The sequence below is a fragment of the Phycisphaerales bacterium genome, from assembly GCA_029268515.1.
Taxonomy (GTDB): domain Bacteria; phylum Planctomycetota; class Phycisphaerae; order Phycisphaerales; family SM1A02; genus JAQWNP01.
The window spans coordinates 173,015-230,685 of record JAQWNP010000010.1; the positions used below are offsets into that span (position 1 = coordinate 173,015).

A 57,671-nucleotide genomic window follows, 5' to 3' on the forward strand; every position below is an offset into this window, starting at 1 on the left:
ATGTGATCGAAGTGCCCATGTGTGATCCCGATGTACTGACATTTGACATCCTCAGGTTTCATCGTGGCGACTGGATTGTCAGTCAGAAAAGGATCAATCGCGATCGTATGTTTTCCATTGCTAATTAAAAATGCGGAGTGTCCAAGAAAAGTAAGTGATATGGCCATTGGTGCAGAGCTCCTCATTAGGATTTACGTTCTGAACTTAGCATAGTAACGGCTCTCAGATTTGCATCGAGCCACTGGAGGCAATGGCCTCAATTCGCATCTGGGCGATCTTAATGGCCTGGGCATTTCGATCAAACCCTTGTCCCTTGCGCTGGCATTTGAGAGCTGCAACCACGGTTGTTCCACTGCCACAGAATGGATCAATAACCAATCCTCTCGGTGGACTGCATGCAGTGATTAGGAGTTCCAAGAGAGCAATAGGCTTCTGGGTAGGGTACCCAACTCGTTCATGCGACATGTTATTGATTGCGGGAATGCTGATGACGTCTGTTGCCTTCTTGAGTTTGCCTCGTAAGCGGTTACTTGTGGCGGGTACCAAAGGTGGCTCAAAGTAATAGTCCTGGGTTTTTCCATAGAACAGAATGTCATCATGCTTTCTTGAAAAACGGCGTGGTGAAGAACCACCTAGTCCATATGCCCAAATCAAATGATTAACGAACTGATTACTGCCAAATAGTTCGTCAAGCATCAATCGAAAGTGATGACAGGTGCGCCAATCACAGTGGATAAGAACAGAACCAGTTGACTTGAGTACACGATGAATATGTTCCAGGCGTGGTCGCATGAAAGCCGTGTAGTCATTTAAGTCAGCCCAGGAATCAGAGTATGAGCCTTCAGATGCAATGTGTTGGCGGCCGGTCATGAAGGGGGGATCTAGGTAAACGAGATCGCAGCAAGCCGTGGGTAGCTTTGCAAGCCCATCCAGGCAGTCAATGTGTTGAACATGAGCGGCAGCGTGCTTCACTGGCGTGATTGTACGATGATCACAGAGTTGTATGGTTTTTTAGGCTCGACGACGACGGCGCTGGCGCGTGAGGCCAGCAACGACGAAAAGACTCAGAGCACCAGGAGCTGGTATGAGATAGGTGACCATATAACCAAAGGCATATTGTCCCGAGACACTTGCCGAAGCTTCGGCCATCACCTCTAAATCACTGCCTGTCCATGAGAGAAACTGCATGGGCATTGGTGAGGAAAGCTCGTTTTCCTCACTGGATTGCCAGTTCATGAAATTCATCACAGATTGGCCTGATTCGAAGTTATTAACAGCTAGGCCCGCGGCTCCCGAGCCAGTATCCCATTGCCAGTTCGTTGCGGCAACTGCAATTCCCCCTGCACCGAAGTCATCCATTTCCTGAGTCGAGATAAAGCCAGTGCCTTCTAATGAAGACGTGGCCCATGACAAGTTCGCCATAATTGTGCTGTCATCTTCGCTTTCGGGTTGATCGTACAGATTTACAAATGCCAATCCTTCACCAGTTCCGATCAGAATGTAGGTCAGCATATCGGCAGTAGAAATACCGTTTTGATTGACAAAATTGTGAATCGCAAGGAGGTCAGCTTGGTTAAAGACTGAACTGCCATCACTGAAGAGGTTATCAATCGGTGCGGCATGCATATCAAAGTTATTGCCGCTTGAAAAAACACGCGCAATATCGGCTTTGGCCGAGGTCGCCAGAGCAACCGCAGTGAAGACGCCACAAATAATGTTTGTTCTCAGCTTCATAGATTTAGGAACCCCTGTATGTTCCTTTTTGGCAAGTGAAAGTCCTTGGCCAGTAAGCAGATACGTAAATACTGCTGGCAGTGTTCCTTGTTCCAGCAGCAATATTTCAAACCATCTGGATAAGGCCACTGACTGCCTAATTAGGTCACACCCTTGATTTATCGCCATATTTTTAGGCCAACTATTGCCAGGAACCCGTTTTGACGGTGGAATTGGGCCTTTTGGGGGGGTTATTCAGACCCACCGCAGGTCATTTTCCTCCAAGCATCCAGAAATTTTCACCAGGGTTTTTGGGGCAGATGGGAATGATGGGATTGGCCCAGGGGCCTTATTAAGATCCCATATAGGCAGTTTTTGAGGTCTATTCGTCTCTTGATGTGCGGTTTCCAATCACATCATTAGGTGGTGCAAGTGGCGATTGATGACCAACCAAGCAGTATGCGATAGCGCATGTCCAGCTCAAAATAGTGGCGGCGGAAACGGAGCTCAACCAGATCCAAGGTTGGATGACGATTGGGCTCAGGGGTTGACCGGTAATCGATGCATGTGATGTGATTTGGCGAATCAACTCAAGGGGGCTGCTCGTTGTCCATATTGCTGGCGTGACCCCTTGGACAATTGCGATCAGTGCAAAGGCCAATGGCAAAATGATGATGATAAGAATCACAGTCATCGTCAGTAGTCGAATAGCGCGATTGTTGTAAGTCAATGCGAGTGTCAGGAAAGCACCGATCATCATGGTCCAAAGGCAAAGCAGTGCGTTTAGAATGATGACCGATCCTGTAGGCCATTTGATAACCGTACTAAGAGGCCAAAAAATTGCTTGCCATAAAACGAGCAAGACAAACATATCAAGCAGCATCTCTGGCACGACTTTATTGGGTGGTTTCTGGCTGAGACGTAAAAGGGGCCACCCAATAAAAAACCCCACACCAATTGAGAGCATGAGTAACTGCATATGAGACTGATAGCTAAATGATGCAGGTGCCAGCGGTGTTCGGATGCCAATCGTTAACAACCAAGAACAGATAATCCATCCACATGCGGGCAAAACAATGTCCCGAGGAACAATCGTGGAGGAGAGTTTGCGCATCGAATGATTATGGCCCTTGAGAACAGACAGGTAAGAGGATCTGGTTGATAGGTTCTACTCAGAAGTGTAGCGCAACATTACGTTTGGGCTCGTCACGTCGAGCGTCCCACCCTCACCACCATCGATTCGGCCGGTGCGATTGAATTGATGTTCTAGATAGGCAAGCTTTCGCTCAGAAAGTGCTTCGAGGGCACGCTCTTTGCCTGTGGGAGCGCCCCACACGATGCGCGTACCAGTGTTGGTGATCAAGACAATAGGTCGACCACGGTCGAAGCCAGTCATATCAATTCGAGCAATTTGTTTGCGCCAGTGACGCTGGTCAAGGAGACCCACTAATTCGATTGCAGCAATGACATCAGAACCTTCCCAGATGGATCCAACGGTTTCTGGACGCGGGAAAAGTACGCCTGTAATCGCAATGAAATGGAGGCCTTCTCCAGGTTGATAGAAAGATGGCAGGAGGGCACCTGTTGGGTCAACTAAGCGTGTTCCTTGCGCATCTTGGATCAATGCGTATGGCTCAAGGAAAACCGCATCAACCTCGACAACGCTTGTCTGAGTTCGACGTACTTGGCGGATTTCAGAGAAGCAGCCTGTTCCGATCAATATATTCCGAGCTTCTATCAGGCCATTTCGGTTGAGGCCATCGGACTGAACGCAAGTAGTGACAAGATCAGTGAGATACTTCTTGAGCGTTCCTCCATACCAGGTGGGAGCACCCGGGAATTGAACGGTCAAAGGAGCATTTTCTGCAGCAGCAGTTGCTCGCTGCGTGAGTGTCGGAAGGCTCACCCTGACGCCGATGATGACGCCAGCGATCAAAAGAACCCAAATGAGCATCAGGCACCACCGAGTCTGAGTCCAGGCGGGCAAACGATCGATAAGTCGGAAGCGGGATGTTTTAGTTGTTTTTGACATAACCTTCTCTTGACGACCTTTCATCGGCCGCTGCGGGAGGCTGTCATTGAGATTCTGTGCCAAGTGATCTGTAAATGGTCCGGGCGCTGTTTTTGGTCCTTCAGAGCTGGTTGTTGGGCCGGGTTGGCATCATTTTACGGATGTCCCAGTGCAATCATGGGATGGTTGCAGGTGGCTTCGTGAATATGCAGCCTCCACAAGCTCTATGCACAACTCGCTCATGGTGAGGCCTGCGGCAGCAGCGGCCTTTGGCACCAGAGAGTGGTCTGTGAATCCTGGCATGGTGTTTATTTCGAGAAACCATGTGCCCCGGTCATCAACCATGAAATCCACCCGAGCAATGTCGCGGCAGCCAAGGCGTTCAAAGACATCGATTGCACAGAGGCGACACCGCGTCTGCACTTCGGGCGTTAAATCTGGATTGATCACATAATTGGTGTCATTACGATTGTACTTGGCCTCATAATCATACGTTTTTGTGGCCGGAATAATCTCGATGAAGGGAAGCACACGGTCGTTGACAATACCGACCGTTATTTCACGACCTTCAATGTAAGCTTCGCACATGTAGTCGCCTGATTGGCCTTGTACTTTTGATAAAGCACTATCTAAGGCAGGTTTGTCGGGACAGATCATGACATCAATGCTTGAGCCTTCGTTAACTGGTTTAATCACAAGCGGCGGATCGAGTGGGCACGTTTGTTCTGGTCCAACACGTACAGCTGCGGGGGTCCAGAAACCGCCAGCGAGAGCCGCTTCTTTTGAAACCATTTTTTCCATCGCCATTCGCGCGGCAGTTGGTTCAGAACCAACGTATGGGCGGCCAAGTTCTTGTAGTAGTTCTTGTAAACCGCCACCCTCACCCCACGGTCCATGAAGTGCAGGAAAAATAACATCTCCCGGCATTTGACGAAGCGTCTCAATATCCACAAGATCGATGATTTTTGAATGCACCTTGAACGCTGGATTCGTTTCGAGGGCCTTGGTAATAGCTAATCCGGATTGAATACTGACAGCACGCTCTGCATCTGGTCCACCCATGAGCACGAGGACATGTAGCGCATCGCTCATTGTGCTGCACCGCCATCACGATGCCAGACCTTTATTTCTCGCTCAAGAACAATGCCAAATTTCTCCGCTACTGTACTTTGGACAAGTTCTAGTAACTTTTCCACATCAGTTGCGGTTGCCTCAGGTTTGGTGATGATGAAGTTGGCGTGCTGCGTGCTGATAAGTGCGCCGCCAATGCGTGCACCTTTAAGCCCAGCCTCATCAATCAACTGTCCAGCCGTGCCATAATTTCCTGATCTATCGGACGGGGGATTCTTAAACGTGCAGCCAGCTGAGTGATCAGAAAGTGGTTGAGTACTCTTCTTGAAAGCAAAGATTTCTTTAACTCGTTTGCGGACCTCAATCGGATCTGCTGCTTGCAGGCAAAATGTTGCAGCCAAGATGATAGGGTCTTTAATATTGCAGGACCGGTAGCCAAAGTCTATTTCACTTCGATCGTAGGTCCGTAGCTCGCCCTTATTTGTAAGGCAATCAACTCTCTGGAGCTGATCACTGATCGTGCCAAATGCACCGCCAGCATTCATTCGAATCGCACCGCCGACGGATGCTGGAATACCAGCCATTTGAGTCAGCCCATCAAGACCTCTTCGAGCTGCATCCATCAACGTTTTGGCCATGTCTGCTCCAGCCATTGCCAATAACAGTGTCTTATTTCCATCTGGACTAAAAGTCGTCTGCCGAAGTGCTGGTGCGTCGAGCTTGACCACGACACCATCAACACCTTCATCAGAGACAAGTAGATTGGCGCCTGCTCCCAGAATTCGAATGGGTGTTTCTGTTTGCCGACAGCGCCGAAATAGTGCTAATAGATCATCGATTGATTTTGGTGAGACAAGCACATCGGCTCGCCCGCCAATGCCATACCAGGTCATGGCGCCAACGTGCGCATCAGGAGTGGCGTCGACGTCTAGGTCACCAAAGAGGTTAGAAATGCCTGGTTCGATCAAAATTATGGTGCTTTCAGAAAGTCATGTGCGACTTGATCGACAGGTCCAGCGCCCATAATGACAACTAACTCGCCACCACGGGTCGTGGTAACTAGATATTCAACAATCGCGTCAAATGGATACAAGTGTTGTGCCTTAACGCCTCGGTCTCGCAAGCGATCGACTAAATCTCTGGCACTGATCTTATGGCGTTCTATTTCAGAGTCACGCACAAAATAAATCTCAGGCACAATGACCTCATCTGCCAGGGAAAAGCTCTGGGCAAAGTGGTCCAATAGGAATCGGGTTCTACTGTGCTGATGTGGCTGAAATACACAGATAAGTCGACTGGGGTTATGTACGTTACGGACAGCACGAAGTGTCTTCTCAATCTCCGTTGGATGATGCCCATAGTCGTCATAGATAATGACTTCGCCATCGTGCAAAGATCGCTTGCCAAGTAAATTTGTTCTGCGATCAAGGCCTTTAAAGTCACTCATGGCGTGAGCAGCTTCTTCCCAATCCGCCCCCAACTGATGTGCAAGAATCACCGCCGCAGAGGCATTGAGTGCGTTGTGTGCACCAGGCATTTGATTGGTCCATTGGCAAATCCACCTGCCGTTAGAAAGTAGACCGACTCGTTGGACAGAATTGTCATAAACCACTTGATAAGTGGCTTCAGGATTAAAACCAAAAGTCTCAACTTTACAACTGAGCCCTGGTGTCACCGTATTGCGATGTGCATCTTCATGGGCAATGAGTAATAGTCCACCTTGTTGAGCAGTAGGAATGAGCTGAGCAAAGCCTCGGAACGCTTCAACAATTGCTTCGAGTGAACCATAAATATCGAGATGATCTTCTTCGAGGTTATTAATTAAACCAATAGTTGGGCGATGATGGTGGAACGAGCGATTGAATTCACACGCTTCACACACCAAAATGTCGGCCTGATGTTTATTGGTTTGACCAACCCGACTTCCACCGCCAGTCTGTGGACATGTGGCTCCGATGATAAAGCTGGGATCTAAATCACAGGCGAGAAGGATATAGCAGAGCATGGCTGTGGTCGTGCTCTTGCCATGAGTGCCAGCAATGGAAACGCCCAGGCGACCGATTTGCACGCGGCCTAGCATTTCGGCATAGGTTGTTACAGGCGTGCCCAGATTATTGGCGGCCAAGACTGTTGGATGGTCTTCCGGAATGGCAGCAGAAATGACCACTTCATCAATTTTGGCCATCTCTGACATGCATGACGCGGGCAAGCTGGTATCGAAGGAGATTTCGATGCCACGATCTACTAATGCATCAGTTGTGGCTGAAGCGGCCCGATCGGAACCAGAGCATTTGGCCCCTAGCTGTGCCAGAAGCCCTGCAAGCCCACTCATTCCACAGCCTCCGATGCCTACAAAGTGGAGGTGACGGGACTGCAATGACTCGGCCTGCTGACGATCTGATGCTGCAGCATTGCTTGGTTCTACGGCTTCATGCGCGGTGGAGGGCATATAAGGCTTTCTATCGACCACCAGGCATGAGTCCTATGCAGAAAGGATCCAGACACCCTGGGTCAGCGGCAGACTTCCGCCCTGGTGGTGCTTCACTACAATAGCAGCCATATGAGCGAACAGCAGCTAAAACCCGTACTGAGTGTCCAGGTCTTGATTGTAGATGATGAGGTTGAACATGCTGAGGTCATGGCTGAAGCACTTCATCGGCCTGGCCATGTCTGCACGATCGTCAATGGGACTCAAGCCGCCACCGAAGAACTTGTTCATGGCAGTTTTGATGTCATCGTCACTGATCTCGTAATGGAGACAGAGACCTCTGGCTTGGATGTTCTACGCATTGCCCAAGAGCATCAAGAGGATGCTGAGACGATCGTGGTGACAGCACATGGAGATGTGGCAACTGCCAAGGCAGCTCTGCAAGGTGGCGCCTATGACTTCATAGAGAAGCCACTCGATCTGGAGGTCTTCCGAAATCTAGTTGATCGTGCTGCAGAAACAGTTGTGCTGCGTCACCAAAATGCATCGCTTCGAGGCCAAGTTGCCGCAGCGCATGGTTTCGAAGGCATCGTCGGAGAGTCGGCCGCTATTCGAAAGGTTATTGCTACGATCAAACAGGTCGCGCCCAGTAATCTACCCGTTCTTATTACTGGTGAGTCGGGCACGGGTAAAGAGCTTGTTGCTGCAGCGATTCACCGTCTCTCCAATCGCGCTGAAAAGAGATACGTGACTTTTAATGCGGCAGGGCAAAGTGAGACACTTCTTGAAGATCAGTTGTTTGGCCATATTCGAGGTTCCTTTACTGGGGCAGATCGAGATCGCGAGGGTGTCTTCGAGTATGCAGATGGTGGCACACTCTTCTTAGACGAAATCGGTGATATGCCCCTGACCATGCAGGCCAAGCTTCTGCGTGTGCTTGAGACTGGTGAAATCGTGCGTCTTGGCGAGAACGCTGCTCGAAATACTGACGTTCGATTTGTGAGCGCGACCAATCGGGATCTCAAGACGAGATCTTCAGAAGGCATCTTCCGAGAGGATCTCTATTTTCGAATTAAGGGTGCAGAAATACATGTGCCACCACTTCGTGAACGACGCGATGATATTCCGTCGCTCGCAAATCATGCGGCGTTGCGATACTCATCAGAGCTTGAAAGACCTGTGCCAATTTTCTCTGATCCAGCCATGTTACGGTTGGTGTCTTTCAGTTGGCCAGGTAATGTGCGGCAACTGATGAATGTTATTCAGCAAATGGTTGTGACCTGTCAGGGCGAACACATTGAGCTTCGTGATGTGCCTGATGATATCCGTCATCCAGACGATGATGATGAGCATCAATCCGTCGGAAGCCTTGCGGGCGTTGGTCTTGACAAACTAGAGAAAGAAGCGATTCGTCAGACCTTGGCGATGACTGCTGGGAATCGTGAGCGGGCAGCAGATATGCTCGGGATTGGTGAGCGCACGCTGTACCGTAAGCTGAAGGACTATGGTCTAAAGTAAGCTCTTGAGTTTCTCATGAGCGAGCTACGGTGATGTGACCCCGACAAGATCAGTAATCGAACCAGTCATTGGCGCGACATCGAGCTGTACCCAATCATTGCCACAATGAAGTGTAATGACAGACTCACTCATTGGAGGAAATACGGCGCCATTCATGTCGAAGCTAAGCCGACTATTAGGCAATGAGGCTGCGTCAATCGTCACTCCGTTTGCTGCTGCCAGCCGACCTTCACCTATGGTCATGAGGTACGCATCACTAGTACTGTTGAGAGAAATAGGTGTGTCTGGACTTGCTGCTGCTGCAATCCAATACTGCGTGCCTAGCTTATTAAATTGAATAACCATCGGATCAGATGGATTCGTCATTGTCATGATCTGTGTTAGTTCGATATCAGATCGTAGTACGGTTGCAGCTGATCGAGCTTGTAGTAGGTCGTCACCTTGGGTGGCAGGAATAATCATTGCAGCGATGGAAGAAATGATCGTGATCGTGACCATTAATTCAACGAGCGACATGCCTCTTCTTTTTAGTAAGGCGTGCGAGTTACAATTGTTTTTCAGTAATTGATGCATGGTTAGGGTGCCTCTTCCCAGGTCGTTACTTGGGTCCCATAGACGATGAGTTCATAATCAACCTCGTTGGGTCTTGGTGTTGCGGGTGACGCTTCTTCAGGATTTGAAGATGATTCCGCATCTGATTCAAGTGATGGATCTGTCATGGGTAGATCATCAATGCTTGCCAGTGAGCAGAAGTCTGGCCGAATGTGACCAAAGTCATCAAAGAGGGGGCTGGTAGATGTTGTGTAGCCACATTCCTGATCAAGGCTATGATCGTAAAAGACACTTGCGTGGTTTCTAAGCTTGACTCTTCGAGCAGCAATTCGACCGTACAACGCACTAAAGCCATTCATTTCAAAAAGGGCGCCAGGCGCATAAACACTCGCTTTGATAACGGAGAGTCCAGTGACTCGCCAGGGTTCGCCGAGCTGCGCGTCAGGAAGTGCAAAAATTTGGATGCGATCAGGATTGATCCATTGAGCTGAGCCATTGACATTGAAGATGTTGTTAAATCGACGTTGTCCAATATAGGAATTATGAACTGTCGCACCACGACCCACAAAAATCCGTAGAGAAGCATCCGGGGCTAGCTCAATGGCACTTAGCTGCATCCGAAGCTTGCCAAATATGATGAGGTTAACATCGCCTTTAATAAGCAAATTTGCACCGGCTCTCAGGTGGGCATTATCTGCAACCGTATAGGTTCCACTGAGAAGCTTGCCTCGCGAGAAGCGTTTCATTTCTAAGCTTAGCATTCTTGAGGGTGGTTCCTGACGACTCCAAAAGCTTGTGATTGAGGCATTCGTCGCGCCCTCATCTTCGGTCGGTGCAAGTGCACCAGGATTCGGTGATGGGGGCATCGGAATCTTGTCTTTAGTAGAGGCTTTGGCAATCGGTTGGCTTTGCTGTGAGTACAGAAGGCTTCCTGAAGCTCCTTGAGCAAAAAAGAGAGTGGCATCGATTGCGGCAGCGTTATGTCCAACCTGAACGCTCATTGCATTACTTGATCTTGTTCCTAACTTGATACGGCGCCCAAGTGATGCGAGCGGAGAGCTAGACCATCTTGTGAGTGTAGAGTGATCTCCAAGGTCAATCTCTTCAGAAGAGAAAATGACAAACTCGCTCAGATCAACATCCACACTTCCATCACCGGCGTCGGTAACACTGGCGATTGCAGATGCGGACTGGCTAATATTTCCTACTGTAGCCGTAGCCGTAAGTCTGACATGAGTGGTGCTTTCATTCGGAATGTCATCACTCTCAAGATCACGGATATCAATCGTTACATGCCCGGTGCCAAGTGGTAAGTTTGTTGTAATCGCACCATCGTTATGATGTTCACGCCAATTGGCATCCGTTTCAAGAATCGCAGCAGCCAGTTCTATTCCAGCATCAGCAGTCCAGCGTGCTTGCACAGCTGCGGTCACATTCTGCCCGATGATTGCGGAGTTATCTCGGCTGACGAGGTATGAGAACGTCAATGTTGAAGCAATTGCCAAGCTCATAATGACGAGCAGCATCGCAACACCGCGTCGTGTTGTGTCACATCTATCTAATGTCAGTGCATAAGAAGAATTCGAAGTCATGGCAATGCCTCCGGTGGTGAATGGAGGCGAATAGCAGCAGACGTGGCCACTTCGTAGGGGATGTCATTGGTCTGGAATGCCAAACGTACGAGTAACTGTCGAGCTTCGTGTGGCAGGTTGCTACTGATATAAATGTTTAGATTATTGATTGCATCAGAAAGTAGACGCGTATGAACTAGATCCTGTTGACGGTAGTGAGAGAGAACAGTGTCCCAGGATTGGTTAGGGGCGTACTCTTGATCAGCTAAGAACTGGGCGCCTTCGCTCCAATCATCTGGAAGCTGTATAAACTCTACGATGAGAGAATGAGAGCTTTGGTCAAAAGTGATCCAACGAATTTCACTTGCATGAACAGTGTTGCTTTCGCGATCGTCATGGAACCAGATGACAGCAGTCGTATCAGTCACGTCAAGAATGCTTCGCGCTGGTGCAATATATGCAGCTAATCGTGTTTGTACGGCATTGGCTCTTAGCATGACCGATCGCGCATCGTGACGAGTCGTGATTCCTGTGGCAACAGAGCCACACATTGCTGCAATGGCAGCCGTAATAAGTGTTGTTATTGAGATCCCGAGAATGAGCTCAAGTAAAGTGAGGCCTCGGCGAGCAGAATGAGAAAAAGAGGTCGATATCATCATGCTTGCGGCTCCGGAACGAAGCGCGTTAGCTCAATGAGTGATCTTTGCTTCTGGTCTTCAATCCAGACGGTCAACATTTTTCCCTGAATCACTACGCTCAGATCATCGACTGCTAATGACATTGCAGAGACTGTGGCATACCGAGCAAGACCATCAAAGCTAGCGGGCAGCACATTGCCATCGATAGCGATTAGGTTTCCATCTTCTTCGGACAAGCCATTGAATTGATTGAGTTCGTTGTAAGGTGTTGCGACCATTCTGCCCAAGAGCGCTTCAGCAGCCAGTGCTGCAGCAATATTTTTCCGAGCCTCGATGGAGTGTTGTTGTCCAGCTGTGATCGCAGTGGTGACTGCGAAGACAGCGCCCACCAAGATACTGGTGGCCATCAAAGCCTCAATGAGCGTGAAGCCACGATGGCGAGACCTTGGGGTAATTTTTGTGTGAGATTCCACGATACAATCTTCCTACGACTTTTTGCATCCGTTGAGACGCATCCACCTTGATCATCGAATTGACTGGTGCCCGGCCATAGGATGTCTTGAAATGTCTCAACGAGAGTGTGGCCAGAGGCCCCACCAGCCCTCATAACCGGCATAAACCACCATAGATTGGGTGTCCGATAGCAAGTAGGGATGTTGCTTGCGGCGCGGAAAATGGGCTCTCCTTAATGAGCCGGATGTGGCTTCGCTGGTACGAATGGTGGGAAGTGGCCATAATGTGCCCAATGCTTGGCATTTTGAATCGCTACCTGGTCTTTGATCTGGCCAGGCTCACCATCCTTACCACAGCTATCCTTGTGACCGTCATCGCGTTCGGCGCGGCTATTAAGCCACTCTCGCTAGAAGAACTTTTGACGCCCATGCAGACGCTGAAATATATCGCCGTCGCAACGGTGCCGATGATGCAGTTTGCGCTGCCATTTGCTGCAGGGTTTGCGGCAACCGTCACATTTCATCGAATGGCATCCGAAAATGAAATTTTAGCGATGAGCGCTGCTGGCCTGAGTTATATCCGATTGTTCACGCCAGTGTTCAGTATGGGAATTGTACTTGCCATCATCATGGTGATTTTAACGCAGTGGGTTATTCCTCGCTTCTATGGCTACATGGGTAAATTACTTGCAACAGATGTGGCACTCTTGTTGGAGCACTCCATTCGGCAGGGCGTTCCCTTCACAATCAATGATCTCCAAATCTATGCGGATGATATGGAGGTCATTGAAGATCCAGCTGATACTGAAGCAGATACAAGGCTCATACTGAATCGGGTTGCTGCTGCTCGAACAGGTTCTGATAAGCGACCTGAGACAGATGTTACTGCAGCGCAGGCTGTTATTGACATCTACTATCGAAATGGCCGAACCTACATGAAGATGTTGATGACTGATGCCGTTTCTTATTCTGATGTATCTGGCGAACTAAGAGGTGCTCGTGAGATTGAACCAACGCGAGCGATTATTTTGCCGTCATTTCTCGATGATAATCCTCGCACAATGACGCGTGGACAGCTTCTGGTTCTCCGTGAAAACCCCGATGACTTTGATCATGTTGCCGTTGCACGACTCCGTCTTATGGACTCGATCGAGGAAGCGATGGCCTGGAAAGAAATCAACCAGCATCTGTCTATAGATCATTCGCAGCGGCTCATTGGACGAGGCCAAAATCGATATTCCTATGAGGTGGAGGCAGACTCTCTGGTCAATGGTGTTTTGAAAGCGAAAGGTCAGACTGTCAAGGTGACTCAATACGACCAAGGTGAGCCTGTCCGGCGATTTGAGTCTTCAAATGCAAGGCTCAACCGAGATCCAGGAAGCCCGGTAGATTCACTTAGTTTCAACTTGATCATGCGTGACGCGACCGTACACCAGATTCCTAGCGGTGGGGTCATCAATGAGCGCCGTGAGCAAATATTTGGCCCACTTGAGGTGGCAGGTATACAAGAACAAAGAATGATAGATTTTAGTTCTGCAGAGCTTGAAGAGATTGTTCAGAAGATCGATGCTCCATCAGAAAAATTAACCCTGGCTGCAAAGCGCCTGCGATACCGAATTGCCGAACTACAAAATGAGATTGAGAGTCGCTTGCAGACGCGATATGCAATTTCTGTGACGGCACTGTTACTGGTGATGCTGGGTATGGTTCTAGCGATTTATCTAAGAAACAGTTTGCCGCTATTTATTTACTTGTGGGCGTTCCTTCCAGCATTAGTGGATTTGCTAGTCATCTCTAGTGGAGCCCAGTTGATGCGAGATGGGCAGGTCATTTTTGGTAGTTTCCTAATGTGGATAGGAAATGTAGTGTTGTTTGTCGCTATATGTATTATCACATGGATCATAAATAGGCACTAGCGAGCTAAGAGATATACGGAACACAATTGATTTATGCTTATTCTTGATCGTTATATTGCTACTCGCTTGCTGATCAACTTTGTTGTTTTGTTTGCTATCGTTTTTTTGTTTGGGATTTCGATTGACCTTGTTCTGAATCTCGACAACTTCCTTGGCAAAGCGAGTGAAATGAATGGTGATGACAGTGGCTTGATAGCCAACTTTTTCACTGGATCATGGCTGGCGGTTAACTTCTATGGTCCCATGGTTTTCCAGTTCTATGCATACCTATATGGTCTCGCACTTATTGGTGCTATTGGTTTTACACTAACTCAACTGGTGAGAAATCGAGAGCTCATTGCAATTCTTGCTTCTGGTTTGAGTTTACACAGAATCTCATTCCCAATTATGGGTGTTGCTTTCTTGCTCTGCATACTTCAGATTCTCAATCAGGAGCTACTGTTGCCACGTGTCGCGCCGCTTTTGTTACGGGGGCATGCAAGCCTTGGTGCAGAAAGCGTATCAGACTTTATTGTTCCCTTTACACCAGATGAAGCTGGAAACCTGTTACTTGCTTCTGGGTTTTCTCCAGAATCAGAAATGCTAGATTCGCCAACGGTCCTGGTTCGTAACGAAGACGGGCAGACCGTAAGAAGAATCTCAGCAGATTCGGCTTCATGGGATGAAGAGCGGCACGGATGGGTGTTTGAAAAGGGAAGAGTGATTGAGTTTGATTTAGGCGGGGCAGGTGAGTGGCTTCCAGAGTCCGGTGCAGCTGAAATTGAATTTTATGAAACGGATCTATCTCCCCGCGCACTGACGGCCCGTGAGTACGGACATTATCTCGGAATGCTGAGTATGGGGCAGCTCTCAGAGATGCTGGATGCAGGTGGTGGGGCTGACAAGGCCACTATCAATAGATTTTGGTATTCACGTTTTTCAAGTGTTTTCGTCACATTGCTCGTGATTATTATTTGCCTACCATTCTTTCTTCTGCGATTGCCGGGTGATCTTCTACTCAAGAGTGTTTTATGCGCAGGCACAGCTGTTCCGCTGATGTTGGGGATGGCCATTGTTCTGATTGCGCCACTGCCTGGTTTGGGCCCACTGCAAAGCGCCTTTCTGCCAGTTATTGTTTTGATTCCAATTGCACTGTGGCGTATCGGCCACATTCAAACCTAATCAGAGAGTCTTCTTTTGAGACTTCCTACTGCGGCGTGAACCTTGTGGTTCGCGGGATATGTCTAGTGGTGCAGACGTAATCAAGGTGGCAATCAAAAACATCGCTGCAGCGAACAGTGATGTTGCGAGAAATGGGAAAGAAATATTCCCATGATCGAGACCGTCCCGGATCGAAGATGTACACCAGGTCATCGGATTAATCCAAACAATCCACTGAAACCATTGTGATGCACCTTGAATCGGGAAGAACGCTCCGGACAGGAGCCACATTGGCATAAAGAGCAAGTTCATGACGGCATGGAAACTGGATGTTGAGGGGCTACGCCAGGCAAAGATAAAACCCAGTCCCGCCATTGCAAAGCTTGTTAATAGTGATGCAGATGCTGCGATCACAATGCCCAGGATTCCTGTCGTGAGCCCAACGAGTGGAAGTCCAGCAAGTAGAACAAGGGACTGCAGCCAGGCCACCATCGTTGCACCAAGGATCTTGCCGAATGTGATTGACCATCGAGGTGCAGGGGAGACGATGACACCTTGCAGCCAACCAGCACGTCTATCTTCAATCAATGAGATACTTGAGAAGATTGCTGAAAAAACCGCCACCAACATCATCATGCCTGGCAAAAGAAAAGCATCGTAGCGTTCGGTATCGAGCTGGCCAGGTTTGATTGCCTCTGCAAAACCACTCGCGAGGAATGCCCAAAGTAGTGCGGGCGTTCCAATTGCAGCAAACATGCGACTTGGTTGCCTAAGCATGCGAGTAAGATCACGTCTTGCAATGATCAAGCTCACATGGAGAGGTTTCGTTTGGCTTGACTTGGTTTGAGCATCACTATTCATGACATGCGCTCAGGTAATGTGCCACGATCTTTTGTTGGCTTTGATAACGGCTGGTCTGTCAGTTGCTGCCCAGTGAGTTTTTGAAATGCATCGCCCAATGTGGGTGGCGCAAGAGAGAATGAAACGCCCATTCCTGCAAGTGCCGCAGTAATAGGCTGAGCTTCTGATTCTTTTAACGGCATTCGCCAACCAGTGGACGTCTTTGAAAATTGACCAGGTCCATTCCACTGGTCAGCCCTCCATGAGGGGTCATTGATGGTGATCAGACGCTGGCCAACGGATTGACGTAGTTGTGACGGTGATGCGTCGGCAATGATTTGTCCTTCGTTCATAAAAATGATTCGATCTGCAGCATTCGCTTCATCGATTAGATGTGTGCTCATGAGAATGGTTCTTTGCTGTTGGCGTCGTTGGTCTTCTAGCTGCTCTAGGTATGTTGAGCGAGCGTTTGGATCAAGGCCAACGGTGGGTTCGTCCAGGAGCAGTAGACGAGGTTGGTGCATGCTGGCGCGGATCAGATCAATACGGCGTTGCTGTCCAGCTGAGAGGACATGGACAAGCTGATGGCATGCTGATGTGAGACCAGCTTGTTCGAGTTCATTCTTAATTCGCTGTCGGCTTATTGCTGGATCAAGGCCATACAGCACGCCATGATCGCGGAGATTTTCAAATACACTTGCATCGCCGTCGAGACTGGGTCTTTGAAAGACGACTCCAATTGACTGGCGAATTTCTTGCTGTGATGAAGCGCCAAGAATCTTAAACGACCCGACGTGTGGTCGGATAAGACCACAGAGCACGCTAATGAGTGTTGACTTACCACTGCCATTAGGCCCAAGAATGCAAACAAACTGTCCTGCTGCAACATCAAAGGTCAAATCGTCCAGGGCATTCAAAGCAATGTTATGGCCACGTCTCCGATATGAATGTCGCAATCCACTGACCGCAATTGCTGGCTCTTGTTCTCGATTAAGGCGAGGAGGTTTGGTTTGGATTTCGCAATCTGTCATCAAGCGTTACGATCCAATCAGGGACTTTGTTGGCGTTTGTATTGTTGATGGCCTTGCTTAAGCGGTAAGTCAAAGATTGTGACTTCTGCGCCATTCACCAAGCCACGGGCGAGTTCATTCATGAGTAGACGTTCTTGTGTCAGCCGCAGCGCACGTTGAAGATCTGGTTGAGCCTGCTCCAGAGTGATGTTCTCTGCAGGTGTTTCATCGATGAATTGAATAATCGCGTAGCGTTCCTGAAAGAGTACCGGTGATGAGTACTGGCCTAGCTGCATGTTCCAAAGCGTGTCTCTTAGAGGCGTTGGATATTCGGGATCATCTTGACTGAGTGGCCCAAATTTACCACCGGTGGTTGCCGATGTGGCAATTGAAGAATCAGAAATAATGTCAACAAATGGTTCGCCGGCATCAATTCGTTCTTTTGCTCGGTGTGCATCGCTCAAATCAGAATAAACAGCAATGCGACCGGTACGCTTTGCTCCATACATCACATCGTATAGTCGCTTAATTGCGTCCTCTTGTAACTCAACATCAGTCTGTACAAGTGCTCGGAGGGCAGCATTTCTCCATAGTAAATTTGCATAGCGCTGGTCTCCAAGTCCTTGACGAACTCGGATTTCTCTTAAGAGTCGAATCGCCATATCTGGATCATCGTTGATTGACTCGAGCAGCAGCGTCTCTTCGTTTTCAGCTGCAGTGGGATTCAATGTGATATTCGCCTTAGTCAATTCTCCATTGATCTGTTGGTGGAGAATATGCTCTTCAAGGATCATGCCGCCCGAAGCTTCAGCTAGAAGTGGTTGGAGATGTTTCCAGGTGACCCGACGCCCATCAATGATTGCAACCGGTTTTTCGGTTGAAATCGTAGTAGTGTCCGCTGGATCTTCGTCAGTGGGGCTGGCACTCACAATCGTATTCTGCTTCGATCCAGCGGTGCTGGTCGATGCTGCTGGCGGCGACTGGATCGCTTGCTGCTCCGTCTGGCGTGCTGAGGGGGCACATGCAAAAGGTGGTATCACCAATAAACAGAGAAGAGCAGAAATTACGTATGAATTGGGGTAGCTGAGAGGTGCAAGGTTGGACATAATTGTCTAGCTTCACCGTTGGCACGTCATTGTGTCAAGGCTCGATGCTCCCAGGATCCCTGGGGCATCTCATTTTAGGAGTGAACATGGCCAGGCAGAAGGTACTCATCTGTCCATATTGTGGCGAGCTACAGCCCGCGGAAGACGCCTGTCGGGTGTGTGATGGGCGGTTCAAGCGATCTGCCCGCCAGGAGAGGCAAAATGGGATGGGGCCCTGGTTTGTCCGTGATCCGGCCGCACCTTTTCAACCTGGCTTGAGCTATGCCAGCATTGCTCAGGAGATTGAAGCAGGTCATATTGATCGTTACACCATCCTAAGAGGCCCCACGACCAAGCAGTTTTGGACCGTTGCTAAGCGGGTTCCAGGTATTGCTCACCTTGTTGGCTACTGCCATAACTGTGGGGAAACGGTTGATTCCAAAGACCATCACTGTCAGTCATGTGATATTCCCTTTGGTGCCTATTTGGACCGTAACTATCTTGGATTGCCGGAGGTACAACTGATGGCTGATGAGGTTCCGGCAACTGGGCATCAACAGGCGCAGATGTCGAGTTCGATGATCTCATCAGAACGGCCATTATCTCAAGCATCAGGTGGTTCAGTTTCTAGTTTTATAAGTGATGCCGAATTACTTAATGGGCCCCTATCAGATATTGAGGTAGATCAACTTCAACCTCATTTGCAGCATCCGGTAGATGAAACAAATAAGCCAAGTCAGATTGATCCAAATGCAAATCTGATCCGCCAGAGTGGAGCAGGGCACCTCTTCGATAGTTCTGAATCTAATGTTAGATTACGGGGGCTTCAGCAACAGATTCGCTCTCAACAGCGGGTGGTACTTTTGTTGGTAGCACTTTTACTGGTTGTTGTTGTGATTGGAGGTTTGGGTCTGATTTATGGATTGCCGGCTTTGCGTGAGCAGGCAACACCAGTGACGACATTGCCGCCAGGTACAGCCCCAGTCAGTGGCTCTGACATTTCATTAGAAAATCCTGTGGCACCTGTCCAGGGTGAAAATGTGATGCCTTCCACTGCGTCGCCAACAAATCAGATTCCGATCATAGAGATGCCAGATACTGATGTGACCACGGACACCGAGCTTACAGAGGAAACGAGCGGAGCATCTGTCATTGCCGAGCCCACTCCTGACTCGGTACCTGCCACAGTCAGTTCCGAGCCCTCCGAAAATGCGCTACCAGAAGTTTGGCGCACTGCTTATGAAGAGGCTCAGGTTCATTATCGCAATGCTCGGAATTCGTCTCTACCAATTGAAAGTCGAATTGAAAGTGCGCAAGCAGCAGCAAAGTTGCTAGAGCAAGTGCCTTCTGATGCGAAAGCGATACCTACACCAATCCGAAATTTGATGGAAGACATTGCCGAAGAAATTGAGAGGCTCAAAATTGAAGAATTTATAGGCAGCTGATCATGCTGTTTTATGGAAAGAGTGGCCTTAGGCCTTGGAGGAGCTCCGAGCTAGAGCGGCAAGGCGTTGGTAACGGAGATAGGTACCTCTTGCAATTGTTCGAGCCAAAAGAAGCCCGACGCGTCCATCAAGAAAGCCTAAGCGAATGATGTAGGTTCGTAAAAAAGCCATCACACATCGATTGAATGCTTCCACTCGATTTGCAGATCTTCCGTTGGCATGAGCCTCTTGAGCACCCAGCGTTGCATATCGATCTGTTTTTTCATTGATTTCATCACGATCACGATATGAGTGGTGTTGTATGACATGAGTCATGACACCAGTTGTTCCTTCTACGACTATTTTTTCGTGGACAGGCACATCTTTAAAGCGGCCTGCCGAACGTCGAAACAAGCGTAGCTTTCGATCTCGCCGCCAATCTCCAAAGCGAATCGGTTTGCCTAGAAATGTTGATTTGAAGGGAATCGTGAAAGCTTCGTGTTTGGTGGTGGGAAGTGTTGAGAGAATCTCTTGAGCAAGTTCTGGTGTGATTCGCTCATCGGCATCAATTGAGAGTACCCATTGGCTGGTCGATTGATCAAGTGCATAATTCTTCTGAGGCCCGAATCCAAGCCATGGCTGTTCAAAAACCTTCTCTGTATGGGTGCGAGCGATGGTCGTGGTTTGGTCAGTGCTACCAGAATCCACCACCACAACCTCATCTGCCCATGCCACCGAGGCGAGACAATCGGGCAGATCCTGAGCTTCGTTCTGGGTGATGATAATCACTGACAAACTGAAGCCATCGGTCCTTGCTTGAGCATCTAGGTCGGGAGATTTCTTGGGCGGAGGCGCCATACCAATATCCTACGGCGTGAGAGGGGGTGATGGAACAAAGGCAGTATCGGCGATCGCTGTGTCAAAGAGGAAGCAAAGACGAAATGGGCCTCGCAGCCATTGGCTTGGTCGGCTCGATTGGGGGGGTACCAAAAAACCAAAAACCAGCACACTGGACTTGGGCGCCTGTGCCTGTCAGTAGAACGGCATGAGATTTGCGTCTATTCAGAGGTAAACCTAGCCAGAGGACAGGAGGTCCGCCATGAATGGCTTAAAACAAGCCTTGACCATTGTGACACTGTTGGCAGTCTTTGCGCTTTGCGCAAGGATCGCCACTGCAACGAGCATCCAGGATCTTGTGCGAATCAAGGGTCAGGAGCGGAATATCCTACAGGGCCTTGGACTGGTCATTGGTCTTCCTGGCACGGGTGACACAACTAAAGATGCATTCGTCGCGGCTCGGCCCTTCGCTGAGTGGCTTGGAAATCTCGGGGATCCAGTGCTGAGCCTCCAGGAGTTGGCACGAGCTGATGCCTTTGCGCTGGTCAACGTCACCATGGAAGTTCCAGCTATTGGTGCACGGGAAGGCGATGAGTTTGACGTTCACGTTGATAAGGTCTTCAACGCAACCAGTCTAAAGGGTGGCCGATTAGTCGTGTCTTTCCTAAGACCACCGCTACCGAATGCTTCAAATCCACCGGTCTTGGCCTTTGGTCAGGGAATGGTGGTTATTGAGGGCGAGAATGTATGCAGCGGTATTGTTCGTCTAGGCGGACAGATGATCGCAGATATCAATACCAATCCGATTGCTCGAGATGGCACACTCTCTCTTGTGATCAAGCCACACTATGCAACATTTCCTATTGCAGCAGCAGTAACGAACGCCATCAATCAGCGATTCAATCTCATCGAGCAGGGTGATATTGCCATGGCCACCAATGCTCAGACCATTGTTATTCGTATACCAGCAAGCGATTTACCAAACCCAACACAGTTCCTTGCCAATCTGATGCTGATTCCAATCGATCCATCACTTATTCAGACTGAAGCGAGAGTTGTCATCAACGAAAAAATTGGTGCGATCATTGTGACAGCGAATGTTGAGATAGGTCCTGTGGCTATTGCGCATAATGGTCTGTCAATTACAAGTATCACGCCACCACTTGTGGCCACACCTGGAAATCCACAAATTGAGACAACGCCTTGGGCATCTATTTCTACTTCAGTTGAAGGTTCAAGGGCAACCACACGTCTTGATGTACTACTGAACGCGCTTAAACAATTCAATGTTCCAGTTAAAGATCAAATATCGATTGTCTATGAGCTCAAAAAGACAGGTGCTCTTCATGCGGAGATCATCCACAAATGACACTCATAACGACAGCAAATTTTGCATCATCAAAAATGCCAGGATTGGTAATGGCCAATCAAGCGGGTAAAAGTAATAAAAGTGCATTCTCTGAGATTCTAAATCCGAATCATGCAACTTCTGAAAATGGAATGACGCTTAATCAGGCAGCAGAAAAATTAGTTTCTTCTGCATTGCTTATGCCAATTATCGAACAACTTCATAGCGAGCACGGATTTCGATCAGAGATGTTTAAAGCCGGTGATGCAGAGCGGCATTTTCAACCCATAATGGACTACTACCTTGCGGATCAAATTGTAAGTGGAGCGAACTTTGATTTGACAGAGTCTGTTGTACAGCGATTGCAACCACAGGTTGATGGCGGGGGATTACAGGCGTGACAGAAAGCCAAATGAAAACATCACAATTGGAGCGACTCGATTCCGTTTTGCTCTCACAGATCGTTGCCCATGAGAAGTTACTGAAATGTCTCGGTGAATCACAAGAGGCAATCCGGATGGCTGATATGGATGCGTTTGGTATCGCATGTAAACAAAAGCACGAGATTGCAGTCGAAATAACTGGGCTTGAAAGTGCTCGTTTGGAGTTAATAGTTTCGCTCACCGAAGCGATAAAGCCTGGAGCTGAGTCGCCACTTAAGTTGACCGAATTGGCACTCGTTATTGATGAACCGCTGAAAGGCCGACTGCAATTAAGAGCAGATGCCTTGCGGAAGATTATTAGTGAAGTCCGAAAAAAAAGCAGTGTTGTTCGCCAAGCAGTTGATGTACTAGGTCGTCATATGACCGGTTTAGTTCAGACCGTACAGGGCGCCGTGACTGGTACTGGGGTCTATGGCAAGCGCGGGCGATTTGATGACAGTTGCCAGCTTCGATTTAGTGTAGATGTGCGATCGTAATTTTCTGGTCAGATCAGATGAGGAGCTCTGAAAAATGAGTCTCAATGGAGCTTTGCAAATTGGGCAGTCGGCCTTGTTCGCTTCTTCCGCAGCGCTACAAGTTGCGGGCAATAACATGGCAAATGCTGCAACTCCAGGATTTCATCGCCGTACCATCAGTTTGGCGCCGCTTGGTTCTGGTGGTGTTGGTGTCGCTGGTCTGGGGCAAGGCGTACAAATTCTTAATGTTCGTCGTGAAGTGGATATTGCTCTCCAAGGGCGTTATCGCGATTCGTTAAGCCAAGAAATGCGAGCGGCGATGGACTTTCGTTACGCATCTGCAATTGAGACACTTCAAAACGAGCTAAGTGAAAATGATGTCTCCAGTATGCTCAGTCAGTTCTTTAATAGCTTTTCAGAATTGGCTAACAATCCAAGTGATCATGCTATGCGCGCTGTGGTCGTACAGGAAGGGGTCTCGTTAGCCGCTCGGCTTTCGAGTTTACGAAGTGACTATAACACGGTGTTAGAAGAAGTGAACCAATCACTGGGAATCTCTGTGTCAGCAGCAAATAACATACTAGATCAAATTGCTGCAATTAATCAGCAGATTAGTATGCAAGAAGGTGCCGGTAGTGATGCAACTGCTTTACGCGATCAGCGTGATACTATTATTGATGAGCTTTCTCAACTAGTTGATATATCAGTTATTGAAAAAACAAATGGAAGTGTAGACATTCTCGTTGGATCAATTCCAGTGGTCATTGGTGCTGAATCGAGAGGCTTGGACTTGCGCCAATCAATGGAAGGCGACAGCTCGCATATGTCACTAAGGGTTGGTGTTGATGGCACTATGTTAAATGTGACCGGCGGCGCTATTGGCGGCCTTCTGGCGCAGCGAGCTGAGACTATTGAGCCCGCCATTGAGCAGCTTGATCGCCTCGCTCAAGAGCTTATTAGGCAAGTCAATCTTCTTCATTCACAAGGTCAGAGTGAGACCGGGTATACATCAATCACTGCTAGTGCTGGTGTCATCGATTCCACCGTTCCACTAAATCAAGAGGGTAATGGTCTTGCGTTTGAGATTGGTTCTGGAAGCTTCTTTGTCCATGTGACAGATCAAGCAACTGGGACAACAACAGCACATGAAGTTGCAGTTAATGGCGATGCAATGAGTATGCAAGATTTGGTGGATGTCATCAATGGTCCAAATGGCGTTCCCAACGTAACAGCGAGTCTTGGGCCAGGAAACAAACTAATACTTGCCGCTGATGAAGGATGTGAAATCTCGTTTTCAGATGATTCAGCGGGTGCATTGCTCGGCCTCGGTGTTAATACTTTTTTCACTGGATCGAACGCAGCTGATATCAATGTGACAGGTCTACTTCAGGAAGATCCGAGTTACCTTGCCATTGGGGCCGGGCACATTCCCGGATCTGGTCAGACAGCGCTTGCAATTGCAGGACTTCAGGATCAAGAAGTGGATGGGTTTGGCGGCCGCAGTCTACGTGAGTTTTGGCAAGAATCAGTGACATCACTTGCGGTGAAAACAAATGGTGCGGCAGCGAAAGCGGAGTCAACGAGCTTAGTACGCTCCAGCTTATACGCTCAGACTCAGTCTGTTTCGGGGGTCTCAATCGATGAAGAATCTGTGAATCTACTCACTTTCCAACGTCAATTTCAGGCAGCCGCAAAGTTCATTGATGTGATAGACGAAACCATGGAGACCCTGTTGAGAATGGCATGAGTACAAACGGAAATTAATCTATGAATACGATTCACGGAAATTTCACTCGGGTTCCCACGCTTCTGGCGAGTCAAGTGCTTTTGGATTCACTTGGCCGTACAAGCCAAGAGCTGTTGCGTACACAAATTGAGCTCGCGACTGGCAAGGCAGTGGGGCGACCTAGCGATCGACCAATTGCTGCCAGTGGTATTGCTGCAGTTGATGACATGCTGGAGCAGGCTAATCAGTATTTGCGCAACTTGTCTCATGCGGATTCAGTCTTGAATATGGTGGATGCAAGTCTTGCTGAAGCGACAGAGGCGCTGAATCAAGCCCACTCGATTGGGCTCTCAGAGAGCGGTGTCGGAAGTGATGCCGCGACTCGGGCAAATCAGGCAATCGTCATTGATTCACTGCTTGATCAGATGACCATGCTCGCGAATCGCGATTATTTAGGTATCTCACTGTTTGGAGGTACGGCCAGTGGAACGACGCCCATGCAAGCTCTTGCTGGTGGTGGACTCCAGTATGTAGGTGTTGGGGATGGCTTATTAACGGCTTTGCCAATGATTGGTGCAACGCCTATCACCATTTCTGGTGCTGATGCCTTTGGAGCTTTGAGTACTCGAATCGAAGGCTCTACAGATTTGCAGCCACAGCTGACATTGGAGACGAGACTGTCAGATCTAGGAGGGGCGCAGGGCCAAGGCGTGGCTCTGGGAATGATCGAATTGACCATGCAGCCGAGTGGTGAGGTTTACTCTGTTGATCTTGCGGGGTGTCACACGATTGGTGATGTCATTGATCGTTTCAGCGAAATTGCAGACGTGACCATAGCAATTGATCCCATATCGAGTCTTGGATTTAACGTTACACCTCCCGTGGGTCAGAGTCTGGTCATTTCACAGGGGCCAGCGGCTGCTGATCTTGGTTTGATAGGCACATTTGATGATCCCGCAGGCACCGTTGGGCAGGGGCTAGACCCACGAATATCGGCGCAGACAGATTTGGCAAGCTTGGGTGGGCTCTCACTCCCACTTGGAAGTATTGAGATTACCAATCTGGGTCAGACGCATCAGCTGGATCTGAGTTCAGCTCAAAACGTTGGAGATCTCATTGATCTGGTCGCGGCCTTAGATATCGGTGTCCGAATGGAGATTGCTGATTCAGGGGATCGGCTCAATGTTGTTAATCAAGCCTCTGGTTCGCAGATGAGCATTGGAATGTTCGAAGGCGATCAAACAGTAGAGATGCTCGGTATCCGAAGTTTAACAAGCAGCACTTTGCTATCTGACTTCAATAATGGCATGGGTATTGGCATTGTTTCTGGGTCATTAGATGCTACGACAGGTGAGCCAGATCCTGCCGCTAATATGGACTTTCGCATCAACCTTGCTAATGGTGAGTCCTTTGAGGTGGATCTCACTGGTTGCTTGATAGTTGGTGATGTACTCAATGCAGTCAATCAGGCTGCACTGGACGCCGGTGTGCTTGTCCCTGATGAATTTGAGGCCAGCCTTGTCTCAGAGGGCAATGGATTTAGGTTTATTGATCAAACCGCTGTCATAGGTCAGATATCGATTGAGCCGCTCAACGGCTCCACAGCTATCGGTGATCTGGGCTTTAAGGTGGGTGACGGTGAGGGTGGAAGCGCAAGCTTGAGCAGTTCCGATCGCGCAACGGTTGCCGTTGAAAGCACATTTACCCATCTCATGGCACTCCGAGACGCTCTAGAGGCCAATGACGAGCGTGGCATCTCGCTTGCAACACAGAAACTAGAGACTGACCTAGATCGTCTCATCGAGGTACGGGCTGTTGTTGGTGTCCGGTCTCAGCGAGTGAGTGCAACAACCACGCGCCAGGAGGATCTAGTGATTCAGTATGCATCGATGCGGAGTGAGCTTGAAGATCTTGATTACACAGAAGCATCGATTCGTTTTGCGACCCTGCAGCAGCAGCTACAGGCAGGACTTTTGACCACGGGGCAGTTGGCCTCAATGTCACTACTTGACTTTCTTGGTCCCTGAATGGGGCCTTTACTTAGAGCCCTTCAGGGCGTTTTAGTGGAAGTAACGATTGGCTCTGCGGCCGGGTCAATCGTCAATGACAGGACGTCGGGAGATCGAGTGGACTCGATCAGAAACCCACGGAGTGGATGGCCGGCAGATGGAGTTCGCACATGCAAGTGCAAACCACGCGTTTCGGACAGGTAGAGATCAATGAAGATCGAGTTATCACATTCGCTTCAGGTCTCTTGGGATTTTCAAGTTACAAGCGTTATGCGCTGCTGAAACCAGATGATGACGGCGTCTTCTATTGGTTGCAGTCTGTGGATAGCCCAGAACTAGCATTCGTAGTCACTGACCCGTGCCTATGGATCAAAGAGTATGAGGCAACAATTCGCCATGAGCAAATGGAGGATATGGGTCTAGCGAGTCTTGATGAAGCACAGGTTTTCGTCATCGTTAATAAATACGATCAGGCATTAACAGCCAATCTACAAGGTCCTCTGGTGATCAATGCAAAATCTCAAGTCGCCATGCAGCTTGTACTTGCAGACAAGAGATGGACCACACGTCATGAGATCGTAACAGTGAGTGAGCCGTTCCAAGCAGCGACTGCCTGACGGTCACCACTAAAACGTGCGCCAATGCCAAAGAGGCGAGAGGCGTTTTTCTGAAACTGCAGGTGAGGATGCCTGTAGCTAAACACGAGAGCTTCGTTCCAGGAAGGATCCAGGAATGCTCGTACTTTCGAGACATCGAGACGAAACAATCATGATCGGCGACGACATCGAACTGACCGTCGTTGATATCCGGGGAGATAAGGTTCGACTGGGGATCAAGGCGCCTGTTCAAGTCGCCGTACATCGTAAAGAGGTGTACGACGCTATCAAACTTGAGAATGAACAAGCTGCTCAGATCTCCGAATCAACCGCAGCGGCGCTTGGCCAAACCCGACGCGCTGCTGGCGGCGATCGACTATCAGTTAAGCGGTCTATTAGAACATCTGGATAGGTCGTCGTGCGCAATGAGAAAGCGGCTAGGTTCATTGTGAATTTATGAAAGAACGCTTCGCGTTCAATAGAGAAGGCTGTCATCAAGGAGGATCGCCATGGCTCGAATCAACTCTAATATCTCCTCATTAATTGCCCAGCGAAATCTGGCGCAGTCTAATACCGATCTTGCAACAAGCCTCGAACGCTTGTCAACGGGTTTGCAGATTAATGGTGGCGCAGACAATCCTGCAGGGTTGATTATTTCAGAGCGGCTTCGGTCAGAACTTAACGGTATGAATCAGGCCGTTAATAATTCAGAACGAGCAAGTAGTGTCATAGCGACCACAGAAGGTTATCTTTCTGAGATATCTGACCTACTGAACTCTGTCAAAGGTCTTGTCACTGAGGCAGCGAACACTGGTGGCGTTAGTCTCGACGAGATTAAAGCAAATCAGATGCAAATCGATGATGCCATTGACTCAATTACACGTATCAGTAACACGGCGAGTTTTGCTGGTCTACAGCTACTCAACGGATCAATGTCTTACATGACGTCAGGAATTTCTAATTCTGATATTGATGCGGTTCAGGTGTGGAGTGCTCAGTTTGGGAACGCAGATCAGGTACCAGTGAGTGTTGAGGTTGTCACAGCTGCTGAACAGGCTTCGCTTTTTCTTTCGGGCACCACTTCTGAGGGTAATCCACCGGCGGGTATCTTGCTCTCAACAGTGACTCTTGAAATTGCGGGAAATACGGGTGTACAGTCACTGACCTTTGTGTCCGGTACGACCTATGATGACATTGCCAATGCCATTAACACACTTTCTGAATCAACTGGTGTGCAAGCTTCGCTATTCAATGTCGCCGATGCTTCAAGCGGTCTGACTTTCACATCAACTGGCTATGGAGACGACCAGTTCGTTTCAGTAAGACCAATAGGGCAGGGCGGTGAAACTTGGCAGACACATCTTGCCAAGGCAGCTGATCCACTGAATCCAACCGCTGGCGAAGCTCAAGCAACTGAACGTGATGAGGGTGTCAATGTTGGGGCGATCGTCAATGGAGCCCTTGCCGTTGGCACCGGATTGGAGCTCGCACTCAATACCACGGGTTTGACATTAGACATGGTGCTGACCGAAACCTTTGCAACAACGGTCTCTGGCACAAGTAGTGATTTCTCTCTGACTGGTGGCGGTGTTAACTTCCAGCTGGGCCCAACGATCTCAGAATCTCAACGTGTTGGGCTGGGTATTCCGTCGGTGGCCGCCAGTAGATTGGGTGGTACCGTCTTAGAGGGGGTCCGATATTGCCTAGATTCCTTGCGTACAGGTGGTGACAATTCACTTGTCGCAGGCGCCTCAGCAAACGCTTCTTCAATCTTGGAAAGTGCAATAAATGAGGTTGCGCAGCTACGCGGCCGACTTGGAGCATTCGAGCGTAATACCATCGATACAAGTATTAGGTCCTTGCAGATTGGGATCGAGAATATCACGGCATCTGAATCTAGAATCAGGGATACAGACTTCGCGAAGGAAACGGCCGCGCTGACACGAGCACAGATTCTCGCGCAGGCCGGCACATCTGTATTGGCAACAGCCAATGCACAAGCGCAAAACGTGCTTGCATTGCTTTCGTAGGAGAAAGATAAGCGAAGATCTTCGCTTATCTGACGCCCGATAACTGAAAATATGAGATGACCCTCGTCTTTGTGGCGAGGGTCATTTGATATTGCGGATAGATAGAGCCATCACAGGCTTAGGTCGCAGAGGGCGGCTTCTGTCTGAAAAGTCTATTTACTTCCCAGTGGCTCGAGCCCCTGTGAAGATTGTATGAAGGATAGAGGTGCCCAAAAACAGTCGCATGCCCTTGAGAAAATAGGGCAACGCACAATTCTGAGTATCACGGTTCCTTCGGGGGAATTTTCAGGACGTTCTATGGTCGCTGTTTGATATTCACGGCTCAAAGAAATGCCGGTATTTAGAACCGGTTGTAACAACTAACGGATTGACCGGCTATCAGGGCACGATGGCCAACTCATTGATTCAGGGAGGATCAAATGACTCGTATTAATACAAATGTCTCATCAATGCTGGCGCAGCGGGTTCTTGGCTCGCAAAACAATGCGCTCACAACGAGCTTGGAGCGGCTGAGCACAGGACTTCGGCTCAACCGTGGTGCTGATGGCCCTGCCGATCTCATAGTGAGTGAATCACTTCGGGCTGAGCAGGTTGCTATCAACGCAGCGATTAGCAACGCGCAGCGAGCGGAACAACTTGTGAATGTGGCTGAAGGTGGTCTACAAGAGATCAGCACACTTCTTCTAGAGTTGCAAACATTAGTTGGCAAGAGTGCGAATGAAGCTGGTTTCTCCGCTGAAGAGCGTGAAGCAAATCAGCTAGAAATTGATTCCATCTTGCAGACGATTGATCGTGTGGCAAATTCTACCGAGTTCAATGGTATTAAATTGCTCAACGGTAACTTTGACTATACAACTTCTGGTGTCTCGTCTGATCTTGCTGACGTTACGATCAACTCGGCTCGCATGCCTAATACTGGAAGTGCAACATTAGATGTGACCGTCGATGTGCTCACAGCAGCTGAAAATGGCACTGTCTATCTCTCAACGACTGCGAATCTGGATAACTCAGACAACGGTTCTATCACGTTTGAGATTGCAGGCAATCAGGGTGTCCAGCAATTTACCTTTGCTTCAGGTACAGCGCAGGCGGACATTATTACAGCAATCAATTCTTTCAGTGAGTCTCTTGGCGTCAACGCAAGCCAGGCAGCAGGAAATACAGATCGAATTGCTATTACATCAAGTGGTTATGGTGAACAATCATTTGTAGATGTATCAATGCTCGAAGGTGCAGCAGATGATCTCATCTTCGATGTTGAAGTCGCAGGTACTGGAAGTAGCGATGTTCGAGATTCAGGAGCAGACGCTTCTGTACTCATTAACGGTACGCAGGCAGCAGTTAACGGGCTCCACGCACGTGTTGCTAGTGATGGCTTTGATGTTGCAATCAACATTGATGGCGATTCAACACTCAATGGTGCTGCGCAATCCACAAGCTTCTCAATTACTGGTGGCGGAGCAGACTTTAACATTGCTCCAGATGTCAGCCTCTCAAGCAAGGTATCAATGGGTATTCATGCAGCAACTACCGGAAGCTTAGGTGGTTCTGAATGGGGTTACCTGTCATCCTTGAAGTCTGGCGGTTCTTCGAATGTAGCTGACGGGAATCTGTCGGGTGCTCAGTCTATTGTGAGTGATGCGATTGAACAGGTTGCTTCGATGCGAGGTCGTTTGGGTGCATTCCAGCGAAACACATTAGGTTCGACTATTAATAATCTGGGTGTCACGCTAGAGAATACCGCTGCTGCTGAGTCACAGATCCGTGACACAGATTTTGCAGCAGAAACTGCGGCACTGACACGACAGCAGATTTTGGCGCAAGCATCAACGCAGGCGTTGTTGATTGCAAATGCACAGCCGCAATCGGTATTGGCATTGCTGGGCTAATCGCAGTGCTTCATCGTTTGTAAGCGATATCAATGAGTCGCCCCGACCAGAAGGTTGGGGCGACTTTTTTATATGGTTGTAAATAGAAAGGACCCGCAGTTGAACTGCGGGTCCTTTTGAAAAGCGGCGTGTGACTGCTAGAAATTAGTAGCCTTGTCCACCAGTGACATGGTCTTTGCCACGTGCACCGTTGGTTGTATAAATAGGGCCACCCCAGCTGCACCAGTTATCATCAGCAAACATTTGGCGGAAGCCTTCATCTGCTGAGCCATCTATATGGCGTTCCTGTAGTGAGCCACCATCTGGAGTGTTGGTGTTCCACATACCAACGCCATTATTCTGGCTGCCAATTTGCAGATTCTGCTGTCTCATTTCTTCAACATTGAGCCCAATATTACTGCCGTCCCAGTTCACCTTCTCAGGTGTTGACCATGGGGAGTGATTGAATTGATGTGGCTCGCAGTTTGCATAGGTCGGTTGGGGATAGTACTCGGCGAAGGCTGGATTGGCTTCCATATGTGGGTTGCACTGGTTTTGTGAATTCTGGTACCAGCCATACTCACCAAGCAAGACCTTTTGATTGGCAAATTTAACCTGTGAACCACGTGGTGCCTTGTAGCCTGTTGGCATATCAAGTGGGCTTGTCCAGGAGCTGGTGTTGCCGTTGGAAGCACTCATGACCTGAGGGCTAAACATACCAGCAGGGCTGATGTAGTAACTGCACTGTCCTGGTGCACCACCGCCACGGATACTGGGATCGGCAGAGAACGAGCCAGGAGCTTGGCGGGCGGTTTCGGTACCTTCCCATCCAGCATAGTCCTTGGGAGCGTACCAGCTTTCAGAGTAGTACCGACCGTCAACGTAGTCGTGTAGTAACTTGGCATTCGGATGTCGGTAAAGGCCTTCATTGACAAATGCAGCATTCGTCAAGGTTGGGCCAGATCTAAACTGGAAGGGCACGTTTAGAAATGGTGGGGGCATCGTCCAGTAGTTCATACTATTGCTGGACCCACCCTGCATGACTTCACCGAGCTTAAGTCCTGGAAATCCTGACCAGATATCGCCTTGTGAAGCATTACCACCAGTATCGCCTCGGAAAGCATCATAAGCATTAGAGGCTTGAGTGATGTCATCACCAAAGGTAGACAGATTATCTGGTACTGCACTTGGCTGTTGGCCGTCGTTCTCAGTGCCAAAGGTCATCATCCCTTGGTAGATGGTATTGAGATTGGATTTTGACTGAGTGGTCAGTGCTGTATCGCGTACTTTATTGAGGGTCGGCAATAGAATTGCGATGAGAAGTGCAATGATTGCAATCACCACAAGGAGCTCAATAATTGTGAACGCTCGTCTAAAATTCGACTTCATTGACTAGTTCCTTCCTGATCTTGACTCAAGACGTCATATTTGTAAGTACAGGCTGTTCAAAAGTTTGATCTTGCGATCGCTGTGATCATCCTACACACAATTCCCTTGAAGGCGGCAAGAATAAGCACTCTCAAGCGCTGTCTATGACCGCACAACCGTGCCTCAGGGGCACCGTAGCAATCACATCCTAAACACTTTGGAATGCCTGCTTTAGGTTCAAAGAACCCTCCGCTACCATCCAGAACAAGAGACCAAAACAACGGGTTGGAAGACATGAGGCCGATAACCCGCCTAAAAAACCAGCCATAAAACCTCGACGCCCGAGGTAACTATGACATTCGGCCACTTACATAGTCCCGCATGGTTTGAGTTATGGCAAGTCGAATTCCACAGAATTGAACCCTTTTTGACTTCTTTCCTCAGATGATCAGGGTGGTCAGAAGCCCTGATAGAGGCGTTCTGGGTCCGATTTCAGCGGCATCTGTGGGCCTTTTTAGGCTCTCACTTGCTGTGGGTGGGTTTTGGCTGGCTGGCTATCGCCTTGAAGGTAGGCCTGGCCAGTAGGGGTCAATTGCCGTCCTTGCCGGGTACGAGCTAGAAAACCAACTTGAAGCAGGTAGGGTTCAACTAGGTCTTGCAAGGTGCCGGCATCATCTCCCATGGTTGCAGCCATGGCCTCTACTCCTACGGGCCCACCAGCATAGACCTCATTGAGGGTCTTCAAATAGCGACGGTCAAGTTCGTCGAGGCCAAGTTCATCAATGCGTTCAAGGGCTAATGCCTCTTCCACAACCAGCTCGCTAATGGAGCCACCAAATCGGACTTGGGCCAAATCACGAACACGCCGTAAGAGCCGGAGGGTGACGCGAGGGGTACCGCGGCTACGCCTGGCAATCGCCTGGCGCGCATTTTTTGTCATCGAGGGTAGGCCGAGGCGATCGGCCGCTCGATGGAGGATCTCGACTAGTTCTTTCTCATCATAAAAGCGAAGGTGGTTGACTAAGCCAAAGCGGCTTCGCAAGGCCGCCGTGAGCAATCCAGCTCGGGTTGTGGCACCAATGAGGGTAAATGGTTTGAGTTGGTAGGTCACCATTCGGGCGTGCATACCAGCATCAAGTGTGAAATCGATCTTGTAGTCCTCCATCGCAGGGTAGAGGTACTCTTCAACGGCTGCAGGCAGTCGGTGGATTTCATCAATAAAGAGCACGTCGCCAGCCTGCATCTTAGTTAGTGTGCCAACGAGATCACTCGCCTTGGTCAGTGCTGGACCAGAGGCTTGGTGTAGCTGTGTACCCATTTCCACAGCCACCACATGAGCAAGGGTCGTTTTCCCCAGTCCTGGCGGTCCATGTAATAGGAGATGCTCCATCGGATCACTTCGTTGTTGAGCGGCTTGCAATGCGATTCGCAAGGTCTCTAGCATCTCGGATTGGCCGATATATTGGGCCAGTTCCTGTGGGCGAACGCTACTTTGATTGGCGGTTGGTTCAACACCTGTGGGGTGCTCTTCGACCGTCACCTCTTTATTGGTAGCTTTGCCGCAGACAACGCGCTGTCGTGCCATGACGGGACCTTCCCTGGTCGTATTGATCTGCGATAACCATGCAGATCGATGTGGCCTGAATATTGGCCTGGTTTGTAGCTGAATCACACTATAGCGGCCAATCCCTAACAGATATCGACCAACTGCGTGGTTCGCCTCCACAGAGTGACTTTGGAATCGCTTTCGTACTCAGTGGTCATGCATGATTTTCAATCGATTTTGTCGGCATGGTGCTCAGCAAGCGAAGCTCGAAGTGACTTTTTGCTCCAGGTCAGTTTCATGCAATGAGACCCGTCGAGTAGATCACTGATGGTTTGGCCGAGAAAGACCTGCCGCCAGCCCTTAGGAAGCGCAGAGGCTGCACCTTCACCTCGACGGTGGGCCAGCATCGCTTGGCCGGTTGTGGCTCTGGTGATCACCAGCGATGGGGCGACACCGCTACCGAGACACCAAGCTTGAATCAATGCCCACAAGTGATCGGTTGTGGCCCGCTGTTCAAAAGTGAGATCCGGTTCTTGAGAGCTAGGCCATGAGGACTTTGGCTCAGCGAGTGCAGTTTGCGTAGCATCGATCAGCTGTTGTCCATAGGCCTCAGCAAGCGGGCGTGGCAGCCCCTGGACCTGCTTAAGTTCTGGGATGCTATTTCGGGGTGTACGGGACAATGCGAGTAGCACCTCATCCTTAAGCAGTGTTCGTGGTGGAAGATCATGCTCACGAGCAGCTGCATCGCGTACCGCAACCAAGGCACGAAGCACCGTCAAACTGCGCGGCCCCATCGAACGACTCTTGCGAATTCGCTGATAAGCAGTTTTAGGATTGAACTGATAGTTACCCATCTCTTCCAAACGCATCATTTCTTGACGCGCCCAGTCCATATGGCCCGCTTCGTCGAGCTTCTTACAAAGCTTCTGGCGCAACAGAAGTAGAAAGCGGACATCATTGGCGGCGTATTCAATATGGACATCTGACAGTGGGCGTTCATCCCAGTGTGTAAAGGTCAGAGACTTAGGTAGTTTGTACTTACAGAAACGCTCGACCAACCGTGCCAAAGAGACGGGGTATCCCTGGCCTACAAACGCCGCTGCAATCTGGACATCGAAGATATTGGAAGGTGCCTTCCCCCCCAATCGAACGACTGGTTCAAGATCCTGCTGGCCGGCATGGACGACGACATCAATATCAGGATCGGCAAGTACTTCCCAGACTCCGCTGAGATCCAGATCAGCCATGGCATCAACAACCGCTATTTGTTCGGTCGTGACCAATTGAATGAGGCAGAGCTTGGGAAAATAGCTGAGTTCACCTACGAATTCAGTGTCGTACGCCACGCACTTACACTCGTGTATATGTTTGAGGAAGGCGTCTAGTTTGTTTTGTGTCTCAATAAATACGGGTGGGTCGGTGACAATGAGATCGTTCTCTGGCAGTTTGGCCGGCTTCACCAGTGCATTTGCTTCGCTCGAAGATAATGCATGTTGACGTGTACGCTTTCGACTCCTGTGTGTATGCGCCAGAACATTCTTTTTCTTTGGGGTGGGACTCATGGGCTGGTCTCCTCTAGAGTCTTTGGCTCCACTTGCCGCAATGTCACCTCTGGATAAGAGCCAGAGTTTCCATTGAGTAAGGGTGCGCTTTGCCCATCCAGCGTAGCGTTTAAAAATGAGCGTATGTACTGACTGAGTATGAACTGAAGGCGAGTGCCATCGATTGGGTTCGCGGATGGCCATCGCAGCACATCTGAGTTGAAAGCGAGATCGGTGAAGTCGCCAGAGCTCGTGTTTACGATGATGGCTTCGTAAGCTACTGGTGCAAGTTCCGCCATCGTTTGTCGGTTTTGCTGTGGTAGAAGTAAGAGGTTCTGCTGTTCTGTAGTGAGGTTCGGCGCCGACCTTTGCGGACTGTTCGCAAAGAAGAAGGGCACACGCGTTCCTTCTGTTAACGGTCGCCCGCGAGCATCAGCTGAGAATGCAATGCCGGCATTGATGCGACTGTCGTCAAGGGCAGCTTGCGCAGCGGCTCCACCGCCAAGTCCATGGCCAAGTACCGCAATTCGATTGGGATCAATCTTTGATGAAATGGCTTCAGGAAAGGCCTCGCTCCCAAGCACCATGTCGAGCACAGTACTGATGTCCTGCGCTCTTACTTGCATATGCTCAAGCTGTTTTTGTTCAATTTCTTCGGGAGGCAGGGGGCCGCGTTGATCATCTGGTAGCCGGGCCTTCATGGTAATGAGCCTTCCATCTGGCATGATCACGGCGCCAACGGAATAGGGGTGATCAATTCCAATCACAATCATGCCATGGCTGGCCAGTTCGGTGCAAAGGCCTGTATACATCCACCTCGCAAAGCCGCGTTCGCCAGTCAGAACGATCAGCGGCATTTTGGTCTCGACAGGAAATGGCTCAGGGGCATTCATAGCGGGTGACTTCACTAAGCCCCAGTAATTGAAAATCCAAGATGGAAGCTGATTTTGTTTCGCAAATGGAGGCGTTAGTTTTGAGACGTCGGATATGTACGCCGCAGGTTGGTTGTCACTCGATCGTTGCGCTGGATACCACACCTGCAACATGAGCTCACGCTTGTCATCTCGTTGGTCGGGTGTATAAGTCTCAGGCCTATTTTGATCAATGATATAGAACGTTTCTGTGCCAACGGCATAACGCCCAGTTGGTGGAGCAATTTGCCAGATGTTAAAAGTGGTGGTTGTCACGTAAGCCATGAAGATGCCCAAGGCGAGCAGCCCACCAACGAATAATTCTACACCTCGATAGCGATCTTGGTTCTGTTTGGTTTGGGTTATAAAGAGAATGATGATCGCACAGCCTTCAACCACATAGGCGGGTATCAGCTGCCAGCGATATCCTTCAAGGCCCAGTTGCGCCAGCGTCACGAATGCAGCGGCTATACATACGAACCAAACCCAAGTTCCACCGTAGGCGTGCCGATATTGACGCGGCGCGAGTACAACTACAGTGAGTACTGCAGCGGCGAGCAGGACGATGACCTCAAGTGGTCGCATAGTTAGCTCATTGAACACGGGCCGTGGGGGTTTCCACACCCACACCCGGTTGCCATAGAGGGGGCGCGCTGGCCTTTTGATGACTGACCCACAAGTACCTCACTCAGTATGCGTTGATAGGTTCGCCCTTTGCCATCTGGATCTTCGACCAGATCATCAGCCTCTGTAAAGCGACGAAGCAGCGTCAGTCTTGAGCCATCTTCAACGGCCTGATACTCATACTGTGGCACAAACAATCCTTCCATAGAGAATGCAGTTTATTTAGACCTGCTCGAGCGCTCGCTCAAGGTCCTGTTGTAGGTCAGCAACGTCTTCGATCCCAATAGAAATTCTTACCAGCGAGTCACTGATGCCGAGCTCGGCTCGCGTCTCTTGGGGTAAAGATGCATGAGTCATGATAGCTGGGTGTTCAATCAGTGACTCAACACCGCCAAGTGATTCTGCTAACTGGAAGATTGACACAGTCTCCAAGAAACGTCGTGAAGCAGCCAGATCACCTTTTAGAATAATAGTAATCATCCCACCTCCAGCAGCAGCGCCATCGATCTGCATTTGTCGGCATGCGATGTCGTATTGAGGATGACTCTCTAGCCCAGGATAGATCACACGTTCTACCTTGGGGTGTGTCTCTAGCCACTTTGCAATGAGTTGCGCTGAGGCACAGTGCCGCCGAATTCGAATGGCGAGTGTCTTAATGCCTCTTAGAAGTAGATAACTATCAAACGGGCTCAGTACAGAGCCAACGGCGTTTTGTAGATAGCGAATGCGCTCTGCAATAGCTGCTTGCTTGGTGACAGCTATTCCTGCCAGCACATCACTGTGCCCGCCCAGGTATTTGGTGCCGGAATGAAGAACCACATCAAAGCCAAGTGTTAATGGCCGTTGCAGCATCGGGCTGGCAAATGTGCTATCACAAACGGTCAAGATGCCGCGGTCTTTTGCGATGGATGCAACGTGTTCTAGATCCACGATCGAGAGGGTTGGGTTGGTTGGCGTCTCTACCCAGATCATGCTTGTTTTTTCGTTGATTGCACTGGCAAGCGTATCGGGTTTGGTGAGGTCGACATAAGTCACGGAAATACCCTGAGTACGCTCACGGACATGTGTGAGCAGACGGTAAGAGCCGCCATAAAGATCATTCATGGCCACAACGTGGGCGCCTGCATCGTTTAGTTCAAGCAAGGTGCCCATGGCAGCCAGTCCACTTGCAAAAGCAAAGCCACCAAAAGAAACATCTTCCTGTTCAGTCAGTGAAGATCCTTCGAGTCTGGCGATACATCGTTCTAGCGCATAACGAGTTGGATTGTGACTCCGCGTGTATTCATAACCACGGTGTTCACCAGGTGAGTTTTGTGCGTATGTAGTCGCGAGTGAGACGGGAGGCATCACGGCGCCAGTGATTGGATCCGCTTGCTGGCCAGCGTGAATAACTTGAGAGTCAGGATGTAGATTGTGTTGTGCCATTGTTCGTCTTGGTGATGCTCGCCGATAACCCTAAGGCATCTTGGCGCGAAGGTAGTTGATGAGGTCAATGCGAGTAATCAGTCCATAGTATTGCGAATCGTCACGCACGATTGCGACTCGGTCGGCGCGGAAGATAGGCATGAGATCGTTGATCGAGGCATCGGGTGAAACGGTTTGCAAACGGCTTGTCATGAAGTCACTCACGGGACGTTTGTTCATGTCTGGCGAGTTCATGAGCGCCATGAGTACATCAGATTCATCCAGGATGCCGATGACTTTGTTGTCTTGGTCTAAAACTGACATCTGACTGATGTCATAAAGCCTCATCATCTTAATGGCCTGTGTCAGTGGCATATGATCTCGTAGAGTGTGATCTTCGCCGTGTAAGTGACGGCGAGCAATGAGATCGCGCAGATTGCCATGCTGTGTTCGTTCAATAAAACCTTGGTCGACCATCCAGAGATCATTGAACATTTTGTCAAGGTATTTGGCACCGTTGTCACAGATCAATGTGACAACCCGCTTAGGCTCGGTCTGCTCGCGACAATATTGCAATGCAGCGGCAAGTAATGTGCCAACAGAAGAGCCAGCAAGAATGCCCTCTTTATGCAGCAGATCCCTCGCAGTAAAGAAAGCTTCCTTGTCGGTGATTGAGTATGCCTTATCAACAAGACTCAAGTCGAGAATATCAGGAACAAAGTCCTCTCCAATACCCTCAACAAGCCAGCTGCCGGGCGAAATCTCTTTGCCATCGTTGACAAGTGGAGCCAGTATTGATCCCTCCGGGTCAGCAAGAATGACCTCTAGTTCCGGATTGCATTCTTTGAGAAATCGACCGGCACCGGAAACGGTACCACCTGAACCGACACCAGCGACAAAGGCATCGACTTGGTGATCGAGCTGGTTCCAGATCTCAGGCCCTGTTGTCTCATAGTGGGCTTCAATGTTGGCTGGATTGGCGAACTGGTTGATATAAAAACTATTGGGTGTTTCACGAGCAATACGAGCTGCTACATCTTGGTAGTAGTCAGGGTGACCCTTTTCTACGTCTGATCTTGCAATGACGACTTGAGCGCCCATTGCTCGCAAATGTGAAATCTTGCCCGCACTCATCTTGTCAGGAACGACCACAGTCACCTGATAGCCCTTTTGCTGGGCAACCAAGGCCAGTGCAATGCCGGTATTGCCGGCAGTTGCTTCAATGAGATGTCCACCTATCTCCAGATGTCCTGCTGCTTCGGCGGCATCAATCATGGACACAGCAATTCGATCCTTAATCGAATTACCTGGGTTCAAAGACTCCATCTTGAAAAACAACTGGCAAGGGCCGGTGTCGAGCTTTTGGCATTCGACTATTGGTGTATTGCCAATCATCTCGAGGACGTTGTTATAGACATGAGCGAGCGGAGGCGAAGTTGTGACGTGTGGCTTATTCATAGGGTTAGAGCCGCCCATTGTAGCGGTCTGGCGCGGAGTTATGTTTTGGGCTTTCTGGCACGCCCCAGTCAAAAAGCAGCCCAAAGGTCAAGAGGCCGATTTTGTTAAAAAAGAGCAGGACGTGCCAGGAATTGGTCACGCCCTGCGAGTGGGGGGGTAAGTTGAGAACCCGCTTCAGTATTCACTGGGGGTGTGGGTCCTATACGTAGGTTGAGGGCAGCGAGTTCGATCTTGAAAGCCTGTTAGGTGCTGTTATTGCAGTTGCATTGGGCAAATCTTGGTTAAGAGCCTCTAAACACTTATAAAAATAGAAGAAAAAAAACGAGGTGCTGGCCTGGCCAGCACCTCGTCTCTAAGGAGCAGTTTACGATCGTGTTTAGAAATCCATGTCATCCATGCCAGGTGCTGGAGCCTTAGACTTCTTCTCTTTGATTTCTGTAATAGCACAGTCAGTCGTGAGCAGAAGCCCAGAAATACTCGATGCATTTTGTAGTGCAACGCGTTCGACCTTGGTAGGCACAATGACGCCGGCCTTGATGAGGTTCTCATACTTCTGAGTCATGCCGTTGTAACCCATATCAGCTTCATCAGCGTCTTCCACTCTTTGTGCGACGAGAGAACCCTCAAGGCCACAGTTTTCAGCGATCTGCCGAATTGGTGCAGAGACGGCTCGATGGACAATGTCCACGCCAAGCTTCTCATCACCTCGGACTTTTTGACGTATGGCGTCGAGTGCGGAACGAGCACGAATGACAGCGACGCCGCCGCCTGGCAGAATGCCTTCTTCAACAGCTGCACGACAGGCATGCAACGCGTCTTCAACACGGGCCTTCTTTTCTTTCATCTCTACTTCAGTGGCAGCACCAACATTGATTTGAGCCACGCCACCAGCCAACTTGGCCAGACGTTCCTGAAGTTTTTCAGTGTCATAATCGGAAGTTGATGCATCGATTTGTGCCTTGAGTTGCTCGATGCGACCTTTGATATCACCAGTTTTGCCAGCACCCTCAACAATCGTTGTGGTGTCCTTGTCGATGGTGATTTTCTTAGCTCGACCAAGACTTTTGAGTGTCATGCTCTCAAGGTCTACACCAAGTTCCTCCATGACAGGTTCTGCCCCGGTGAGGATAGCAATGTCTTGAAGTTGCTCTTTGCGGCGATCGCCAAAGCCTGGTGCTTTGACCGCAACAACCTTGAGCACACCTCGAAGGCGATTGACTACAAGTGTTGCGAGCGCTTCACCGTCAATATCCTCTGCGATGATGAGGAGACTCTTTCCACTTTCGGCAACCTTGCCAAGCAATGGCAACAGATCCTTTGCGGAAGAGAGCTTCTTTTCATGAACAAGTACATAACAGTCGTCAAGGTCGGCTTCCATTGCCGCAGCATCCGTGACGAAATGTGGACTGAGATAGCCCTTATCGAACTGCATGCCTTCAACCAGCTCAACAAATGTATCGAGGCTTTTTCCTTCTTCCACGGTGATGACACCGTCCTTGCCTACCTTGTCCATCGCTTCGGCAATGATCTGCCCGATCTGAGCATCTTGGTTGGCGGCACAGGTGCCGACTTGGGCGATCTCTGTAGATGACTTCACCTTACGCGACATCTTTTCGAGTTTTTCGGTAATGGCCCGACAGGCCTCATCGATACCACGCTTAATTTGATTGGCGTTGGCACCAGCGGTGATGTTCTTGAGACCTTCAGCAAATATTGCTTCAGCGTAGATGGTAGCGGTGGTCGTTCCATCACCCGCGTCCTTTGAGGACTTTGAGGCAACTTCCTTAACCATCTGAGCACCCATATTTTCATATGGATCGCTGAGTTCAATTTCTTTTGCAACAGTCACACCGTCTTTGGTGACCGTAGGAGCGCCAAAGGACTTTTCAAGCACAACTACGCGACCTGATGGCCCGAGTGTGACCTTTACGGCCTTGGCAAGTTTTTGAATGCCACGGAGCATCTGCTCGCGTGCGTCAATGTCATAAGCAATCTGTTTGGCAGCCATGATGTAATCGATCCTTCCATTCCCCCAGGGGAACAAGCGCGTCTGGGTTTGATGACTCGCTTAGTCAATGATTCCAAGAATGTCGTCTTCGGTCATAATGAGTAGCTCTTTGCCATCAATCTTGACCTCTGTTCCTGCGTAGGAATTAAAGATAACGGTGTCACCCTTCTTAACGGTGAAGGGGATATATGAACCAGTTTCATGATTCAAGTGTCCGTCACCAATGGCAACAATTTTGCCCTCTTTTGGTTTGTCTTTTGCGGACTCCGGTAGAAAAATGCCAGAGTCTGTCTGAGTCTGTGCTTCCGATCGCTGGATCAGAACTTTATCGCCGAGTGGTCGAACCTTCATTGCCTCGTACTCCTCTTTCCTCTTTTTATCCTTGATGCGCATTGTTCGTTTCAATACGTCGAATGTGTGATATCAAACGTCCATACAATGCCCACTCTGTGTGGGCCAACTGTCTTCATAGTGTCGAGAAAGAACACGCCGCATGACCTCTAGCATGGTCTCTAGCTGAACTGGTCGGTCGAGCACGGCAAACGCGCCATCACGCAGTGATTGCGAGAGCTCACGAGCGCTCTTGCGACGGGTTGGCTGACAAGGCCGGACCACAACGGTGGGCGGCGATGGCTCTAGGCGGCGTAGCAACTGCAGGATCCGAGCTGCGCCTGCGGGGGCCACCGAGCCCGCAGCCTCTTCACCAGACCTGAGTGGTGTGGTGAGGTCGACCACAGCAATATGTACAGGAACATTCTGGATGACTTCTGCAGCTTCTTCACCATTACCCACATCGATGCACTCGATTCCCATTGGGCTGAGTAGGTGCGGTAAGCGATGCAAGGGGGTCTCATCACGCCAGTCGTTATGGGTTAACAACAACGTCAACCGGCCTGAGCCAGCTCTTTGAATTGGCGTATTGTTCTCTGTCTGCATCATCATGGCGCACAACACCTTGCTCTACTGTGTTGCAACTCCCATGCCTGATCACGAAACGAGTGAATTCACTCAAGATATTGATCTGTAAGGGCTTAGAGGTGATCGTAGAGAGGGCCTTCTGGCTGGGTCCCTGTCAGGGGCGATTCCCAGCCCCAATGGCCTGCCATTGTGGCACTCTATTTAAGGATGGGGGGACCTGCACCGAGGGTGCTCAGAATTGAGCACTTCGAGGTGTTCGAGGATAAGGAATGACATCTCGGACATTGGCCATTCCAGTGATATACGCAATCGTACGCTCCAAGCCAAGGCCAAACCCTGAATGAGGGACGGTCCCGTAGCGACGAAGATCGCGGTACCACCAGTAGGCTTCACGGGGTACACCAGATTCATCAATCCTGGCATCAAGGACATCAAGGCGCTCTTCACGTTGTGAACCACCGATGATTTCTCCAATGCCTGGAGCAAGCACGTCCATAGCGGCCACTGTTTTGCCGTCGTCATTCAATCGCATGTAGAACGCCTTAATTTCTTTCGGGTAGTTCATGACTACGACAGGGCAGCCAAGCTCGCTGACCAACCATCGCTCGTGCTCTGATTGAAGATCTGTTCCCCAAGTCACGGGATACTCAAACTTGGTGCCACCGGAGATGGCTTTTTCAAGCCGAGCAACAGCCTCTGAATATTCAATCCGTGCAAAGCTCACATCAAGGAAACGTTCCAAGCGATCAATACAGTCTTTGTCAATGCGCTGCTGGAAGAAAGCCATATCCTCTGGACACTTTTCCAAGACCTCACGAAAAATGGATTTAAGGAATGCTTCCGCGAGGTTGGCGTTGTCGTTAAGGTCGGCGAAAGCGAGTTCCGGCTCGACCATCCAGAACTCTGCAAGATGGCGAGAAGTGTTTGATTTTTCTGCACGAAATGTTGGGCCGAACGTATAGACGCGGCTCAACGCTAGGCAATATGCCTCAACATTAAGCTGTCCAGATACTGTTAAAAAGCTTTCTTTTCCGAAGAAATCTTGCGTGTAATCAACTTCTCCAGATTCATCGCGAGGCAGGTTCTGCATATCTAAAGTTGATACGCGGAAGAGCTCTCCAGCGCCCTCGCAGTCACTTGCAGTAATGATTGGGGTATGAACCCACATGAAACCTTCATTTGACAGAAAGTTGTGTATTGCTTGAGAAACACAGTGGCGGACTCGAGCCACTGCGCCGAATGTATTGGTGCGAGGGCGTAAGTGTGCAAAGTCACGTAAGTATTCAAAGGTGTGTCGCTTTGCTGACGCGGGGTACGTATCTGGATCGTCAACCCATCCAATCACTTCAATATTTGATGCTTGCATCTCAACATTTTGTCCCTTCCCTGTAGATTGCACGAGATGGCCGGTGACAATGATTGAGCAACCCGTCGTTAAACTCTTTACTTGCTCTTCGTAGTTCTCCAACTCTGACGGTGCGACGACTTGAATCAGATCCATACAAGAGCCATCGGTGAGATGAATGAAAGAAAAGCCAGCCTTGGAATCGCGGCGGGTACGAACCCAGCCCTTCAAGACAACCTTTTGCGTGACATCATCGGTTGGAATCGCGGGGTTATTGAGCACATCGACAACACGAAGGTCTTGAGTATGGGATGGGGCAGGGGGCATTGGAAGTCTTCTTTATAGGGCGATTGTTGATGTTCTAAATGAGGGGCCAATGGCAGCCGCCAGTCAAACGAGGTGCTCGCGGCTGAGCAGATTAGGTCCAATTGGAAGACGTGACCATTCTAAACGTCCTGAGCTGAGGTCCAGACAAGCATTTTTGGGGGTTGAGACCCAAAAAAGACCTGCTGCGATTTTGTGCTCTAGAAGCCAAAAAACAACAGTTTAAGCGGTGATCTGGTGGGAACCAAGCGGACATTCGTTACGAAAGGTATTAGCGGAGGGGATCCAGCTGGATTGGAGTGGACTATCGTCGTCTAAGGCTCCATACTGGTGAGAATCCGGCCTTACCTTGGAGACGGGATCTTGCGAAGGTAAAGCCCCGATAGTGGGTTGTTAGGAGTAGATCGGCTCAAATTCAGTGCCGTATCGGTAACGGCTAATCTGGTTCGTTGCCTACTGAGGAGAAAGTTTCGATGTTAAGAATGGTGTGTTTATCGGCCCTCATGACGGGTTTAGTCGTGGCGGGATCAGTTGCTGATTCAGGTATCGATCAGCATCGGACCTCAGTCGGACAGTTGGCCGCCAATTCGGTTGCCACAAACAGGAACGAAAAGAGTTCCGATAATCAAAAGATCGGTGATCAAGCCGATCAGCAACAACGGGGAAATACCAATTATCAGCTCGATCTTGGTGGTCAGTCATTTGATCCCCTGATGATGGCCCCGCGCCCTCCCGTTGGATGGGAAATGCCTCAACATAAGGGTGGCGACCTGCGTCTTGTGCAGTTCCATGGCCCGATTCAACAGGCTTGGCTTGATGGTCTTCAAGACGCCGGTCTCGAGGTTGTGCAGTACATTCATCCGTACACCTACATTGTTTGGGGTAAAGCTGGACAATTAGAAGCAGCAAAAGCAAACGAAACCGTTCGATGGGCTGGTCAATTTACCCCCGACTTTAGATGCCTCAAGCGAGACCTTCCTGAAGATCTCGTTGATGTTTCAATCATCTTTTATCGTGGTGCAGATACCAAGCAAGCAGTCCGCGATCTACATGCACTTGGGCTGGTCAAAGCGGGACGCGTTGTACTCAACGACCGATTTGAAATAGCCAGCTACAAAATGCCTGGAACGCTCTTTCAACAAGCCGCGCGTGTGCCCGGTGTATACAGCCTGCAAGTGAAACCTAAAGATGGTGGGCTGCGAGGCGAGATCAATAACCAAATTGCTGCTGGCAACGTTGATGGCTCGAATTTTGCGTTTCCAGGCTATCTGGATTGGCTAGACACCATTGGCTTTGACGGTGAAGGCGTCATTATGGCCAATGTTGATAGTGGTGTGGATCAGAATCATCCAGACCTTGCCGGACGTTTCTTGTCATGTGTCGGTGATACTTGCGGCGGAAGTGCCTGTGGTGATCATGGCACACATACCGCTGGAGCGATGGGTGGTACTGGTGCCTCTGGAACCAATGCTGGTGGTTTCTTGCGATCCTTAGGTATGGCTCCTGGCGCAGACATGATCGAGCAGGTCTATAGCCCAACCTTCACGCAAACTGGTGGCATGTTCAAGCTGATCAAAGAATCAAATGACAATGATGCAGTTCTTTCGAGTAACAGCTGGGGACCTTCGGGCTCTCCACAGGGTTACGACAGTGACACGATGCAGGTGGACCAAGGCGCCTTGGATGCCGATCCGAATGCGTCAGGCAATCAGGCTTTTCTCTATGTGCTTGCATTTATGAACGGTAATGGAGGAACCAGCTCACAAGGTTCACCCGACGAAGCAAAGAATATCTTCACGATCGGTTCAACAAAGGTATTGCAAGGCGGATCACAAACGCCAAACATCAACGACCTTTCTAGTAACACAGCTCACGGACCAGCACTCGATGGCCGCCAGCTTCCACACATGGTCACTGGTGGTTGTTCAACAGATGGCCCAACATGTAGTGGTGGTTACTCCAACGGTTATTGTGGAACAAGCATGGCGTGCCCCAACGCTGCAGGTGCCTGTGCACTCTTCTTTCAGTATTACCGAAGTCTAGGGCTTGATAATGCCGTGCCATCACCAGCAATGGTGAAAGCCGCGATTTGCGCTGTCGCACATGACCTTGACGGGAATGATGATGCTGATGGTAATACGCTAGATCACCGACCAGACAATAAGCAAGGTTATGGCCGGCTTAATGTGCCAGCGGCACTTCTTCAGCCCGCTGATTCTGTTCGCTACTACGATGAGCCCGTGGTCTTTGATAACTCAGGTGAGTCCTGGGAAGTCACTGTGACACCGCTGGATCCAAACCAGCCGATGCGCATTATGCTTGCCTGGTCTGACGCGGTTGGGCACGGTTTAGGTGGTTCAACGCCAGCCTGGAACAATGATCTGGACCTCGTTGTTGTTGCTGGTTCTTCAACTTACCGCGGCAACCAGATTGGCGGTAGCGGTTGGTCCACACCAAGTAGTTCAAGTGACAGTATCAATAATATGGAAGGTGTTTACTTAGGACCAAATGCACCTGCGTCAGCGACGATCCGCGTCGATGCAACAAATATCAACTCCGATGCAATCCTCAATTCAGGTGATACAACCGATCAGAGCTTTGCATTGGCATGTTACAACTGTGCTGCTGAACCCGGCTTCTCCATTGCAGTCGCACCAAGCTCATCAAGTATCTGTGGTGCGGACACGAGCGAAGTTGTCTTGAGTGTTGAGGTTGGTTCAGTGCTTGGGTTCTCTGATCCCGTGGCACTGGCAGTAACCGGTGTTCCATCTGGCGCATCTGCCTCGTTCTCAGACAACCCAGCAACGCCTGGATCAACTTTGAGTCTTACGATTTCTGGACTCAATAGCGTTGCCTCAGGTAGCTACAGCCTCAGCGTCGATGGTGTGAGTAATGCCATCGTGAAATCGGCAAGTGCTTCATTACAAGTGGAAGCCAGTATACCTAGCGCCGTTGCCTTGCTCTCGCCTTCTGATGGGGAGAGTAGCGTGTCTGTGGCTCCAAGTTTGACGTGGAGTGCAGAGGCGAGCGCATCCAACTATGACGTGCAGGTATCAGGAAACAGTAGCTTCTCTACACTCCTATTCTCAGCGACTGTGGAGGAGACTGAGGCCACTGTATTGCCAGCGTTAGAATCGAGTACACGTTATTTCTGGCGCGTCCGCGGTTCCAATGCATGTGGTACGGGCAGCTGGTCTACAGTCAATGATTTCCACACAGCAGAATTACCTGCAGTCCTCGTCGTCGATGATGATGACAACGACCCAGATGTTCAGAGCTATTACACCAATGCCCTTGATGCAATGGGAGCAAGCTATGACAAGTGGGATACCGGAAACACAGACAATGAACCCTCTGCATCAGAGTTAGCAGGGTACGACCTAGTCATCTGGTTTACGGGTGCTGAGTTCGGTGGCTTTGCCGGACCTGACGCTGCGTCAGAGTCTGAGTTGATGTCCTATCTTGATTCAGGCGGCTGTTTGTTCATTAGTTCTCAGGACTACATGTGGGATCGTGGTGGTGATACATCGAATCCTTCTCCAACCACGCTCATGTCTGATTACTTAGGCGTTTCTACTGCAACCAATGATGTCAGCCAAAGCAGCGTGACCGGAGCAAACCTGTTCGATGACGCCGGCACGATGACACTGGATTTCCCCTTCAGCAATTGGAGTGATGTGGTAGATCCAAGCGGTTCTGCAGCACTCGGTTTTTCGGGTAGTGCAGGCAATGCAGCAACGTATATATCCAATGAGACGTTCACTGGTGCATATCTCGGATTCCCATTAGAAGCACTCGATGATGTTCAAGATCGCATCAATGTCTTACAGGTCATGTTTGACCTCTGTGAGAATGGCGCTGAGCCTTGCCCTGCAGACTTTGATTTAGATGGTCAGGTCAACATTGGCGATTTCTCACTGTTCCTTGTTGCCTTTGGCGGCAGCGATCCAATGTTCGATCTGGATGGTGATGGTCAGGTGGGCCTTGGCGATTTCTCTGAGTTCCTCGTGAGTTTTGGAATAGCCTGCCCTTAGTCGTTGCTGCGACAGTTCGGTACTGGTTGATCTCATTCTTTGATGAAATAGCACGGTGGCATAAGCCGCCGTGCTTTATTTTTGGAGCGTTGATGCTGTTTCAAAAAATAAGGAAGGCCCGCATGAATACGAGCCTTCCCCCACCAACAAATGCTGTGGTTACAGTGCTTAGGTAATCTTTCTTACTAAGCTGCGGCTGACTGATTGCAGTTCTTACCAACCGTACGTTGATCTGTCGTGGCTCGTCGTTCCGGCTCTGCAGCGAGGCGAACGAGAAGACTGACAGGATCCTTTGCCCAAAGGTCGGCGCCAATTTCTGCAGCCAGACCTTCAGCACGGTTGAAGACGCCACCACCGACCACGATCTGCAAGTTTGGACAGGTTGCAATCTCGCGTACCGTATCGATGACCTCGCGAATGCCTGGAGCATCCTGCGCGGAAGAGCCAAACATCATCAGAATGTCTGGGCGATGTGATCCAACTTCAGCAATGATCTCGTCACGAGCGATTCCACCACCGCCGTAATAGACCTCGTAGCCATCTGCTTCTGCTAAATCTGCCATCATCTGTCCAGCCAATTCTTCAGCCTCACTTGGGCCAGAGAACATGAGCATTTTGCGGCCGCGTCTCTCTTTGATTTCATAACTTAGTTGTGCTCGGTCAACTAAGCCACGCATGAGACGTGTTGAGTAGTGATATGCCAGTTTGGTGAGTTGATCTGCTCTGTACATTGTCTGGATCATCTCAAGCAGTGGCCAGTAGGTCTCTTTTGTGAGATCTTCGGCTACATACGACTCGCATTGCTCCTCTTCAAAGAGACTTCTCACGCCACCTCGATCACCTGCGATCAGCAAAGGAAAGAGTCTTTCTATCATCATTTCATGATTCACTTTGATGCTCCTCATCATCTTGCCTTCAGTTCCGACCGAAGGTTACACCTGGTCTTGAGACCCGCTTCATCGAGCAAGGCTGGGGTGATGCTGAAGAAACAGCGAAGGCCATAAAAAACATGGCTATCGGACCTTAATGAGGTCCTGAATGGAGATGAATGAGCAAAAAGTGCGCGAGGCTGCTCAAAGAACAGCCTCGCGGGAAAGCACTTTCGGAATATCGGTCCTGCTCGGTCTTACCGATCTGTTGAGCTCAGGGAGCTTTTTTTGCTGGGCTGCTTACCAGTTGGCTTGATTTCAATGATCTGACTTCGTCTGGAGCAGTCATTTCCATAGTTGATCAGAAACAGACTGAAATCTCCCAGATCGACCAAGCCACTACCATCCATATCGATGCTTTCATTGGCTGTGCCGAAGGCGACAAGGAAAAGCGAGAAGTCACTGAGGCCGACGATGAGGTCTTCATCAAAGTCACCTGGACACGCTGTTGGGCAGCTTGTTGTCCCGTCATTGACTTCACCCGTACTTGGATCGATCGTCCACCAAATATTGCCGAGGCCCTGGCCAGCAGCAGTTGCTGCTGAGTTATCGTTGCGGAATTGATAGATGGGGCGCGGTCCAATGCATGTTTCCACGATGACGTGGCCACTGGCATTGACATAGTGGGTGACTTCTACGCCTGCGCCAATATTGCCTAGCTCATCAGCAGTCACGAGCGGCCAAGCAGTGCCGTTGTAGCCAGGGTTTTCGTCATTGTCATTGCCCCACACATAAACAGTGCGTTGGTCGCTGGTGGCATCACCACCTTGCACGGCACCGGAGGTCGCACCAGCGATTTGAAGAACATCCGAGCCGTTGATAGTCGCCAGATGACTGGTTGCGATATCAGGTGTCTGAATCAAAATTAAGCCTTCCATACCAAAGCCACAATGTGGTTCGCAGAAGTAAGGAATATCGCTGGCCGCATCATTTGGAACAAGCCATGTGAATTCAGAATTGGAAGCGGAAATTACTTCGTCAAAATAAAGGCCATCAGAGATGCAGTTCGTTCCAGAGGTAATGATGTGATTGCCACTGACGTGGTTCCATATGATCGAATCACCTGGAGCCACGACAATGGTGCTCGGTGAAAATGAAAGTTGATTGACATCAACGTGATGGGTGGTCTGGGCGTTCGCGTTCACAGAAAGTGAAAGAACACTGCAGCTGGCGATTGTTCTTAGTGCTGTAGAAAGACGCATTTATATTTATTCCTTTTTCCTGCCCTCTATTTGTGGCAGACTTCAATGGCCTGCTTCTCTTACAAATGTCTTGTTTAGGCCCTTTTCTTGCGGGTATCCAGAGAAATAGTGGGAGATTTAAAAGTGCGATTCTTTGTTTCGGTTCGGTGTAGGGGTGACAAAGTCCAATCTGGATGCCAGAATGGCCGAGCTCAAATTTCAGTTGACTCACTAAAACACAAGGAATTGATATGAAAAAGCAGACTTTGATCTGTTCAGCAATGGGTATTGGGTTGTTGTTTATGTTGGCGTTTGCAGCAAATCAAGACGCGGATACGGCGGCTGATACGTTGCCTGAGAATGAACAGACTTGGACCGGTGATTCTTGGCCACTCAAAACATGTCCAGTTTCTAAACGAGAAATTGTGAATCCAAAGACCGGCACTTATGACGGCCGTGAAGTGCGGTTTTGTTGTGGTGGTTGCAAGAGCAAATTTGAAAAAGACCCGGCGACCTATCTGGGCCCAGCTGACGAAGAGATCATGGAGATCTATCGTCCTTCTTATCCAATGAAGACATGTATTGTCATGCATGAGGAGCCGCTGCCAACTGATGCGGAAGAGTTTACTGATGTTGTATACCGCAATCGGCTTGTGCGTTTATGTTGTGCAAGATGTGAAAAGAAATTCAACAAAGAACCCCTAAAGTACGTGATGGCTCTAAATCAGAAGATCATTGAGCAACAAGGTCCTGACTACCCCCTAACGACTTGTGTGATATCAAACAAGAAGCTTGATTCAATGGGGCCAATGGTTGACTATGTCTGGGAGAATCAACTTGTTCGCTTCTGCTGCGCACCCTGCATTGAGCGTTTTAATGAGGATCCTCAGAAGTACATGAAAAAGATCATGTCAGCTTATGAAGCGAAAGAAAAGACTGGCGATGAGACCGCTTCAGGCAACTGAATCGAAGAGAAGTGCCAAGAAATAAAAACCGCGGCGTCGCCATGAGGCGAGCCGCGGTTTTTTTATCAGAGATATTGGCTGCTTATGGGCTGCAGGTTATTCCAAATTGGACTAAGAAGACTGAGAAGTCACCGAGACCAACGCTTCCGTCATCGTCCAAGTCGAAAGTTGGATCGGAGCCTCCGAAAGCAACGAGGAACAAAGAGAAGTCGGATATACCAACCGTCAGATCTCCATCAAAGTCGCCAACACAATCATTGGGTTGTGTTGTTCCACATTGATCAATGACGACTTGAAGAATATCAATTCGATCTTGTAGCTCAGAGACTGCTTCAAGAGGAAATCCCATATACACAGCAGTAAAATTACTACCAGTTTGATTGGTTGCCACATTGGAGCCATTGCTTACAAAGGAAGCCTCTCCATTGGCACTAGGCTCAAGTGTGTCGACATAGTTGCTAAAAGGTACATCGAGCGAATAGTCACTCGTTCCCAGAACCTCATAGAGTGAGCCATTGGGCGTCACTGAAGTTTGACCCGTATCGTTACTGCCAGCGGACACGCCGAGGTAGTTTTGCATCAAACTTGTGGGGGTTGGACTAGAACTTGAACCACCACGATCCCAAAGATAATCCTGACTTGAGATCAATAAGCAGTTACCCGCGTCCAGGAATGCTCCTAAAGCAGCTTCACCATCAGGTCCAGGCCCCGCGAAACCACCGAACTCTGCGCCTGTAAACCAAATGACAGTTTTGTAGCCAAGCAATTCAGAACTGGTTGGCTCATCATCTGAATTGTTTGTATTCCAGATGTCATATGAGACACCCATCGCATCCAGCGCATTGGTGTAGTAACTCTGGACATCTGGATTATTGTCATCATCATCCACTAATAAGACGCCAGCTGATCCAACTGTGATAGATATTTCTGCATCACCAGAGTTCGTGGCTCCTTCTCTTACGCTGAAGGTGAACGTATCGGTGCCTGAATATTGTGGGTTTGGTGGTTGGTATGTCACCGCATTTGAAACAAGTTCATATGGGACGGTGTTAATCGAGGTGCCTTTGCTCGACAGGCTGCCATCGATAGGCAGTGTTGTAATGATGTAGTCTAAGTTGCCGCCAGAACCAGTAGCGCCAGTCAGTGCGATCTGTAGTGCAGTTCCTTGCTCAGTGGAGAGGGTTTGGTCGAATGCAGAGGGTGGACAATTCGTACCAGACGCCGCCACCTTAAGTGTCCAGCTATTGAGTGTTCCTTGATCTGCAGACGCCGAATCGCTGATTCGCAATATCCAGTTGCCAGCAGATGATTCGCCATTGAAGTCAGCCAGCGTGCCGGGTCCTTGAGGCGGATTCGAATCGTCATCGTATGTGGTTTGAATATTGTCAGCATCACCACCAGCCCCATCGTGAAGCGTCACCAGCGTTCCTTCAGGACTTTCAAGTTGTACGGTGAGATCACCTATCCATGAGTGGTTGATATCAACTTCCAAGTCTACGTCACCGATACAGTAAGCATCTGCAACAACCAGCACGCTCTCAAACGTCTGATTGTCTTCAATCGGGAGCGGTGTGTCACTTGAGGCATAACTGAATCGTCCAACATCAAGTTTCACAGTACGTGTCGCCAGCGTTACGCCAGCCGTCGTGTCGGCGAAGGAGACACTCGACTCGGCCAGACCGTTTGGTAAGCCATTGGCGTCTGCCCCAATACCAATAGTGACGGTTTGGGTATCACCGATGCCAGAAAGTGTAAAAGTGGTGGGGGAAGAGGAACCGTTCATGGTGACCCATGAATCGTCGGCCTGAACGCTTACGTTGACTGGTGTGGGCCGTGTGCTCGTAAGCACGTAGTCCAGCGTGGTTGTAAACGGTCCGCCTATTGGGCCGCCGACGACAAGATCTGTTCCTGGTGCTGTATCAAAGCCAGTTGTTCCAATTTCGAGAACATGCTGACGTGTTTGAATGAGATTTGAGGTGATATCTTCAAACACGACGGTCGCGGTGTGTGTCCCATTGCCGAGCGAGGCAGCACTGCGTGATAGCGCCGCTTGCAGGTCGAGAGAACCACCAGCACTCAGCGTCCCAGACAATGGCCTTGTCGAACCATTAATGGTCATCATGTTGTTGGTTTGGTCGAGTCGTACTTCGTAAGCCAACGCGTCACTTGTGGCATTAGATAGCGTGTAGGTCGTTGGATCATTTGTAAAGACGGTGTCACCGGACTGGCCGAGATGAAGCACATTTGTGTTTGGTGTCACACTGATACCCAGCTCAGGTTTTAGTATGAATAGCCCTCGTTCAATATCACTGCAAATGACATTGCCGCTGGGAAGGAACGGGTGGTTGCTCCACATGCCGTTGAAATTAGCACTGTCGTCATCTGGATACGTATCGAAGTATGCCACCTCGGTTGGATTCAGAGGGTCAGATGCATCGAAGATGCGAAGGCCACTGCGATAATTGGCTTGATAGATAAAGGTGTCATCGCAGTAGAGATTGTGATCAATAGCACTGTTCGTTGATTGAATCGAGCCCACCTCAGAGAGATTGGTCAAATCACTCATGTCAACGATTCTAGTCTTCGTTGCATGGTTATTGTTTTGTTCGTCTAACTCATCACCGTGGTAATAGTACTGCTTGTCTGGTGAGCACCATCCTTGATGGGAGTAACCCGGAGAACTGTATTCATAGTGGGTCAGTACGACGATGTTGCTCTTGTCGGTAACATCAACCATCGAAATACCGGTTGAAGAAAAACCACCATTGAAACCTGCAGAGCAAACGGCAATCTCTCGGCCTGCATAAGGACCAGATTCCATCACAAAAATCTGAGCATCATGAACGTATTTGTCATTCCACTCGGCAACAAAGACTGGCGAAGATGGGTCTGCAAGACTATAGATTCGCAGGCCATTGCTGGAGCCGCCGCAGCGATAAAGAAAACCCGTTTCGACACAAAGTGCCACGTTATGAGTCGCTTCAGTGCCGCCTTCGAGCACGGTATCGACGAGCGTAACATTACCGTTGCCAATGTCTGAGAGGTCCGCGATTTGAATGCCATTGCCGCACTCACTAACCATATAGGCATGGTCTTGATACGTCTTGATGTCGCGCCAGCTGCTGGAACAACTAGAAATCATCTCAATCATGACTGGGTTGTTCGGATCAGTGACTTCAGCGAAGAGTGTGCCGTTTTGTAAGCCAATAATCGCGTACTCTCTGCCTTCGCCATCCACGTAACCCCAGCAATCATTTGCGGCACCGTGGGTTCCAAAGCCAGCATTTTGAATATCTGTCAGTGAGATCCAACTCTGGAGTGTTACTTTTTCAGAGTCAAACTGACCTAACCGAGCAATATCATCACCTTGGACATAGCCAGGGCCTTCGTATCTCAGCTGTTTGTCTTTTGCCTTTGGATCATCTGGATGGCCAATAACGAATGCCGAGATGACACAAACCGTGCTGAGGGTGAGCGCCAAAGTGAGTGGACGTAAACGCATGTTTGCTCTTTCTCTAAATTTGAGGATGGCCTGTGAGCAGTCATATGTCCGCCCAGCAGCCCCCCCCAGGGTTTCTCTTTCTCTGATAAATGACAGTTTAGAGCATCCAAGGGGTAATTTGGAGTAATAAATCGGCCCAGATTGAGATTAGCCCAATCTGCATCTCCTACGCCTCGGAAGCCAAATGAGCAAGACGATGGGGAGCCCCATAGGGGCTGGAATGGCCTGTGGAGGTGTTGCTCCATCAGGGTGAAAGGTCCATGCATCCCAGGATCCATCTGAGACCATCCATGAATCAGCGCCGACCGGGGCAAAGTCCCAGTTTGGGCTCGTGCCTGGCATAGCAACCCAATAAGCCCAGTAGTCATCAAAGTCAGGAAAGCCGGCACCCGTACCGAAGGCATAGTCATTCTCAATGCCCAGACCTTGAAGCCAGTGGCCCCAGGAATAGGTCTCATACTCCATCGTGAGAACGTTGGGAAGATCGCTTGTCATGATCTGGAGAAGATCCCAGCCACTGACGTCACCATCATCTTCGTAGGCCACATCAAAAAGGTAGGTGTTGTCATTGTCGAATTCAATCTGGACATAAGACACGGAGTCACCACTACCAACGGAGTAGGTATTCACAAGATCAGCTTGTGACATAGATATAAAAATAAAGGGCAGTACGACAGCGCACATATGACTCAGACGCAAAAACATAGGTATCTCCTCTTCGGGCAGACTATGACGCCGATCGCGCAGCGTCGAAAAAATCAATGGCAGTCATTCGTTCTGGCTTATTGCAGACATGACTACCAATTCGACACATCCCAGGTTGCCCGACTTCGAGTGGTGCTTTCTGCACAACTCGTCACGGTGACGCGTTCGCAGCGGAATTTCACCGCTTTTCCCTGGCGCCTATGTCGGTGTCACTGATCTTTGAGATCCGGAACACAAGGTCCACCATAGATAAGTTTCAAATATGCGTCAATCAATTCTGACATCTATAATGCTCATCATTGCTTAGCAAGGAGTCATCCGCTTATGAAAAAATTACGGCCCCTCCAGATGACTTTAATGTTGCTTAGCCTCTTTTTGAGTGTCTTTTTTATAGAACCATGTCACGGTCAAGTGCCGCCACGGGGTATTCTTGGTCGTCCATCACCACCTCTCAATGTCGATTCTTGGGTCATGCTCCCTCCCGGGCACACCGTTCCAGAACTCAAAGAAATGAGAGGTAAGGTTGTTTACCTCTACTGTTTTCAATCGTGGTGCCCAGGCTGTCATTCTCAGGGCTTCCCAACACTTCAGAATCTTATAGAGCAGTTCAACGGCATTGATGACGTTGTGTTCTTGGCGGTGCAAACAGCCTTTGAAGGCCACGGTACAAACACGCCAGCGGCAGCGATCTCGACAGCAAAGCGATATTCCTTGGACATTCCAATTGGTCATGATGGTTCAGTAGGCAAACGCAGTAGTGTGATGCAGACATATCGCACCGGTGGCACGCCATGGACAATTATCATTGGTAAAGATGGTGTTGTGCGCTACAACGATTTTCATGTCACACCAAAGCGGGGCGCTGAGATTATTAAACAACTTCAATCTCAACCTATACCAGAACAAGTGTCAGTCAAAGTGCTTGAGCCCGTTCAGACATTGCCTTTAAGTAGGGGCGGGCAAGATGTGATTGGAAAACCGATGATTCCACTTGCATTCGATGGGATTATTGAAACAACGACAGCTCCGAAACGGATACCAGATAAAACAAAGACGCAACCGATTACGGTCTATCGGTGGTGGACAAATACCTGTCCTCATTGTGAAGCCTCGCTACCGGCATTTGAACAGCTTCGACAAAAGTATGAATCCAAGGGTGTTCGATTTGTGGCGGTCTATCATCCCAAGCCTCCAAGAGAGATCACAGTGACAGAGGCCGCTACGATGGCCCGAGAAATGGGATTTGAGGGTCCAGTTGCACTGGATCAAGACTGGTCATTGTTGCGGCAGGCGTACTTAGATCGTGGCAACCGAGTTGCTACCAGTGTCACGTTTGTGGTCGACGGGCAGGGGCGCATTCGATTCTTGCACCCCGGACCAGTCTTTTTTGCTTCTGATGAGCCTCAGCATATCCGTGAGAATGACGACTATCAGCGTCTCGATCAGTCAATAAAGACACTGCTGAGCGAGCGACCGGATGGCCATTCTCAGCCCCAGCCGGGATCGAATCAGCCAGATTCCTAATTTCTGGGAACGCCCGCAAGATAAGAGCCGGATCTAGACATTGGAGAAAGTCGGAGATTATTCTGGCTCGATGTATCGAATGACGATATATTGAACTTCGAGTGATCTGGAGTCTCCCATGTCTGATACCTCGCCACCACCTGATGCTTCAACCCGGCAGCTGGCTCGCCAGACCGCTGATTTGCTCGTCCTCTGCGTGCTCTCCGATGGCCCGCAATACGGATACAGCATCATGAAACTCGTAGGTGCTCGTAGTGATGGTGCGGTGAGATTGACACCAGGCACGCTCTATCCACTGCTACATGAACTGGAGCGGGGCAAGCTTGTGCTAGCCAGCTGGGAGACGGTTCGCGCCGATGCAGATCGGGTTGGGCGAAAGCGCAAGTGGTATCGACTTTCGGCCAAAGGGCGACGTAAGCTGGAACAGCGTGCTGCGGCTCATCGTGCGTTTCTGCGCATGTTGGATGCATTTCTGCCATCGAGTGGTGGCCAGAAGGAGACAGCATAATGCGTCCAGTTCGACAGTTCGTTGATCGTCTTTCCACGATGTTGCGGTTACCTGCAAGGCGCCGTCAAGCGATAGCAGATGAGTTAACCTCGCATTTGGAAGATCGTGTGAGAGATCTAGAACTTGAGGGATATTCACAATCAGAAGCGCTGAAGTTCGCTATTAGTGAGCTCGGCGAAATGAAAGAATTGGCGC

Annotated in this window: 49 protein-coding genes and 1 riboswitch (2 of these 50 running past the window's edge); of the genes, 18 read left to right on the plus strand and 31 right to left on the minus strand. The window is 49.6% G+C overall.

The window, feature by feature from the left end:
- The 8 genes from P8J86_07280 to murC all read right to left on the minus strand — a co-directional run.
- Nucleotides 1-167 carry the beginning of a metal-dependent hydrolase gene (locus P8J86_07280; protein ID MDG2054492.1) on the minus strand. It extends 544 nt beyond the left edge of the window, so 167 of the gene's 711 nt are visible here — the first part of the coding sequence; its start codon is at nucleotides 165-167; its stop codon lies off the left edge, out of view.
- A 55-nt stretch (nucleotides 168-222) separates the two neighbouring features.
- Nucleotides 223-972 (minus strand): site-specific DNA-methyltransferase, encoded by a 750-nt coding sequence (locus tag P8J86_07285; protein ID MDG2054493.1) that lies wholly within the window; start codon nucleotides 970-972, stop codon nucleotides 223-225.
- Between the two features lie 39 nt (nucleotides 973-1,011).
- Nucleotides 1,012-1,863: a hypothetical protein gene (locus P8J86_07290; GenBank protein MDG2054494.1), complete on the minus strand. Its 852-nt coding sequence runs from the start codon at nucleotides 1,861-1,863 to the stop codon at nucleotides 1,012-1,014.
- A gap of 232 nt (nucleotides 1,864-2,095) precedes the next feature.
- On the minus strand, nucleotides 2,096-2,827 hold the full coding sequence (locus tag P8J86_07295; GenBank protein ID MDG2054495.1) for a hypothetical protein: 732 nt from the start codon (nucleotides 2,825-2,827) through the stop codon (nucleotides 2,096-2,098).
- Nucleotides 2,828-2,881: 54 nt separating this feature from the next.
- Nucleotides 2,882-3,745, minus strand: coding sequence for a hypothetical protein (locus P8J86_07300; protein ID MDG2054496.1), 864 nt, complete (start codon nucleotides 3,743-3,745; stop codon nucleotides 2,882-2,884).
- Nucleotides 3,746-3,874: 129 nt separating this feature from the next.
- Nucleotides 3,875-4,816, minus strand: coding sequence for a D-alanine--D-alanine ligase (locus tag P8J86_07305; GenBank protein MDG2054497.1), 942 nt, complete (start codon nucleotides 4,814-4,816; stop codon nucleotides 3,875-3,877).
- Nucleotides 4,813-5,763 (minus strand): UDP-N-acetylmuramate dehydrogenase, encoded by a 951-nt coding sequence (murB, locus tag P8J86_07310; protein ID MDG2054498.1) that lies wholly within the window; start codon nucleotides 5,761-5,763, stop codon nucleotides 4,813-4,815. The genes P8J86_07305 and murB overlap by 4 nt, the downstream gene beginning before the upstream one ends.
- 2 nt (nucleotides 5,764-5,765) lie before the next feature.
- Nucleotides 5,766-7,244, minus strand: coding sequence for a UDP-N-acetylmuramate--L-alanine ligase (murC, locus tag P8J86_07315; protein MDG2054499.1), 1,479 nt, complete (start codon nucleotides 7,242-7,244; stop codon nucleotides 5,766-5,768).
- Nucleotides 7,245-7,355: 111 nt separating this feature from the next.
- On the opposite strand from murC, the gene P8J86_07320 reads away from it, so the two are divergent.
- Nucleotides 7,356-8,741 (plus strand): sigma-54 dependent transcriptional regulator, encoded by a 1,386-nt coding sequence (locus P8J86_07320; protein ID MDG2054500.1) that lies wholly within the window; start codon nucleotides 7,356-7,358, stop codon nucleotides 8,739-8,741.
- 24 nt (nucleotides 8,742-8,765) lie between these two features.
- Here P8J86_07320 and P8J86_07325 read toward each other — a convergent pair whose 3' ends face one another.
- The 4 genes from P8J86_07325 to P8J86_07340 are packed head-to-tail and all read right to left on the minus strand — an operon-like array spanning nucleotide 8,766 to nucleotide 11,909.
- Complete coding sequence (locus tag P8J86_07325; GenBank protein ID MDG2054501.1) at nucleotides 8,766-9,314, minus strand: prepilin-type N-terminal cleavage/methylation domain-containing protein; 549 nt, start codon at nucleotides 9,312-9,314, stop codon at nucleotides 8,766-8,768.
- A 2-nt stretch (nucleotides 9,315-9,316) separates the two neighbouring features.
- On the minus strand, nucleotides 9,317-10,885 hold the full coding sequence (locus P8J86_07330) for a hypothetical protein (GenBank protein ID MDG2054502.1): 1,569 nt from the start codon (nucleotides 10,883-10,885) through the stop codon (nucleotides 9,317-9,319).
- Nucleotides 10,882-11,523, minus strand: coding sequence for a hypothetical protein (locus P8J86_07335; GenBank protein ID MDG2054503.1), 642 nt, complete (start codon nucleotides 11,521-11,523; stop codon nucleotides 10,882-10,884). The genes P8J86_07330 and P8J86_07335 overlap by 4 nt, the downstream gene beginning before the upstream one ends.
- Nucleotides 11,520-11,909, minus strand: coding sequence for a hypothetical protein (locus P8J86_07340; protein ID MDG2054504.1), 390 nt, complete (start codon nucleotides 11,907-11,909; stop codon nucleotides 11,520-11,522). Before P8J86_07340 ends, P8J86_07335 begins: the two co-directional genes overlap by 4 nt.
- Before the next feature lie 281 nt (nucleotides 11,910-12,190).
- Here P8J86_07340 and P8J86_07345 point away from each other — a divergent pair, with 281 nt between their 5' ends.
- Nucleotides 12,191-13,870: an LptF/LptG family permease gene (locus tag P8J86_07345; protein ID MDG2054505.1), complete on the plus strand. Its 1,680-nt coding sequence runs from the start codon at nucleotides 12,191-12,193 to the stop codon at nucleotides 13,868-13,870.
- A gap of 33 nt (nucleotides 13,871-13,903) precedes the next feature.
- Entirely contained in the window at nucleotides 13,904-15,031 is a 1,128-nt protein-coding gene (locus P8J86_07350) for an LptF/LptG family permease (protein MDG2054506.1), read from the plus strand.
- Here P8J86_07350 and P8J86_07355 read toward each other — a convergent pair whose 3' ends face one another.
- Genes P8J86_07355 through P8J86_07365 form a run of 3 tightly spaced genes read right to left on the minus strand, consistent with a single transcriptional unit; the run spans nucleotide 15,032 to nucleotide 17,966 of the window.
- Nucleotides 15,032-15,871: an ABC transporter permease gene (locus tag P8J86_07355; protein MDG2054507.1), complete on the minus strand. Its 840-nt coding sequence runs from the start codon at nucleotides 15,869-15,871 to the stop codon at nucleotides 15,032-15,034.
- Nucleotides 15,868-16,881, minus strand: a complete 1,014-nt coding sequence (locus P8J86_07360) for an ABC transporter ATP-binding protein (GenBank protein MDG2054508.1) — start codon at nucleotides 16,879-16,881, stop codon at nucleotides 15,868-15,870. The genes P8J86_07355 and P8J86_07360 overlap by 4 nt, the downstream gene beginning before the upstream one ends.
- A gap of 17 nt (nucleotides 16,882-16,898) precedes the next feature.
- Nucleotides 16,899-17,966: a hypothetical protein gene (locus P8J86_07365; protein ID MDG2054509.1), complete on the minus strand. Its 1,068-nt coding sequence runs from the start codon at nucleotides 17,964-17,966 to the stop codon at nucleotides 16,899-16,901.
- Between the two features lie 86 nt (nucleotides 17,967-18,052).
- Between P8J86_07365 and P8J86_07370 the strand changes: the two genes are divergently transcribed.
- The gene (locus tag P8J86_07370) at nucleotides 18,053-19,390 is read left to right on the plus strand and encodes a hypothetical protein (protein ID MDG2054510.1); all 1,338 of its coding nucleotides are present in this window, start codon (nucleotides 18,053-18,055) and stop codon (nucleotides 19,388-19,390) included.
- 27 nt (nucleotides 19,391-19,417) lie between these two features.
- Here the strand turns inward: P8J86_07370 and P8J86_07375 are convergent, their stop codons facing one another.
- Complete coding sequence (locus P8J86_07375; protein ID MDG2054511.1) at nucleotides 19,418-20,227, minus strand: glycosyltransferase family 2 protein; 810 nt, start codon at nucleotides 20,225-20,227, stop codon at nucleotides 19,418-19,420.
- A gap of 241 nt (nucleotides 20,228-20,468) precedes the next feature.
- Between P8J86_07375 and P8J86_07380 the strand changes: the two genes are divergently transcribed.
- From P8J86_07380 to P8J86_07420, 9 genes are all read left to right on the plus strand, one after another.
- Entirely contained in the window at nucleotides 20,469-21,575 is a 1,107-nt protein-coding gene (locus P8J86_07380) for a flagellar basal body P-ring protein FlgI (GenBank protein MDG2054512.1), read from the plus strand.
- Nucleotides 21,572-21,955 (plus strand): hypothetical protein, encoded by a 384-nt coding sequence (locus tag P8J86_07385; protein MDG2054513.1) that lies wholly within the window; start codon nucleotides 21,572-21,574, stop codon nucleotides 21,953-21,955. Before P8J86_07380 ends, P8J86_07385 begins: the two co-directional genes overlap by 4 nt.
- 11 nt (nucleotides 21,956-21,966) lie before the next feature.
- Entirely contained in the window at nucleotides 21,967-22,473 is a 507-nt protein-coding gene (gene flgN / locus P8J86_07390) for a flagellar export chaperone FlgN (GenBank protein ID MDG2054514.1), read from the plus strand.
- Between the two features lie 34 nt (nucleotides 22,474-22,507).
- Nucleotides 22,508-24,199 (plus strand): flagellar hook-associated protein FlgK, encoded by a 1,692-nt coding sequence (gene flgK, locus P8J86_07395; protein MDG2054515.1) that lies wholly within the window; start codon nucleotides 22,508-22,510, stop codon nucleotides 24,197-24,199.
- A 20-nt stretch (nucleotides 24,200-24,219) separates the two neighbouring features.
- A complete protein-coding gene (locus P8J86_07400) occupies nucleotides 24,220-26,205 on the plus strand; it encodes a flagellin (protein ID MDG2054516.1) in 1,986 nt (661 codons plus the stop codon).
- Nucleotides 26,206-26,357: 152 nt separating this feature from the next.
- Complete coding sequence (locus P8J86_07405; protein MDG2054517.1) at nucleotides 26,358-26,804, plus strand: flagellar assembly protein FliW; 447 nt, start codon at nucleotides 26,358-26,360, stop codon at nucleotides 26,802-26,804.
- A gap of 115 nt (nucleotides 26,805-26,919) precedes the next feature.
- Nucleotides 26,920-27,195: a carbon storage regulator CsrA gene (gene csrA, locus P8J86_07410; GenBank protein ID MDG2054518.1), complete on the plus strand. Its 276-nt coding sequence runs from the start codon at nucleotides 26,920-26,922 to the stop codon at nucleotides 27,193-27,195.
- 97 nt (nucleotides 27,196-27,292) lie between these two features.
- Nucleotides 27,293-28,813, plus strand: a complete 1,521-nt coding sequence (locus tag P8J86_07415) for a flagellin (protein MDG2054519.1) — start codon at nucleotides 27,293-27,295, stop codon at nucleotides 28,811-28,813.
- A 419-nt stretch (nucleotides 28,814-29,232) separates the two neighbouring features.
- Nucleotides 29,233-30,702: a flagellin gene (locus P8J86_07420; GenBank protein MDG2054520.1), complete on the plus strand. Its 1,470-nt coding sequence runs from the start codon at nucleotides 29,233-29,235 to the stop codon at nucleotides 30,700-30,702.
- 144 nt (nucleotides 30,703-30,846) lie between these two features.
- Here the strand turns inward: P8J86_07420 and P8J86_07425 are convergent, their stop codons facing one another.
- The 11 genes from P8J86_07425 to asnS all read right to left on the minus strand — a co-directional run bounded on the left by P8J86_07425 (nucleotide 30,847) and on the right by asnS (nucleotide 44,131).
- On the minus strand, nucleotides 30,847-32,070 hold the full coding sequence (locus P8J86_07425) for a prepilin-type N-terminal cleavage/methylation domain-containing protein (protein ID MDG2054521.1): 1,224 nt from the start codon (nucleotides 32,068-32,070) through the stop codon (nucleotides 30,847-30,849).
- Nucleotides 32,071-32,563: 493 nt separating this feature from the next.
- Nucleotides 32,564-33,634, minus strand: coding sequence for a Holliday junction branch migration DNA helicase RuvB (gene ruvB / locus P8J86_07430; protein ID MDG2054522.1), 1,071 nt, complete (start codon nucleotides 33,632-33,634; stop codon nucleotides 32,564-32,566).
- A gap of 188 nt (nucleotides 33,635-33,822) precedes the next feature.
- Complete coding sequence (locus P8J86_07435) at nucleotides 33,823-35,157, minus strand: HRDC domain-containing protein (GenBank protein MDG2054523.1); 1,335 nt, start codon at nucleotides 35,155-35,157, stop codon at nucleotides 33,823-33,825.
- Nucleotides 35,154-36,632, minus strand: coding sequence for a hypothetical protein (locus P8J86_07440; GenBank protein ID MDG2054524.1), 1,479 nt, complete (start codon nucleotides 36,630-36,632; stop codon nucleotides 35,154-35,156). Before P8J86_07440 ends, P8J86_07435 begins: the two co-directional genes overlap by 4 nt.
- Nucleotides 36,633-36,634: 2 nt before the next feature.
- The gene (locus tag P8J86_07445) at nucleotides 36,635-36,862 is read right to left on the minus strand and encodes a hypothetical protein (protein MDG2054525.1); all 228 of its coding nucleotides are present in this window, start codon (nucleotides 36,860-36,862) and stop codon (nucleotides 36,635-36,637) included.
- A gap of 31 nt (nucleotides 36,863-36,893) precedes the next feature.
- A complete protein-coding gene (locus P8J86_07450) occupies nucleotides 36,894-38,096 on the minus strand; it encodes a PLP-dependent aspartate aminotransferase family protein (protein MDG2054526.1) in 1,203 nt (400 codons plus the stop codon).
- Between the two features lie 30 nt (nucleotides 38,097-38,126).
- Nucleotides 38,127-39,533, minus strand: coding sequence for a pyridoxal-phosphate dependent enzyme (locus P8J86_07455; GenBank protein MDG2054527.1), 1,407 nt, complete (start codon nucleotides 39,531-39,533; stop codon nucleotides 38,127-38,129).
- Nucleotides 39,534-39,909: 376 nt separating this feature from the next.
- On the minus strand, nucleotides 39,910-41,541 hold the full coding sequence (gene groL, locus P8J86_07460) for a chaperonin GroEL (protein ID MDG2054528.1): 1,632 nt from the start codon (nucleotides 41,539-41,541) through the stop codon (nucleotides 39,910-39,912).
- Between the two features lie 60 nt (nucleotides 41,542-41,601).
- The gene (locus tag P8J86_07465; GenBank protein ID MDG2054529.1) at nucleotides 41,602-41,892 is read right to left on the minus strand and encodes a co-chaperone GroES; all 291 of its coding nucleotides are present in this window, start codon (nucleotides 41,890-41,892) and stop codon (nucleotides 41,602-41,604) included.
- 72 nt (nucleotides 41,893-41,964) lie between these two features.
- Nucleotides 41,965-42,483, minus strand: a complete 519-nt coding sequence (locus P8J86_07470; protein ID MDG2054530.1) for a response regulator — start codon at nucleotides 42,481-42,483, stop codon at nucleotides 41,965-41,967.
- Between the two features lie 208 nt (nucleotides 42,484-42,691).
- A complete protein-coding gene (gene asnS / locus P8J86_07475; GenBank protein ID MDG2054531.1) occupies nucleotides 42,692-44,131 on the minus strand; it encodes an asparagine--tRNA ligase in 1,440 nt (479 codons plus the stop codon).
- Between the two features lie 470 nt (nucleotides 44,132-44,601).
- Here asnS and P8J86_07480 point away from each other — a divergent pair, with 470 nt between their 5' ends.
- Complete coding sequence (locus P8J86_07480; protein ID MDG2054532.1) at nucleotides 44,602-48,162, plus strand: S8 family serine peptidase; 3,561 nt, start codon at nucleotides 44,602-44,604, stop codon at nucleotides 48,160-48,162.
- 185 nt (nucleotides 48,163-48,347) lie between these two features.
- Here P8J86_07480 and P8J86_07485 read toward each other — a convergent pair whose 3' ends face one another.
- The gene (locus P8J86_07485) at nucleotides 48,348-49,052 is read right to left on the minus strand and encodes a hypothetical protein (protein ID MDG2054533.1); all 705 of its coding nucleotides are present in this window, start codon (nucleotides 49,050-49,052) and stop codon (nucleotides 48,348-48,350) included.
- Nucleotides 49,053-49,288: 236 nt separating this feature from the next.
- Nucleotides 49,289-50,293 carry a plastocyanin/azurin family copper-binding protein gene (locus tag P8J86_07490; GenBank protein MDG2054534.1) on the minus strand — a complete coding sequence of 335 codons (1,005 nt, stop codon included), beginning with the start codon at nucleotides 50,291-50,293 and terminating at the stop codon, nucleotides 49,289-49,291.
- Between the two features lie 230 nt (nucleotides 50,294-50,523).
- On the opposite strand from P8J86_07490, the gene P8J86_07495 reads away from it, so the two are divergent.
- The gene (locus tag P8J86_07495; GenBank protein MDG2054535.1) at nucleotides 50,524-51,237 is read left to right on the plus strand and encodes a hypothetical protein; all 714 of its coding nucleotides are present in this window, start codon (nucleotides 50,524-50,526) and stop codon (nucleotides 51,235-51,237) included.
- 82 nt (nucleotides 51,238-51,319) lie between these two features.
- Here the strand turns inward: P8J86_07495 and P8J86_07500 are convergent, their stop codons facing one another.
- A complete protein-coding gene (locus P8J86_07500) occupies nucleotides 51,320-54,739 on the minus strand; it encodes a choice-of-anchor B family protein (protein ID MDG2054536.1) in 3,420 nt (1,139 codons plus the stop codon).
- 147 nt (nucleotides 54,740-54,886) lie between these two features.
- Nucleotides 54,887-55,444, minus strand: coding sequence for a hypothetical protein (locus P8J86_07505; GenBank protein MDG2054537.1), 558 nt, complete (start codon nucleotides 55,442-55,444; stop codon nucleotides 54,887-54,889).
- A gap of 112 nt (nucleotides 55,445-55,556) precedes the next feature.
- Nucleotides 55,557-55,637: riboswitch (cobalamin riboswitch) on the minus strand.
- A gap of 131 nt (nucleotides 55,638-55,768) precedes the next feature.
- On the opposite strand from P8J86_07505, the gene P8J86_07510 reads away from it, so the two are divergent.
- From P8J86_07510 to P8J86_07520, 3 genes are all read left to right on the plus strand, one after another.
- Nucleotides 55,769-56,968, plus strand: coding sequence for a TlpA disulfide reductase family protein (locus P8J86_07510; protein ID MDG2054538.1), 1,200 nt, complete (start codon nucleotides 55,769-55,771; stop codon nucleotides 56,966-56,968).
- Nucleotides 56,969-57,086: 118 nt separating this feature from the next.
- Nucleotides 57,087-57,476, plus strand: coding sequence for a PadR family transcriptional regulator (locus P8J86_07515; protein ID MDG2054539.1), 390 nt, complete (start codon nucleotides 57,087-57,089; stop codon nucleotides 57,474-57,476).
- A protein-coding gene (locus tag P8J86_07520; protein MDG2054540.1) for a permease prefix domain 1-containing protein crosses the window boundary here: on the plus strand, nucleotides 57,476-57,671 show its start. Its footprint extends 1,592 nt past the window's final position; only the first 196 of its 1,788 coding nucleotides appear in the window; the start codon lies at nucleotides 57,476-57,478; the stop codon falls past the right edge of the window. Before P8J86_07515 ends, P8J86_07520 begins: the two co-directional genes overlap by 1 nt.

Bases quoted from the DNA above. Each gene is read 5' to 3' on its own strand.
- P8J86_07295 (MDG2054495.1), bottom strand. From the start codon at position 2,827: ATGCGCAAACTCTCCTCCACGATTGTTCCTCGGGACATTGTTTTGCCC.
- P8J86_07300 (MDG2054496.1), bottom strand. From the start codon at position 3,745: ATGTCAAAAACAACTAAAACATCCCGCTTCCGACTTATCGATCGTTTG.
- P8J86_07305 (MDG2054497.1), bottom strand. From the start codon at position 4,816: ATGAGCGATGCGCTACATGTCCTCGTGCTCATGGGTGGACCAGATGCA.
- murC (MDG2054499.1), bottom strand. From the start codon at position 7,244: ATGCCCTCCACCGCGCATGAAGCCGTAGAACCAAGCAATGCTGCAGCA.
- P8J86_07320 (MDG2054500.1), top strand. From the start codon at position 7,356: ATGAGCGAACAGCAGCTAAAACCCGTACTGAGTGTCCAGGTCTTGATT.
- P8J86_07325 (MDG2054501.1), bottom strand. From the start codon at position 9,314: ATGCATCAATTACTGAAAAACAATTGTAACTCGCACGCCTTACTAAAA.
- P8J86_07330 (MDG2054502.1), bottom strand. From the start codon at position 10,885: ATGACTTCGAATTCTTCTTATGCACTGACATTAGATAGATGTGACACA.
- P8J86_07335 (MDG2054503.1), bottom strand. From the start codon at position 11,523: ATGATGATATCGACCTCTTTTTCTCATTCTGCTCGCCGAGGCCTCACT.
- P8J86_07340 (MDG2054504.1), bottom strand. From the start codon at position 11,909: ATGGCCACCAGTATCTTGGTGGGCGCTGTCTTCGCAGTCACCACTGCG.
- P8J86_07345 (MDG2054505.1), top strand. From the start codon at position 12,191: ATGAGCCGGATGTGGCTTCGCTGGTACGAATGGTGGGAAGTGGCCATA.
- P8J86_07350 (MDG2054506.1), top strand. From the start codon at position 13,904: ATGCTTATTCTTGATCGTTATATTGCTACTCGCTTGCTGATCAACTTT.
- P8J86_07355 (MDG2054507.1), bottom strand. From the start codon at position 15,871: ATGAATAGTGATGCTCAAACCAAGTCAAGCCAAACGAAACCTCTCCAT.
- P8J86_07360 (MDG2054508.1), bottom strand. From the start codon at position 16,881: ATGACAGATTGCGAAATCCAAACCAAACCTCCTCGCCTTAATCGAGAA.
- P8J86_07365 (MDG2054509.1), bottom strand. From the start codon at position 17,966: ATGTCCAACCTTGCACCTCTCAGCTACCCCAATTCATACGTAATTTCT.
- P8J86_07370 (MDG2054510.1), top strand. From the start codon at position 18,053: ATGGCCAGGCAGAAGGTACTCATCTGTCCATATTGTGGCGAGCTACAG.
- P8J86_07375 (MDG2054511.1), bottom strand. From the start codon at position 20,227: ATGGCGCCTCCGCCCAAGAAATCTCCCGACCTAGATGCTCAAGCAAGG.
- P8J86_07380 (MDG2054512.1), top strand. From the start codon at position 20,469: ATGAATGGCTTAAAACAAGCCTTGACCATTGTGACACTGTTGGCAGTC.
- P8J86_07385 (MDG2054513.1), top strand. From the start codon at position 21,572: ATGACACTCATAACGACAGCAAATTTTGCATCATCAAAAATGCCAGGA.
- flgN (MDG2054514.1), top strand. From the start codon at position 21,967: ATGAAAACATCACAATTGGAGCGACTCGATTCCGTTTTGCTCTCACAG.
- flgK (MDG2054515.1), top strand. From the start codon at position 22,508: ATGAGTCTCAATGGAGCTTTGCAAATTGGGCAGTCGGCCTTGTTCGCT.
- P8J86_07400 (MDG2054516.1), top strand. From the start codon at position 24,220: ATGAATACGATTCACGGAAATTTCACTCGGGTTCCCACGCTTCTGGCG.
- P8J86_07405 (MDG2054517.1), top strand. From the start codon at position 26,358: ATGCAAGTGCAAACCACGCGTTTCGGACAGGTAGAGATCAATGAAGAT.
- csrA (MDG2054518.1), top strand. From the start codon at position 26,920: ATGCTCGTACTTTCGAGACATCGAGACGAAACAATCATGATCGGCGAC.
- P8J86_07415 (MDG2054519.1), top strand. From the start codon at position 27,293: ATGGCTCGAATCAACTCTAATATCTCCTCATTAATTGCCCAGCGAAAT.
- P8J86_07420 (MDG2054520.1), top strand. From the start codon at position 29,233: ATGACTCGTATTAATACAAATGTCTCATCAATGCTGGCGCAGCGGGTT.
- P8J86_07425 (MDG2054521.1), bottom strand. From the start codon at position 32,070: ATGAAGTCGAATTTTAGACGAGCGTTCACAATTATTGAGCTCCTTGTG.
- ruvB (MDG2054522.1), bottom strand. From the start codon at position 33,634: ATGGCACGACAGCGCGTTGTCTGCGGCAAAGCTACCAATAAAGAGGTG.
- P8J86_07435 (MDG2054523.1), bottom strand. From the start codon at position 35,157: ATGAGTCCCACCCCAAAGAAAAAGAATGTTCTGGCGCATACACACAGG.
- P8J86_07440 (MDG2054524.1), bottom strand. From the start codon at position 36,632: ATGCGACCACTTGAGGTCATCGTCCTGCTCGCCGCTGCAGTACTCACT.
- P8J86_07450 (MDG2054526.1), bottom strand. From the start codon at position 38,096: ATGGCACAACACAATCTACATCCTGACTCTCAAGTTATTCACGCTGGC.
- P8J86_07455 (MDG2054527.1), bottom strand. From the start codon at position 39,533: ATGAATAAGCCACACGTCACAACTTCGCCTCCGCTCGCTCATGTCTAT.
- groL (MDG2054528.1), bottom strand. From the start codon at position 41,541: ATGGCTGCCAAACAGATTGCTTATGACATTGACGCACGCGAGCAGATG.
- P8J86_07465 (MDG2054529.1), bottom strand. From the start codon at position 41,892: ATGAAGGTTCGACCACTCGGCGATAAAGTTCTGATCCAGCGATCGGAA.
- P8J86_07470 (MDG2054530.1), bottom strand. From the start codon at position 42,483: ATGATGATGCAGACAGAGAACAATACGCCAATTCAAAGAGCTGGCTCA.
- asnS (MDG2054531.1), bottom strand. From the start codon at position 44,131: ATGCCCCCTGCCCCATCCCATACTCAAGACCTTCGTGTTGTCGATGTG.
- P8J86_07480 (MDG2054532.1), top strand. From the start codon at position 44,602: ATGTTAAGAATGGTGTGTTTATCGGCCCTCATGACGGGTTTAGTCGTG.
- P8J86_07490 (MDG2054534.1), bottom strand. From the start codon at position 50,293: ATGCGTCTTTCTACAGCACTAAGAACAATCGCCAGCTGCAGTGTTCTT.
- P8J86_07495 (MDG2054535.1), top strand. From the start codon at position 50,524: ATGAAAAAGCAGACTTTGATCTGTTCAGCAATGGGTATTGGGTTGTTG.
- P8J86_07500 (MDG2054536.1), bottom strand. From the start codon at position 54,739: ATGCGTTTACGTCCACTCACTTTGGCGCTCACCCTCAGCACGGTTTGT.
- P8J86_07505 (MDG2054537.1), bottom strand. From the start codon at position 55,444: ATGTTTTTGCGTCTGAGTCATATGTGCGCTGTCGTACTGCCCTTTATT.
- P8J86_07510 (MDG2054538.1), top strand. From the start codon at position 55,769: ATGAAAAAATTACGGCCCCTCCAGATGACTTTAATGTTGCTTAGCCTC.
- P8J86_07515 (MDG2054539.1), top strand. From the start codon at position 57,087: ATGTCTGATACCTCGCCACCACCTGATGCTTCAACCCGGCAGCTGGCT.